53 protein-coding genes are annotated in these 54,502 nt (G+C 53.3%); 20 read left to right on the top strand and 33 right to left on the bottom strand.

Translation table 11 applies throughout. From position 1 onward, the window contains the following. On the bottom strand, window positions 1–1,208 hold a 1,208-nt coding region (locus Q4526_RS01870; protein ID WP_215975023.1), incomplete at its 3' end, for a hydantoinase/oxoprolinase family protein. A gap of 116 nt (window positions 1,209–1,324) precedes the next feature. On the opposite strand from Q4526_RS01870, the gene mutM reads away from it, so the two are divergent. Further along, window positions 1,325–2,149 (top strand): bifunctional DNA-formamidopyrimidine glycosylase/DNA-(apurinic or apyrimidinic site) lyase, encoded by an 825-nt coding sequence (gene mutM, locus Q4526_RS01865; RefSeq protein ID WP_215975022.1) that lies wholly within the window; start codon window positions 1,325–1,327, stop codon window positions 2,147–2,149. A gap of 111 nt (window positions 2,150–2,260) precedes the next feature. On the opposite strand, the gene Q4526_RS01860 is transcribed toward mutM, so the two are convergent. The 5 genes from Q4526_RS01860 to cobA all read right to left on the bottom strand — a co-directional run bounded on the left by Q4526_RS01860 (window position 2,261) and on the right by cobA (window position 7,899). Continuing rightward, a complete protein-coding gene (locus Q4526_RS01860) occupies window positions 2,261–2,914 on the bottom strand; it encodes an HAD family phosphatase (protein WP_215975021.1) in 654 nt (217 codons plus the stop codon). Between the two features lie 102 nt (window positions 2,915–3,016). Beyond that, window positions 3,017–3,892 (bottom strand): CsgG/HfaB family protein, encoded by an 876-nt coding sequence (locus Q4526_RS01855; protein ID WP_215975020.1) that lies wholly within the window; start codon window positions 3,890–3,892, stop codon window positions 3,017–3,019. Between the two features lie 263 nt (window positions 3,893–4,155). Next, window positions 4,156–4,515, bottom strand: a complete 360-nt coding sequence (gene nirD, locus Q4526_RS01850; protein ID WP_215975019.1) for a nitrite reductase small subunit NirD — start codon at window positions 4,513–4,515, stop codon at window positions 4,156–4,158. A gap of 14 nt (window positions 4,516–4,529) precedes the next feature. After that, window positions 4,530–7,076: a nitrite reductase large subunit NirB gene (gene nirB, locus Q4526_RS01845; protein WP_215975018.1), complete on the bottom strand. Its 2,547-nt coding sequence runs from the start codon at window positions 7,074–7,076 to the stop codon at window positions 4,530–4,532. 22 nt (window positions 7,077–7,098) lie between these two features. Next, a complete protein-coding gene (cobA, locus tag Q4526_RS01840) occupies window positions 7,099–7,899 on the bottom strand; it encodes a uroporphyrinogen-III C-methyltransferase (RefSeq protein ID WP_215975028.1) in 801 nt (266 codons plus the stop codon). Window positions 7,900–8,387: 488 nt separating this feature from the next. Between cobA and moaA the strand changes: the two genes are divergently transcribed. Both moaA and moaB read left to right on the top strand, forming a co-directional pair. Continuing rightward, on the top strand, window positions 8,388–9,446 hold the full coding sequence (gene moaA / locus Q4526_RS01835) for a GTP 3',8-cyclase MoaA (RefSeq protein ID WP_368411079.1): 1,059 nt from the start codon (window positions 8,388–8,390) through the stop codon (window positions 9,444–9,446). Between the two features lie 114 nt (window positions 9,447–9,560). Then, on the top strand, window positions 9,561–10,061 hold the full coding sequence (gene moaB, locus Q4526_RS01830; protein ID WP_215975017.1) for a molybdenum cofactor biosynthesis protein B: 501 nt from the start codon (window positions 9,561–9,563) through the stop codon (window positions 10,059–10,061). A gap of 15 nt (window positions 10,062–10,076) precedes the next feature. On the opposite strand, the gene Q4526_RS01825 is transcribed toward moaB, so the two are convergent. From Q4526_RS01825 to Q4526_RS01815, 3 genes are all read right to left on the bottom strand, one after another. Then, window positions 10,077–10,298, bottom strand: coding sequence for a hypothetical protein (locus Q4526_RS01825; protein ID WP_215975016.1), 222 nt, complete (start codon window positions 10,296–10,298; stop codon window positions 10,077–10,079). A gap of 121 nt (window positions 10,299–10,419) precedes the next feature. Beyond that, window positions 10,420–10,968, bottom strand: a complete 549-nt coding sequence (gene nudE / locus Q4526_RS01820) for an ADP compounds hydrolase NudE (protein ID WP_215975015.1) — start codon at window positions 10,966–10,968, stop codon at window positions 10,420–10,422. A gap of 150 nt (window positions 10,969–11,118) precedes the next feature. Further along, on the bottom strand, window positions 11,119–12,114 hold the full coding sequence (locus Q4526_RS01815; RefSeq protein WP_303609503.1) for an alpha/beta fold hydrolase: 996 nt from the start codon (window positions 12,112–12,114) through the stop codon (window positions 11,119–11,121). A 209-nt stretch (window positions 12,115–12,323) separates the two neighbouring features. Between Q4526_RS01815 and yrfG the strand changes: the two genes are divergently transcribed. Genes yrfG through Q4526_RS01790 form a run of 5 tightly spaced genes read left to right on the top strand, consistent with a single transcriptional unit; the run spans window position 12,324 to window position 15,568 of the window. Continuing rightward, a complete protein-coding gene (yrfG, locus tag Q4526_RS01810; protein WP_215975014.1) occupies window positions 12,324–12,980 on the top strand; it encodes a GMP/IMP nucleotidase in 657 nt (218 codons plus the stop codon). 7 nt (window positions 12,981–12,987) lie between these two features. Next, window positions 12,988–13,377 (top strand): RNA-binding S4 domain-containing protein, encoded by a 390-nt coding sequence (locus tag Q4526_RS01805; RefSeq protein WP_215975013.1) that lies wholly within the window; start codon window positions 12,988–12,990, stop codon window positions 13,375–13,377. 35 nt (window positions 13,378–13,412) lie between these two features. After that, entirely contained in the window at window positions 13,413–13,856 is a 444-nt protein-coding gene (locus Q4526_RS01800) for a DUF4124 domain-containing protein (protein WP_215975012.1), read from the top strand. Window positions 13,857–13,871: 15 nt separating this feature from the next. Continuing rightward, window positions 13,872–14,747, top strand: coding sequence for an Hsp33 family molecular chaperone HslO (hslO, locus tag Q4526_RS01795; RefSeq protein ID WP_215975011.1), 876 nt, complete (start codon window positions 13,872–13,874; stop codon window positions 14,745–14,747). Then, window positions 14,744–15,568: a MipA/OmpV family protein gene (locus Q4526_RS01790; RefSeq protein ID WP_303604675.1), complete on the top strand. Its 825-nt coding sequence runs from the start codon at window positions 14,744–14,746 to the stop codon at window positions 15,566–15,568. Before hslO ends, Q4526_RS01790 begins: the two co-directional genes overlap by 4 nt. A gap of 97 nt (window positions 15,569–15,665) precedes the next feature. On the opposite strand, the gene Q4526_RS01785 is transcribed toward Q4526_RS01790, so the two are convergent. The 9 genes from Q4526_RS01785 to Q4526_RS01745 form a co-directional block, all read right to left on the bottom strand. Beyond that, on the bottom strand, window positions 15,666–15,995 hold the full coding sequence (locus Q4526_RS01785) for a hypothetical protein (RefSeq protein WP_215975010.1): 330 nt from the start codon (window positions 15,993–15,995) through the stop codon (window positions 15,666–15,668). 158 nt (window positions 15,996–16,153) lie between these two features. Beyond that, window positions 16,154–17,992, bottom strand: coding sequence for a DUF885 family protein (locus tag Q4526_RS01780; RefSeq protein ID WP_303609502.1), 1,839 nt, complete (start codon window positions 17,990–17,992; stop codon window positions 16,154–16,156). Between the two features lie 84 nt (window positions 17,993–18,076). Then, window positions 18,077–18,487, bottom strand: coding sequence for a hypothetical protein (locus tag Q4526_RS01775; protein ID WP_215975009.1), 411 nt, complete (start codon window positions 18,485–18,487; stop codon window positions 18,077–18,079). A 21-nt stretch (window positions 18,488–18,508) separates the two neighbouring features. Beyond that, on the bottom strand, window positions 18,509–18,787 hold the full coding sequence (locus tag Q4526_RS01770) for a dihydrouridine synthase (RefSeq protein WP_215975008.1): 279 nt from the start codon (window positions 18,785–18,787) through the stop codon (window positions 18,509–18,511). 36 nt (window positions 18,788–18,823) lie between these two features. Continuing rightward, complete coding sequence (locus tag Q4526_RS01765) at window positions 18,824–19,801, bottom strand: cellulase family glycosylhydrolase (RefSeq protein ID WP_215975007.1); 978 nt, start codon at window positions 19,799–19,801, stop codon at window positions 18,824–18,826. Between the two features lie 160 nt (window positions 19,802–19,961). Then, window positions 19,962–21,266, bottom strand: coding sequence for a phosphate regulon sensor histidine kinase PhoR (phoR, locus tag Q4526_RS01760; protein ID WP_215975006.1), 1,305 nt, complete (start codon window positions 21,264–21,266; stop codon window positions 19,962–19,964). Between the two features lie 57 nt (window positions 21,267–21,323). Next, a complete protein-coding gene (gene phoB / locus Q4526_RS01755) occupies window positions 21,324–22,019 on the bottom strand; it encodes a phosphate regulon transcriptional regulator PhoB (protein ID WP_215975005.1) in 696 nt (231 codons plus the stop codon). 164 nt (window positions 22,020–22,183) lie between these two features. Then, the gene (ubiA, locus tag Q4526_RS01750; RefSeq protein ID WP_215975004.1) at window positions 22,184–23,041 is read right to left on the bottom strand and encodes a 4-hydroxybenzoate octaprenyltransferase; all 858 of its coding nucleotides are present in this window, start codon (window positions 23,039–23,041) and stop codon (window positions 22,184–22,186) included. Further along, a complete protein-coding gene (locus Q4526_RS01745) occupies window positions 23,042–23,641 on the bottom strand; it encodes a chorismate lyase (protein WP_215975003.1) in 600 nt (199 codons plus the stop codon). It lies immediately after the preceding gene. Between the two features lie 305 nt (window positions 23,642–23,946). Between Q4526_RS01745 and Q4526_RS16455 the strand changes: the two genes are divergently transcribed. After that, a complete protein-coding gene (locus tag Q4526_RS16455) occupies window positions 23,947–24,093 on the top strand; it encodes an HU family DNA-binding protein (RefSeq protein WP_368411080.1) in 147 nt (48 codons plus the stop codon). Next, entirely contained in the window at window positions 24,090–25,343 is a 1,254-nt protein-coding gene (locus Q4526_RS01740; protein ID WP_215975001.1) for a dicarboxylate/amino acid:cation symporter, read from the top strand. The genes Q4526_RS16455 and Q4526_RS01740 overlap by 4 nt, the downstream gene beginning before the upstream one ends. Before the next feature lie 78 nt (window positions 25,344–25,421). On the opposite strand, the gene Q4526_RS01735 is transcribed toward Q4526_RS01740, so the two are convergent. The 3 genes from Q4526_RS01735 to Q4526_RS01725 form a co-directional block, all read right to left on the bottom strand. Beyond that, window positions 25,422–26,822, bottom strand: coding sequence for an aminoacyl-tRNA deacylase and HDOD domain-containing protein (locus Q4526_RS01735; protein WP_215975000.1), 1,401 nt, complete (start codon window positions 26,820–26,822; stop codon window positions 25,422–25,424). Window positions 26,823–27,039: 217 nt separating this feature from the next. Next, window positions 27,040–29,127, bottom strand: a complete 2,088-nt coding sequence (gene recG / locus Q4526_RS01730) for an ATP-dependent DNA helicase RecG (protein ID WP_215974999.1) — start codon at window positions 29,125–29,127, stop codon at window positions 27,040–27,042. Window positions 29,128–29,132: 5 nt separating this feature from the next. Next, the gene (locus tag Q4526_RS01725) at window positions 29,133–30,080 is read right to left on the bottom strand and encodes a hydrogen peroxide-inducible genes activator (protein WP_215974998.1); all 948 of its coding nucleotides are present in this window, start codon (window positions 30,078–30,080) and stop codon (window positions 29,133–29,135) included. A 48-nt stretch (window positions 30,081–30,128) separates the two neighbouring features. Here Q4526_RS01725 and Q4526_RS01720 point away from each other — a divergent pair, with 48 nt between their 5' ends. Then, window positions 30,129–30,962, top strand: a complete 834-nt coding sequence (locus tag Q4526_RS01720) for an SDR family oxidoreductase (protein WP_215974997.1) — start codon at window positions 30,129–30,131, stop codon at window positions 30,960–30,962. Here the strand turns inward: Q4526_RS01720 and Q4526_RS01715 are convergent. The 4 genes from Q4526_RS01715 to gmk all read right to left on the bottom strand — a co-directional run bounded on the left by Q4526_RS01715 (window position 30,949) and on the right by gmk (window position 34,584). Next, entirely contained in the window at window positions 30,949–31,338 is a 390-nt protein-coding gene (locus Q4526_RS01715) for a RidA family protein (protein WP_215974996.1), read from the bottom strand. The two genes, Q4526_RS01720 and Q4526_RS01715, sit on opposite strands and share 14 nt — an antisense overlap. A gap of 63 nt (window positions 31,339–31,401) precedes the next feature. Next, entirely contained in the window at window positions 31,402–33,516 is a 2,115-nt protein-coding gene (spoT, locus tag Q4526_RS01710) for a bifunctional GTP diphosphokinase/guanosine-3',5'-bis pyrophosphate 3'-pyrophosphohydrolase (RefSeq protein ID WP_215974995.1), read from the bottom strand. Window positions 33,517–33,544: 28 nt separating this feature from the next. Further along, a complete protein-coding gene (rpoZ, locus tag Q4526_RS01705; protein ID WP_215974994.1) occupies window positions 33,545–33,808 on the bottom strand; it encodes a DNA-directed RNA polymerase subunit omega in 264 nt (87 codons plus the stop codon). A gap of 155 nt (window positions 33,809–33,963) precedes the next feature. Continuing rightward, entirely contained in the window at window positions 33,964–34,584 is a 621-nt protein-coding gene (gene gmk / locus Q4526_RS01700; RefSeq protein ID WP_215974993.1) for a guanylate kinase, read from the bottom strand. Window positions 34,585–34,717: 133 nt separating this feature from the next. Here gmk and Q4526_RS01695 point away from each other — a divergent pair, with 133 nt between their 5' ends. After that, on the top strand, window positions 34,718–34,927 hold the full coding sequence (locus Q4526_RS01695; protein WP_215974992.1) for a hypothetical protein: 210 nt from the start codon (window positions 34,718–34,720) through the stop codon (window positions 34,925–34,927). Between the two features lie 96 nt (window positions 34,928–35,023). Here the strand turns inward: Q4526_RS01695 and Q4526_RS01690 are convergent, their stop codons facing one another. The 3 genes from Q4526_RS01690 to Q4526_RS01680 are packed head-to-tail and all read right to left on the bottom strand — an operon-like array spanning window position 35,024 to window position 39,563. After that, complete coding sequence (locus Q4526_RS01690) at window positions 35,024–35,896, bottom strand: SMP-30/gluconolactonase/LRE family protein (protein WP_215974991.1); 873 nt, start codon at window positions 35,894–35,896, stop codon at window positions 35,024–35,026. A 2-nt stretch (window positions 35,897–35,898) separates the two neighbouring features. Continuing rightward, entirely contained in the window at window positions 35,899–38,310 is a 2,412-nt protein-coding gene (locus Q4526_RS01685; RefSeq protein ID WP_215974990.1) for a beta-N-acetylhexosaminidase, read from the bottom strand. Window positions 38,311–38,324: 14 nt separating this feature from the next. Beyond that, window positions 38,325–39,563 (bottom strand): amino acid deaminase, encoded by a 1,239-nt coding sequence (locus tag Q4526_RS01680; protein ID WP_215974989.1) that lies wholly within the window; start codon window positions 39,561–39,563, stop codon window positions 38,325–38,327. 157 nt (window positions 39,564–39,720) lie between these two features. Here Q4526_RS01680 and Q4526_RS01675 point away from each other — a divergent pair, with 157 nt between their 5' ends. From Q4526_RS01675 to Q4526_RS01640, 8 genes are all read left to right on the top strand, one after another. Continuing rightward, the gene (locus Q4526_RS01675; protein WP_215974988.1) at window positions 39,721–40,587 is read left to right on the top strand and encodes a MurR/RpiR family transcriptional regulator; all 867 of its coding nucleotides are present in this window, start codon (window positions 39,721–39,723) and stop codon (window positions 40,585–40,587) included. Between the two features lie 52 nt (window positions 40,588–40,639). Next, window positions 40,640–42,079 (top strand): amidohydrolase family protein, encoded by a 1,440-nt coding sequence (locus Q4526_RS01670; protein ID WP_215974987.1) that lies wholly within the window; start codon window positions 40,640–40,642, stop codon window positions 42,077–42,079. Between the two features lie 89 nt (window positions 42,080–42,168). After that, entirely contained in the window at window positions 42,169–42,558 is a 390-nt protein-coding gene (locus Q4526_RS01665; protein WP_215974986.1) for a RidA family protein, read from the top strand. 62 nt (window positions 42,559–42,620) lie between these two features. Continuing rightward, complete coding sequence (locus Q4526_RS01660; protein ID WP_215974985.1) at window positions 42,621–44,066, top strand: sodium:solute symporter family protein; 1,446 nt, start codon at window positions 42,621–42,623, stop codon at window positions 44,064–44,066. 51 nt (window positions 44,067–44,117) lie between these two features. Next, the gene (locus Q4526_RS01655) at window positions 44,118–44,531 is read left to right on the top strand and encodes a DUF488 domain-containing protein (RefSeq protein WP_215974984.1); all 414 of its coding nucleotides are present in this window, start codon (window positions 44,118–44,120) and stop codon (window positions 44,529–44,531) included. 131 nt (window positions 44,532–44,662) lie between these two features. Beyond that, window positions 44,663–45,199, top strand: coding sequence for a hypothetical protein (locus Q4526_RS01650; RefSeq protein WP_215974983.1), 537 nt, complete (start codon window positions 44,663–44,665; stop codon window positions 45,197–45,199). Continuing rightward, entirely contained in the window at window positions 45,196–45,891 is a 696-nt protein-coding gene (locus Q4526_RS01645) for a hypothetical protein (RefSeq protein WP_215974982.1), read from the top strand. The genes Q4526_RS01650 and Q4526_RS01645 overlap by 4 nt, the downstream gene beginning before the upstream one ends. A gap of 93 nt (window positions 45,892–45,984) precedes the next feature. After that, on the top strand, window positions 45,985–46,410 hold the full coding sequence (locus tag Q4526_RS01640; RefSeq protein ID WP_215974981.1) for an FKBP-type peptidyl-prolyl cis-trans isomerase: 426 nt from the start codon (window positions 45,985–45,987) through the stop codon (window positions 46,408–46,410). An 83-nt stretch (window positions 46,411–46,493) separates the two neighbouring features. Here Q4526_RS01640 and Q4526_RS01635 read toward each other — a convergent pair whose 3' ends face one another. The 5 genes from Q4526_RS01635 to Q4526_RS01615 form a co-directional block, all read right to left on the bottom strand. Continuing rightward, window positions 46,494–47,684, bottom strand: coding sequence for an HlyD family efflux transporter periplasmic adaptor subunit (locus tag Q4526_RS01635; protein WP_215974980.1), 1,191 nt, complete (start codon window positions 47,682–47,684; stop codon window positions 46,494–46,496). Beyond that, complete coding sequence (locus Q4526_RS01630; RefSeq protein WP_215974979.1) at window positions 47,674–49,461, bottom strand: ATP-binding cassette domain-containing protein; 1,788 nt, start codon at window positions 49,459–49,461, stop codon at window positions 47,674–47,676. Before Q4526_RS01630 ends, Q4526_RS01635 begins: the two co-directional genes overlap by 11 nt. Then, on the bottom strand, window positions 49,454–50,761 hold the full coding sequence (locus Q4526_RS01625; RefSeq protein ID WP_215974978.1) for a TolC family protein: 1,308 nt from the start codon (window positions 50,759–50,761) through the stop codon (window positions 49,454–49,456). Before Q4526_RS01625 ends, Q4526_RS01630 begins: the two co-directional genes overlap by 8 nt. After that, entirely contained in the window at window positions 50,762–53,449 is a 2,688-nt protein-coding gene (locus Q4526_RS01620) for a tetratricopeptide repeat-containing sulfotransferase family protein (protein WP_215974977.1), read from the bottom strand. It lies immediately after the preceding gene. Window positions 53,450–53,455: 6 nt separating this feature from the next. Further along, window positions 53,456–54,502: Ig-like domain-containing protein (locus Q4526_RS01615; protein ID WP_215974976.1), on the bottom strand; the 1,047-nt coding region annotated here is incomplete at its 5' end.

Here is a 54,502-nt window from a genome sequence, read left to right as displayed (position 1 = left end):
GTTTGCAGCGCGGGCAATTTTAAGTCTGCCGCCAGCTGCGCAATGGCTTGTTCGGCCGCTGACTGATCTAAGGGCATGGCGCCGCCGAGAAAATACTCGGGCCGCAAGCGCCCCAAATAGGCGTTGGCGTCGGTCACGGTGACTTGTGTGCCGCCCTTACCATAGCAAGCGGGACCGGGATGCGCACCGGCCGACTCGGGGCCAACGTGCAACAAGCCCCCGGCATCCACCTGAGCGATACTGCCACCGCCGGCGCCAATGGTGTGCATATCCACCATGGGTACCGCCACTGGGTATGGGCCCAGGCGGCCTTGGTTGGTGAGCTGTAGCTGGTCGATGATCATGGCGACATCGGTGGAGGTGCCGCCCATGTCGAAAGTAAGCAGGGGCTCCGGCTTGCCATCACCGCCGCGCTGACGGGCGATAAACAGCGCCGCAGCCAAGCCTCCGGCCGGGCCGGATAACAGCAAATTCACCGCGCGGTTGCCGGCTTGTTGCGCGTCAATGGTACCGCCCGAGCTCTGCATCACTCCCAGTGGGCAGGGGCTGACGCCCTGGGCTAAACGCTGTAGGTACCCCTGTACCTTGGGGCCTAAGTAAGCATTGAGCCAGGTGGCAATACCGCGCTCGTACTCACCGTATTCGGGCAGGACAAAAGAGGAGCGGCTGACAAATATCTTCTCGGGGCAGGCCTGTTGCAGCGCTATTTCATCGCCGTCGTCGAGAAAAGAGTAGAGTAAATTTATCGCCACCGCCTGCGGTCGGTGCTTGGCGATTGCCGACTGTAAACGTTCGATGTCATCGCTGGTGAGTGGCTCGAGGCGCTCACCGTTTGCGGCCAGGCGCGCACCGACTTCCACACACAGAGCTGGCTCAACCGGTGGCTCGGGAGCCGCCGGGGTGAGGTTGTAGAGCTCAGCGCGGGTCTGTCGGCCGATACTGAGTAGGTCGGCTAAGCCGCGGTTAGTGACATACAGTGTGGTCACCCCTTTGCGCTCCAGCGCAGCATTGGTCGCTACGGTACTGCCGTGCACAATGGCGATGTCACCCTCACGGATATTGGGTGTGAGTCCCAGCTGTTCGATACCCTGTAAGATGGCCTGCTCTGGGCACTCGGGGGTTGAGAGCACTTTGTGAACCCGCAATTGCCCCTGGTCGATCACGACAAAGTCGGTAAAGGTTCCACCGGTATCAACACCCAGCAACATAGAGCAAGCCTCGCCAATAATAGAGGGGCCATTGTACGAAATGGTCGATTAAAGTGATATTGCTGTTCACTCTTATCGCAAAGTTTGGCTAAATAACGCTTTTTTGATAGGACACCATGCCTGAGTTACCCGAAGTTGAAACCACTCGCCGAGGTATCGAGCCGCATATTCTCGGTCGACGTGTTTGTAAAATTGCGGTCCGCCAGCCCAGTTTGCGCTGGCCGGTGCCGGATATACTCGCCCAGACTTTGGTGGGGCGCCGTATTAAAAGCGTCGGCCGTCGCGGCAAGTATTTACTCTTGCAGGTGACAGAAGGCACGGTGCTGATTCACCTGGGTATGTCGGGCAGCTTGCGCCTGGTGCCCCGAGGAACACCGCCGGGCAGCCATGACCATGTCGATATTGAGTTTGCCGAGCAAACCCTGCGCTATCACGACCCGCGCCGGTTTGGATCGATACTCTGGCAAGCGGGGGGGCAGGCGGGTGATGCGCTGGAACACAAATTGTTGCAGAACTTAGGGCCGGAGCCATTAACGGATGAGTTCAATGCCGAACTATTATTTTCTCGCAGCCGCAAAAAAACAGCAGCCATTAAAACGTTTTTAATGGACAGTAAAATTGTGGTGGGGGTGGGGAACATTTACGCCAATGAAGCGCTTTTTATGGCGGGAATTAAGCCCATTCGCAAGGCGGGCAGCTTATCGCGGCGCGAATGTGAAGCTCTGGTGACCCGGATTAAATTTGTGCTCGACCGGTCAATCGAGCAAGGGGGAACCACCCTGCGTGATTTTGTCGGCGGCGATGGTAAGCCGGGTTACTTTAAACAACAACTAAATGTCTATGGCCGCGGTGGTGAGCCCTGTACCGGTTGCGCGAAAACGCTTAAAGAAATCAAACTTGGGCAGCGCGCCACGGTGTATTGTACCGCCTGCCAGCGCTAGTGCTCTATGCCGTTAATTTTGTCACTCTCTGCCGCCACACAAGCGCCTTGGGCAAGGCGCGCGAGCGCAGGTTTGGTGGTGCCACTTCATGGCTTTAAACGTTGTTGAGAGCTATAGGCGCTGAGCTAAATAGTTTTTTACTTCATCCATATGTTCGAACACGGCGCTGGCACCGGCAAAATTGTGGCCGCGTGAATAGTCGTTGCGCACCACAATACACTCCAGCCCGCAAGCCAGGGCTGACTGCAGCCCCGTGGCACTGTCCTCGATAGCTATGCACTGTGCCGCCTTCAGCTGCATTTGTGTTAAGGCGTGTTGATAAACATCGGGGGCAGGTTTGGGTCGCTCGACTTTATCGCGGCTGGCCACAATCGGGAAATAATCGCCCAGCCCGTGCTGTACTAGGGTTGGCTCCACTTCTCGCTCGGGTGCGCCAGTGGCAATGGCCATGGCCAGGTTGCGGCTGTGTACCCATTGCACCAGTGCCAAGGCGCCAGCAATTAAGGGACAGGCCTGTTCGCTCAAGGCGACTGTATTAGCCCGTTCGCGTTTCTCATACAACGCTTGAGCGGTAATAGGCAATGAGTAGTGTGTGGTTAAGTACTCGGCACTGGCTGTGGTGGGAATGCCGGCAAGATGGTCTCGGTAGATCTGTTCGCTAAAATCAACACCAAACTCGGACAGTAAATCGGCCCATAGCTGATAGTGTTTGCGCTCGGAGTCCACCAGGGTACCGTCGTGGTCGAAAATAACGCCTTGCAACATGGTGCGGTCTCGGTAAAAGCATGCATTGTAGCATTACCGGTGTCACCCGCCAGATACAAAAAAGGGGCCAGTAAGGCCCCCCGTGGTTTGCATTAGCGCGGTTTATGGTTCGGCGATATCGCCGACTTTAAAGTCGCTGCCACTGACCACTGTCGCCTCGGCATAGGAGCTTTCGGCGCTGGTAAGCTTAATTTTACCAATGGTTTTGTAGGTCACTTTAAGCACGGCACCGGTTGCCGGGTCTTTAATTTCACGGCCCTTGCGCTTAACCGTGAGGGTTTGGCCTGATTTAAGGCCGGCGCCACTGCCAGCATTGAGGATAATGTCGGAGCCGGCTACGTCGGCCAATAATACCGGTCCGGCGGGTTGAGCTGCCGCTGTACTACTGGCGAAATCGGCGTTGTCCAGCTTGGTGACCAGCTCATTGATAGCGCCGCGCATGGCTTCGGTGGCGCTTTTTTCATTCCAGCTCTCGCCGCCGCCAAAACCAAAAACACGAACGTTCATGGACGCTTTGTGGCCGTTGCCGGTATCGGCGAACAGAATGCGCGAGGTGTTCACATCAACCACGCGTACATCTACCGAGGCGTGGTAGCCCTTTTTGCCAACATTAATGCCGCCGCCGCCGCCGCCGGAACTGCTTTGGCCGTATTCGGTGACCGAGCCGGTGACAATGTATTGAACGCCGATGATCTTACCGATTTTGGCTGCGGTGGCGGTATCAACCCGACCCGATGAGCCAAAGTTTTGTTCCTGCATGATGCTGTTGAGGCGATCGCGCTCAAAAATATCGAAATTGGTGCCCTTGACCAGCTCGGTGGTGAGCATATCGGCCGCGCCGCGGCCTACTCGCCAGCCGCCGTGCTGACTTTTATTTTCAAAGTCGACTACCGCCACTCGTGGCCCCGCCCAGCTTAAAGGTGCAACGGCGACACAAAAAATGGCTGCTAGCCATATCCCCCAATGTTTTAAACGCATAGCTAAATCTCCATATTCATGGTGTTGTTTTGGTCATAATAGGACACTGTATAAGTCGGAATCTACCCTGCGGGGGTAATTGTTTAAAGATGGCGCTTAAAGCCGCGCATAAAAAAAGGTGGCCAAGTGGCCACCAGAAGTCCGATACCATGAAGTTACCGGGGGAAGAAAGCATTGCTAAGTAAAGTTACGCCCGTTTAGAGTCCGGGCGTCCCCTTTTGCTGTTACACCGCCACCTGCATTGGCTTGTGGCGAAGACGCTGTTAACGGATGCCAACCTGCACGCGGTTGCCTGCCAGATTGACCGGATACGCTCTGATGCGATGTTCCGCCTGCTCCAGGCACTCGCCTGTGGTCAGGTCAAAATGTTGCTTATACAGCGGTGAGGCCACACAAATGCGCTCGCCAATTGAGCCGATAATACCGCGGGATAATACATTGGCTTTGCCAATAGGGTCGTAGTTATCAATGGCGAATAGCTGGTCGAGCTTGCCGGAATAAAAAATCGCGACTTGTTGTTCACCTACGAGCGCGCATACGCCGGTTTCCGGGGTCAGGTCGTTGATGTCGCACACGTCAACCCACTGGCTTGCCTCGGATGTGTTGATGGTTTGATTGGTCATGTTAGAAATCTCCTTTACACCGTGACTTCGACGGCGGGAATCTGGTTCTCGCGCTCGGTTTCATTCGCGGGGCGGCGCTGATCGCGCTCGACCACATAGGCCAAATTCTCGTCTTGCTTTTCGCTATTGATAAAGTGGCGGAAGCGTTTGAGCTTTTCCGGGCTCTCAATGGTGGTTTTCCACTCGCACTGGTATTTGCCAATATTGCTGGTCATGTTATCTTCCAGCTCTTGGGCGATACTGAGCTTGTCGTTAATCACGACATCGCGCAAATAATCCAGGCCGCCCTCTAAGTTTTCCAACCACACTGAGGTTCGCTGCAGACGGTCCGCTGTGCGGATATAAAACATCATCACGCGGTCGATATATTTCACCAGCGTTTCGTCATCCAGGTCGGTGGCAAATAAATCGGCGTGACGAGGGCGCATACCGCCGTTACCGCAAACGTATAAGTTCCAGCCGTTTTCTGTGGCAATAATGCCGAAGTCTTTTGATTGGGCCTCGGCGCATTCGCGGGTACAGCCCGATACACCAAATTTAATTTTGTGGGGCGAGCGCACACCCTTGTAGCGATTTTCCAGCGCGATAGCCATGCCGACACTGTCTTGCACGCCGTAGCGACACCAGGTGCTACCGACGCAGGACTTGACCGTACGCAAGGATTTACCATAGGCATGTCCCGTCTCGAAGCCTGCATCAACCAACTGTTTCCAGATAGTTGGCAGTTCGTGCAACTGGGCGCCGAACAAATCGATCCGTTGGCCGCCGGTAACTTTGGTGTAAAGATTAAATTCTTTCGCGACCTGCCCTAAAACAATTAATTTATCCGGGGTGATTTCACCGCCGGCCACGCGCGGCACAATCGAATAGGTGCCGTCTTTTTGCATATTGCCGAGATAAATATCGTTGGTATCCTGCAGCCCCATATGCTTGTCTTCTAAAACGTAATCGTTCCAGAACGAGGCCAGAATAGAACCCACCGCCGGCTTACAAATTTCGCAGCCCAAACCACCCTGGCCGTGACTGTCGAGCAGGGCATCAAAGGATTCAATTTTTTTAACGCGAACAATATCGGCCAGTTCGGCGCGGGAGTAGGCAAAGTGCTCACAGAGGTGGTTGTTAACTTCCACCCCGAGATTTTCCAGCTCCTTGTCCATCACGCTTTTTACCAACGCGGCACAGCCGCCGCAGCCGGTAGAGGCACCGGTTTTATCTTTGATGTCCCCCATGGAGCAGCAACCGCCCTGCACCGCATCGACAATATCGCCTTTGGTGACATCCAAACAGCTGCACAACTGCGCAGTGTCAGGCAGTGCATCGACACCCATGCTGGCACCAGCGCTGCCGTCAGAGGCCGGCAGAATCAATTGCTCGGGTGAGTCGGGCAGAGCCATGTCGTTGACGCACATTTGTTGCAGTGTGCCGTAGGCTTCGGCGTCGCCCACCAAAACGGCGCCCAGCAATTTTTTGCCATCTTCGCTGACGATAATGCGCTTGTAGACTTCATTAACACCGTCTTCGTAGGTGTAAGTTTGCGCTCCCGGAGTACGGGCATGAGCATCGCCGATACTGGCCACGTCGACGCCAAGCAGTTTGAGCTTGGTGCTCATATCGGCGCCGGTAAACTGGTCACTACTGCCATTGATGTGCGAGTAAGCCACTTTGGCCATATGGTAGCCGGGGGCGACCAAACCAAAGATCTTGCCGTCCCATAAGGCACATTCACCGATAGCGTATACGTCTTCGACGGAGGTGCGACAAAAGTTGTCAACGACAATGCCGCCGCGCTCTCCAATATCAATGCCGTTATTGCGAGCCAATTCGTCTTGTGGACGAATACCGGCAGAAAACACAATCATGTCGGTTTCCAATTCGCTGCCATCGGTGAACTCCATAACATAGCGACGTTTTTTACCGGCGCCGATATTCTTGGTGTTCTTTTCGGTGTGAACATTCACATCCAATGATTCAATCTTGCGACGCAGTAAGTCGCCGCCGCCTTCATCTAGCTGAACCGCCATTAGGCGCGGCGCAAATTCAACTACATGAGTTTCCAGGCCGAGGTTTTTAAGCGCATTTGCCGCTTCCAAACCGAGCAGGCCGCCGCCGACAACAACGCCGACTTTACTTTCTTGGGCCGATGCGGTGATCTCTTCCAGATCTTCAATGGTGCGGTACACCAAACAGTGAGGCTGGTCTTTGCCGGGTATAGGCGGCACAAAAGGGAAGGAGCCAGTGGCGAGAACCAGTTTGTCGTAACCCTCTACCTTGCCCGCAGCGGTCGTAACGGTTTTTGCGTCACCGTCGATTTCTACTACCTTGTCGTTCAGGGTGTAAACGACGCCGGCACTTTGGTAGTGCTCCTCGGAGGTCAACATTAAATCGTCGACGCTTGAGCCAGAGAAATAGGCGGACAGTTTTACTCTGTCATACGCCAGACGAGGTTCTTCCGAGAAGGTAACAATTTCAAATTTTTCGGCGTTGTCGCTGTTGATAACAGTATCGATAAACTTGTGACCAACCATTCCGTTGCCGACGACGATGATGCGTTCTGTAGTCATGATTCTTCCTCTGCTAATTCGGTTATGCGCTCAGGCTTTCTGGTTGGCCTGTTGATTGTTGAGATACAAGGTCTTGCAGTTGCTGGGCCATTAGTACCACCTCACCCACCACGATTAGAGCGGGGGACTGTACGCCGTGCTCTTGACCGGTTTGAAAAAGCTCGCCCACAGTGGTGGTTACCACACGCTGATTTTTGCGGCAGCCATTTTCAATGAAAGCGGCTGGTGTATGGCCACTCATACCGGCTTGTAATAATTGGGTTTGAATGTGTTCGGCTTTACTGACGCCCATGTAAAAAACCAAGGTATGGCTTAAATTTGCCAGTGCTTGCCAGTTTAGGTTCAAATCTTTTTCGCCGTGCCCCGTGACAAACGTGCAGCCTTGTGCGACACCGCGATGGGTCAGGGGAATGTCGGCGGCGGTTGTACAGCCAGAGGCGGCGGTAATGCCGGGAATGACTTCGGCATCGCAACCGGCTTGACGCAATGTCAGAAGCTCTTCACCACCCCGACCAAAAACAAAAGGGTCGCCACCTTTAATTCGGCAGACGTTTAATCCTCGTTTGGCGTGCTCTACCAGCATTTGGTTGAGATCTGTTTGAGCAACACTGTGGTGGTTTTTTACTTTGCCCACATAAATGGCCGGCGTGCTTTTGGGGAAAAGCGCCCGGATCTCCTGACTAACTAGCTGGTCATAGAAAATAACGTCGGCACTTTCTATCGCCTTGAGAGCTTTTAGTGTTAACAGCTCGGCGTCACCCGGCCCGGCCCCTACCAGCAATACCTTACCCGGCTGGCTCGACATTTTGCTGTTGAGCGACATGATAGTGTTGGGGGGCGGTGTATTGTTGTGCATGGTGCATTCTCACTTGGGCCGTACAGGGCAGCCATTGTCTGTGGGTGTTTGATCTGGGTAAGAGCAAAGTCGGTGCCAGTGATAAAGAAAGGTGTATAAATTTTTTTAAATTCTTATAAATCATAAGGTTATGAGGTTGTTTTTAAATTGATTGAAAATTGCCCGTAATTTTCAAAGTGTTGTAATGGTGCGCAGTGCACCATCATGTGCACCGAATGTGAGATTTTAGTGAGGATTTTAAGTGGTCAATCATGGTGCTTGTGTCGTGCGATATTTTTTGCTTGCCATAAAGTAGTGCAGGCTTGTATTAAGTAAAGGATGTAAATCTTAGCCGCTTGCTAAAAAGGCTTGGTCTTGGAGGCGAGTACCGGTATTGGCCTTGGAGGGCGCGTCATGGTCTGGATTTTGCCCTGATAAAAGCAAATAAGATCGTGGCAGCTGGAGGATTGTCTTTCATGCTGCGAGTATTTAATCCTCCTTGGCGGGAATTTGTTACTATCAATGTTATGCAAAAACTATTAACGCCCATTTTAGTCGATCGTTTTGGTCGAGAGATACGCTACCTACGTATGTCGGTCACCGATCGCTGCGATTTGCGTTGTGTCTATTGTATGGCAGAGGACATGACTTTCCTGCCTCGCAAAGAGGTGTTGTCGCTGGAAGAGCTCGAGCGGCTGGCGCAGATGTTTGTGGGGTTGGGCGTGCAAAAAATTCGCCTGACCGGAGGTGAACCACTGGTGCGGCAGGGCATTGTGTCTCTGGTGGAAAAACTGGCCGCCATTGAGGGTTTACAAGAGCTCTGCATGACCACTAATGGCACCCGCTTGGCCGAGATGGCTGAGCCGTTGCGTGCCGCTGGGTTGTCGCGCCTTAATATTAGTCTGGATACCCTATCGGCCGATAAGTTTCATACCATGACTCGCCACGGTCAGTTGGCAAATGTACTGCAAGGTATAAAGGCATCTATCGCCGCTGGTTTCCGTCACACCAAGCTCAACTGTGTTGCGCTTAAACATTACAACGCTGATGAGGCCGGTCAGCTGGTGGAGTTTGCCTTATCGCACAATCTCGATATTAGCTTTATTGAGGAAATGCCTATGGGTGAGGTGACCAGCCATGGTCGGGTAGCCGAGTACATTTCCAGTGATGAGCTGCGTACGGAGTTGTCCCGCCAGTTTAACTTGGTGCCCAGCGCCGAGCAGACAGGTGGCCCCGCGCGCTACTGGACGGTGGCAGGCGCCCAATCAAAGGTTGGGTTTATCTCCCCTCACAGTCATAATTTTTGCGGCAGCTGTAATCGGGTGCGCCTGACCGCCACCGGTAAGTTGTTGTTGTGTTTAGGCCAAGAACATAGCCGCGATCTGCGCCACGTGCTGCGTCGGCCGGGAAGTACCAATGAAGAGCTCGAAGCGGCCATTCGTGAGGCGGTGCAGATTAAACCCGAGGCCCACAGCTTTGATGTGCAATCATCCGATGTTCAGGTGGTGCGCTTTATGAATATGACCGGTGGTTAGAGCGAAGCGCGCGCTTGAAAGGGTATGAAAGAGACTAAAACCCACGCTGTTACTTTTGCTATGCGGTTAGTGCGGCTTTCTCTGCCCACTTGCTATTAATGAGAACGTTGTTTTATGAGTCGTGAAAAAGTATTTGTACCGTTAAATATTGCCGTGCTAACCGTGTCCGATACCCGTAATCGCGACACCGACACCTCGGGGCAGGCGCTGCAAGAACTGGCCGAATCTGCCGGGCATAAGGTGTTAGATCGCGCCATAGTCAAAGACGATATTTACCAAATTCGCGCGCTGGTATCGAACTGGATTGCCGGGGATGATATTCAGGTGGTGTTGATTACCGGCGGCACCGGTTTTGCCGGGCGCGATTCTACGGTTGAGGCGGTAACCCCGCTGTTTGATAAAACGGTGGTAGGTTTCGGCGAGCTGTTTCGGCAGGTGTCTTATCGCGAAATCGGCAGTTCGACCATTCAGTCGCGCGCGACGGCGGGCCTTGCCAATCGCACTTTAATGTTTTGTCTGCCGGGATCAACTGGGGCGTGTAAAACTGCCTGGACGATTATTCAAGAGCAGCTGGATTCGCGGCACGGCCCCTGTAATTTTGTTGGCCAGCTATAAAGCTTTAATGTGTGGCTACCAACACCAAGAGTTGGGAAGCTTTTTCAACAGGTCTTTGCGGCTGTTGATCAACTCTTTATAAGACGCCATTAAGGAAAAATCAACGGCCTTGCCCTGCAACTTTAATTCGTGCACCTGTCTTTCCAGACCGGTTATTTCGGAAATTAACTGCTGCCTTAAGCGGCCGGTGTGATTGATATTAATGGAAACACCAAATTGACGCTGTGCATGTGCCATAACTAGCTCCCTGTTACGTGTTTGCATTGGTAAAGAATGAGCTTAGCACGCTAGGGTTAACAGGTAATCCGTCCGGTTAGACTGATTTGGAGCGAGGATGGGCGTAAATGTCGCACAATTGTTATGATGAATGTTGCGTCATCCAGTGCTGGGCCAAGTACAGTGCAGCAATGGTGCGTCCTTCGATCACATCGTCGCGCATCACCAGTTGAAAAAGGTCGTCCAGTTTACAAGGCACCACCTCGATGGGTTCCGGTTCGTCCCCTGGTAAAACCTCGGGATAGAGGTCTCGCATCAGCAAAATATTGATTTTGTGTTCCATGTAAGAGGGTGAAAGGTGCACTTGTTTTAACAGCTGGATGGATTTTGCGCCGTACCCAACCTCTTCTTTAAGCTCTCGGTTGGCCGCTTGTTCGGGACTTTCACCCGCATCTATAGCGCCTTTGGGGAGCGATAAATGGTAGTCCTCCAGGCCACCGGCATACTCGCGAGCCATTAATACCGTGGAATCGTCCAGCATAGGCACCATTAGCACCGCCCCGGGGCCGCCACTGCAGAGCTTTTCATAGGTGCGTCGCTCGCCATTAGAAAATTCAAGCTGGAGTTCTTCGGCCCGGAAAAGGCGGCTGCGGGCGACGGTTTGACGTTGCAAGATGACAGGTTTGGGCATACGTTTTCCGCTGATTGACGGTTATTCGCTTGATTGTAGTTGGGGTCGATACTGCGGCTCATTAAGCGCAGTATCGACCCTCTGCTTCGAGTCATAATACCAGAGCGAGCCTGCCGAGCTCTATGTTTGCGCAGGACTCTTGTATTACTTTTAGTCAAAAATCTCTTGCAACACCTGCTTATAGCGCTCAAATGCTTCAAATTGCGGCATATGACCGATACCGTCTAACTCGTGCAATTGAGCATCGGGGATGGCACGGGCCGCTTGTTTACCCAATTTATCGTACTGGCCCAGGGTGTATTCAACCCCGGCTTTTTTCCAGCCGCGCCCGGGGCCGGTGGTGTCCCGAGTGCCAATAATTAGGTGTACCGGTACGGCCATTTGCGGGAATTCATTAACCACCGCACCGGTAAAAATCACATCGTAGGTTTGGGCGTTATTCCAGGCTACCTGCGGCCAATCGGGGCCGTTGATCCAACCGGCGTGTATCTCGGTTAGCGCCTGATATTCCGATTGCCATTTGCCGTCGTAGTAGTGCTTTTTTTGGTAGCGTATGACATCAGCGGCGGTTTTTTTCAGTTCGCTTTGATAGAAAAATTCCGGATCTTTGTACTCTACGTACTTAAGATAGTCCTCTAACCCCACCGGGTTGATTAGCACGAGAGTTTCGACTTCGTTGGGGTGGTTAAGTGCATAGCGACTAGCCAGCATACCCCCCATGGAATGGCCGATCACTATCACCTGCTCAAGGTTGAGAGACTGCACTAAGGTGCGGGTGTTGTTGACCAGGCCTTCGGCGCTAAACTGGTAATGGCTAGGCTTAGATGATTTGCCAAAACCGACTTGATCCGGCATTAAGACGCCGTAACCGCGGGCGTGTAAAAATTCTGCGGTTTTGTGCCAGTAGTCGGCGGCAAAGTTTTTGCCGTGCAGCAAGAGCACGGTCGGTTTGTTGTTTTGAGCCGCTAGGTGCATATAGCTCATTTGCAGTGTTTGGCGCTGCGATTGAAAACTAAAGGTTTGTACCGGGTAGGGGTAGCTATATTGGCTTAGTCGCGCGTCATAACTGGGTTGCTCTTGCGCGGCGTAGCCCATTATGGCGGTCAAGAGAAGCGTTAGCAGCCCTATAGGGCGTAAATACTGCATGTGGTTCACCTCGATGTTTAATTAAAAAGCCGACATTAACATTGGTAGCTCGCAGGTTATGCGATTTTAGCGGCGAATTTACAAAACATAATACCGCGGTACTGGTTCTCGGGTTAGTTATGGGTTTTACATCAGTCTGCGAGGGTGGCGGGTCAAACTCCCGCCGTTGAATGCTAAAATGCGCACTGAATTCAGTGCAGGGGTAAACAATGGTCGACTGGCAATCAATAGATACCGTAATGTTGGATATGGATGGCACTTTGCTAGATCTGCATTTTGATAACTATTTCTGGACGCAGCATCTGCCCCAACGCTACGCTGAAATACACGGCCAGCCCTTTGCAGATGTACGCTCCCGGTTGGAGCAGCAAATAGCGGCCGAGCAGGGTCAATTGAAATGGTATTGTCTGGAGTATTGGTCGGAGACACTCAATTTAGACATTCGGGCGTTGAAGGTGGAAATTCAGCATAAGATACAAATTCGCCCCCATGTGGAGGAGTTCCTCAATCGTCTGCGCGTTGCCGGCAAGCAGGCGATCTTGGTTACCAATGCCCACCCACAGAGTATGTCATTAAAGTTTGAGTTGACCGATTTGGATCAGTGGTTGGATTTGGTAATTTCCTCTCACGAATTTAAGTACCCAAAAGAAGCGCAGGAATTTTGGCATTCACTGGCTGAACGAGTGCCTTTTAATGCAGAGCGCACCTTATTTGTCGATGATACCCTGCGGGTGTTGGACTCGGCGCGGGATTATGGCATCGGTCACCTGCTGGCCATTCATCAGCCAGACAGTTATATCGAACGGCGAGTCAAAGGTTATCCTGCGATTCAACATTTCAGTGAAATCATGCCACCCGTGGCATAATAGCGCCATGGATAAAGTACGTATTGATAAATGGCTCTGGGCCGCTCGATTCTTTAAAACCCGCAGTCTGGCGAAACAAGCGATTGAGTCTGGCAAGGTTCAGGTGGATGGCCAGCGGGTAAAACCCAGTCGTGAAATTGAGGCCAGCGCCATGGTTACCGTTCGCCAGGGGTGGGACGATAAAGCTGTCGAAGTGCTGGGGTTAACTGATCAACGTCGCGGCGCCCCAGAGGCGCAAAAGCTTTACCGGGAGTCCCAGGCCAGTATCGAGCTGCGTGAGCGGCGTGCCACCGAGCGCAAGGCAGGTCTAGGGGCGTTTATTGTGAGTGAACACAAGCCCAACAAAAAGCAGCGCCGACAAATACACCGATTTCGGCGAATTATGGATGAAGACTAACCGGCAACAATGGTAAAAACAAAGGAGAAGGATCAATGCGTGTAGGATGGAAGTTAGCATTAATGGTGATGATAAGCGTGCCAGCGGTATGTGGCGCTGAGTTATATCGTTGGACCGACAGTGATGGAAAAGTTCATTACAGTGATCGCAATCCAGGAGATGTACAGGCCGAGTCAATCGAAAAAACACTTAAACCTGTTAATGTCGATGAAAGTCACCAGGAAACGAAGAAATTAAACCGTGTTTTCCCTGAAGGTGAAAACGAAGAGCTGACGAGCGAGACTGCCCAAAAAAGACGCCAGGAACAACAAGCCCAACAGGAGCAAGATCAACGCTGCGCTCAGGCGAAAGAGTATTTACGCAAGCTGAAAGGTCCTGTTTATTTTGTCGATGAAGAGGGTAATGAGTATGATATTTCTGAACGTGAGCGCCAAGAACGCGAAAAAGAATTAGAGCAGTCCATTGCCGAGCATTGCTAACCAATTTGAGGTGTTATGAGTAATAAAGATTTATTGCATCGTTTTATTTTTGATGACTGTGATATACGCGGTGAAATCGTTTCGCTAGAGCAAAGTTATCAAGATGTGCTGGCCAACAACGCGTATCCAGATTTTGTTCAACAATTGTTGGGCGAATTGCTAACCGCCGCGGCTCTTTTGTCCAGTACCCTAAAGTTCGATGGCATTATGACGCTGCAAGCGAAGGGTGATGGCCCAATTGGTTTGATGATGGCCGAGTGCACTCACCACAATGCATTGCGCGGTATTGTCCGATTAGCCGAAAACGCAGAATTTAAAGATGGAGCTCATAGCTTAGCCGACTTAATGGGGCAAGGGGTGTTGACCATCACGCTTGATCCTACTCAGGGCGAGCGCTATCAAGGCGTTGTCCCCTTAGAGGCCGATACCTTGGCTGAGTGTCTGGAACATTATTTCTATCAATCCGAGCAGTTGAAAACTCGTTTGTGGTTGGCGGCTGATTCAGGGCGAACCGGAGGGCTCTTACTGCAAGCGCTGCCTCGGCAATTGGCCGAAACGGACGAGGTGAACGAAGATCAGTGGTATACCGCGGTTGCTTTGAGCGAAACGGTTAAGAGAGAAGAGCTGCTGCGGGTAGAGCACAGCGAATTATTATTTCGTTTGTTTCACGAGCTTTCGGTACGATTGTTTGACCCAGCATATTTAGAATTTTCATGTCGCTGCTCGCGCCAGCGCAGTGAAGATGCACTGAAATCCTTAGGCCGGGATGAGGTGGAAAGTTTATTGGTGGAGCAGGGAGCAATTACCATTGATTGCCAGTTTTGTAATCAAGTGTATTCATTTTCTACGGCTGATGTACGCGCCATGTTCGGGCAGGATACCTTACATTGATTAAGCCTTATTTAATCTTCATGCCTTTATTTTGCTTGATGAGTACATTGGCCGTTGCGCAAAAGACAAAAGAAGAGAGCGCGTCACAACAGCCGGACGTTAAGCGTTGGGAAGTAGGTGTTGGGTTGGGAGGGCTTACCGCTCCTGACTATAAAGGCTCGAAAACTTACCACGAGTATATTGCTCCACTGCCCTATGTGGTGTATCGCGGGCCAGTGATTAGAACCGATCGCGATGGCGTGCGCGGTGATTTTTTGCGTACCGATAGTATTGAGCTTAATGCCAGCATGGCGTTATCAATTACGCCCGATAGTGACAAAAACGCATTGCGTTTGGGGATGCCGGAGTTATTGTCGACATTAGAGGTGGGGCCTGCGGTCAACATTAATCTAACCGGCGAGCACTTTTCGGACGGATTGTCGCTGAGTATACCATTGCGTGCGGTATTTACTGTGGGCGATGGCTCGCCAGATTATATAGGTATTACCAGTACCCCCTCTCTAATCTATCGGCTTGATCACGGTGATGGCTGGCGGTGGACCCTGCGCGCCGGACCGGTACTTGCCAGCGGCAAATACCACGATTACTACTATTCGGTAAAACCCGAGTATGTCACCCCAGAGCGGCCAGAGTTTAACGCGCGCAGTGGTTACAATGGCTTCAATGGTCAAGTGTCTTTAAGTCGTCGATTCAGTGATTATTGGTATGCGTTTTATTTTCGATATTCAAATATACAGGGTGCCGATTTTGTCGACAGTCCGCTGGTGGAAACCGAGCACAATGCCGTCGCGGGTTTTGCGGTTAGTTGGGTGTTTTTGTGACAGAGTCAGCTGTGGGTGTAAATAGTTTTGGTGGGAGCTTTCTGTTTCTTTAATAGGAGCGGGCGCCACACATTAAGAGCCCACCCACTGATACTAATTAGTTGTCGCGACGCATTGGTATAGGAACAGGTTCACTTCGTGCGGTTGGCTCTTCAGCTTTAAATTTTTCATAAGAGCGATTATGTACTTGCTCTAACCGAAGTATCGACCTGTTCAGTGCTGGATCATTACAGCCGTCGACCTGCTCAAAGAGTTTATCAATAGTCTTGAGGGCATTCGTTCTGAGGTCTGACTGTGCAATCATACTGTAAAGTTTAGGGAAGTATTCCGGCCCCACTTTATCATGCATCTCATCATTGACGGTCTTTTTAGAGACTAAATCCGGCAACTCAATTTCAGGGCACCGCCTAGTAATTTCTTCTAACATAATGTAATTCGATCGCATGACTCGGTACTCAATTCCCAATTCACGCGGGCCGGCAAAAGCTTGTAAACAGCATACTGATAGCGTGAATAAGACGAACGTGCGTAAACTCCGCATATAAAATCTCTGTGTTGGTGTCTCAAAGGATGATTGTATCATTGCTATTGGGCGCTTTTCGAGCGAATCCAAGCGTCAACTTGTTCTTTCAGAATGTTCAACGGTAAGGCGCCAGAGCCCAGTATGACATCGTGAAAATCACTGAGTTCGAAGTCATCGCCGAGCCGCTGTTGGCTCTCGCTTTTAAGCCTTTCGATTTCTAGCAAACCGATCATATAAGCGGTGGCTTGCCCGGGCATAACAATATAACGTTCTACTTCGCGGGTGGCATCGGGTCGCGTCATGGGCGAGTTGCTGGCAAAGTAATCAATCGCTTGTTCTTTGCTCCAGCGATAGTGGTGCAAGCCGGTATCGACCACAAGTCGAATAGCCCGCCAGAGCTCAAAGCTGAGCCGGCCAAAATCGGCATAAGGGTCTTGGTAAAGCCCAAGCTCTTGAGGCACTTTTTCCGCGTACAAACCCCAACCTTCAATATATGCGGTGTAATGGCTATGGCGGCGAAATGCGGGTGTGTTGGTTAGTTCCTGGGCGATGGCAATTTGCATGTGATGCCCTGGTAGCGCCTCGTGGTAGGCCAGTGCCTGCATTTGATAGCGTGGCATAGCCGATAGATCGTGCAGGTTGACGTAGTAAATGCCGGGCCGGGATCCATCTTGGGCGGGCGACTGATAAAAAGCTTTGCCTGCTGATTTTTCCCGAAAGGGTTCCACCGCTTTTACCACTAATTCGGCTTGGGGGAGTCGGCCAAATAAATCGGGCAGCAACTGTCTTATGTCAGCAATAATACTCCGGGTGTCGGCCAAGTAATCTTGTCGCCCCTGCGGTGTATTGGCGTAATACAAAGTGGGGTCTTGTTTGAGGTGATTAAAAAAAGCAGATAAGTCACCTTTATAGCCAATGGTTTTTTGCAATTGCTTCATTTCTTGGTGGATTCTGGCTACGGCGTCGAGTCCCATTTGATGAATATGCTCGGCGCTGAACTCTGTGGTTGTTATCGCTTTGAGCTTGGCTCGGTAGTAGTCATCGCCCTGTGGTAATTTCCAGACTCCAGCGCGTGTATCAGAGGCTTGCTCCTGAGTGGTCAGTGTTTGAATAAGGTTTTGATAGGCCGGCTCAACAGAGTTTAGTAGCGCGTCGCGAGCGGCATTTAGGTAGCGCTTTTCTCTGGCCTGGGGTAACGCCAAACCATCGAGCTGTTGGGTAAAGTGCTGCCACAACGGGCTGGGCTTTGAAGCACCGTCGGTAGCGCTGATTGCCGTCGCTGTAAAAGGGGCGCCGCTGATGATATTTCGGCTGTCCTGAATTACCAGGGGGTAAACAAAGCTCGGCGCTAAAATGCCCTGCTCGGCCTGATGTTGTAAGTGTTTAATCAATTGTTCAATCAGTGGTGCAACACCATGCAGGCGAGCAATAAAAGCGGCGATGTCCGCCTCGTTTTGGATAGTGTGGGAGTTGATTAAAAACGCGGGAATATGAGAGTGCCAACCAAACATTTGATTGACCGGATAGGAGTGGTTGCGCCAGCGATAGTGGCGGATATTGGTTTGTAGTTGGTTGATTAACAAACGCCGATTTAATTGATTAGCGGGCGATAGACTATCGGCGTCTAAAGCTTGTAGCTGTTCAAGTTGCTGTTGGTATAAGCGGTGCGCCCGAGTGTTTGCGGCGGGAGAAATATCATCCCACTGACCTTTGTTTGTGTCGCGGCCAAGCTGGGTTTGCCACATAGGGCTGAGTGCTACCCACTGCTCAAACACCTGTTCAAATAGTCGCTCGGCTTGATGATCGCTGTGGGTGGCCTCAGGCGGCGCGGCAGCTGTGGCAATACTGGCGAGCGTGAGCATCGCCAGCAGAGTTAAGCGCAGTGAATTCCAAATTTTCATAGTTATCATTACTTTGATCACAGTGAACAGGGTGATCACGCGCCTGAACAAATGAGCTGCTTGACCCTCAACCAACGAAAACAGTTAGTTTTTGGGGCGAAATGCTTTGTCCAGTGCCCGATCGGCGTGACTTTTTAATGTTTTCTTATCGCGTATTCCGGCAAACGGATCGGAGGCACTTGGAGGCTCGCGGGTATTTTTAGTTCCGTTAGTGGGCGGAGGTGTTTGCTGTATGGCGGGCTCGGGAGTTCGCAAGATCCGCTTTAGGTAAAAATAATAGATCAGCGTGAATGTGATCAGTAGCACCCATTTGAGAAGGTAAGACAACCATAGCCCAGTGGTATCTTGAGCGCTGTGAGCGTAATCCACATAATCGCCGTGGACCATCCCCACTAAAAAATAGCCCAATAAAAGAGTGAGTGTGGCGAGAATCGGGCGGTGGTAGCGCTTCCAGATAAAAGTGGCCAGAGCGGATTTGGCAAGAAATCGAAACATGGCGATGCCTTTAGGAAAAGATTATGGAAACAGGCTCAGGCCGAGAGCGGCCACCAGAGCGACCATGCCGCGCGATTTGTAATCGCTGATGATCTTATCTTCCTCTTCTTTCACAATAGCTTCCAGTACATCTGGCTCGTACTCATCGGGTTTGCGGCCGTGCAAATAAATACGATTTTTGGCTCGTTCAATGGCTTTTTCACGTATTTTACCGGCGTACTTTTGCTTAACCTTGTTATAGGTACGACGCAAAACGTTGCTGCGCTGTTTAGGGTCCAGTTCGTTTTCGGGTAGGCTCATAATCAGTTTGTATGCTCGAGGTCGGGCCGCAAAGCTTTATGGTGCAGGTTCTTGGCTTGTCATGCAATGCCAGTTCGGTGTGACTGCATTGTGTGCTATGGCGTAGGGCTCATCCAACATGATTTCCCGTCCCCACCCGGTTAAGCCCTGTAGGGTGCCGTCGTCGGTCATATCCAAGTGTTGTTGTGGTTTATTGCCGGGGCCCCAAGACCAAGGCATAAAGCCAATGTCAAATTCCAAAGCTGTCTTAATAATGGCTCGATAGGGAATTTCCCCACCGTCGGTGTCGTCCCAGCGGTTGCCAAATTCGCCAATAATAAGGGGTAACCCGGCTTCTACCGATTGTATGATTTCTTGGCGTACGCGCTCGGCGTCGTAACCCCACATCTTTGGCCACCACATATGCACCGATAGCAGAATATTATTCTGTGGGTCAGCGGCCAGTAGGTCTGGGGCGGCAGATTGCAGAGCGTCAATATCTTTGCCCCACCCCGGCGCATCTATCATGAGTGGAGTATTATACCCAGCGCTGCGCAACTGTTGTATGGCTTGAGTGTAGCCGTCTATGTATTGCTTCAGGGCAGCCATATCGCCTGCGTTGTTGCCAATATTGACAATGGTATAGGCTTGGTGGCGGGCGACGGTGGCCACAATGTCGGGGCGCAGCCAGTAGTCCACCAGTCCCGTAAGGGTTGACCAGTCGCCATTGGCGTCGTGCACCTCGACAATGGGGAATAATCGTTGCTCGCGGGCATTGCGCAAAACCGTATCCAATTCTTCGGCGGTGCCCTCAACCGTCCAGATAAGTCGCACACTGTTGGCTCCTGTTTTGGCGATCTCGGCAAAGCTCGACAAGCCCGTGCGGTCCATTCGATACACCATGCGGTTGGGGCCCATTAAGACGACGCGCTCGCCACAGGGGGTATAGACAAACCGCTCCTGCACGTTTAGGTGGGTAGCATAGGCCGGCCAAATGGCCAGACAGAGGGCTGTGGTGATCAGAAATCTTCGCATAAAGACTCAATGGTCGGTTAAGTGCCCGCTCGGTCAGTGATTGTCCGGTCGCTATGACCGAATTTATTATTATCTGCCTGACAAAGCAAATGCCTTGGGTTTGTTTGGCCCCGTTCAGGGAAACGCCAATGGGGTTGCAGCTAGTGTAGCGCGAAGTGGGTTATTTGTCCCTAGGCCGCAGGCCGGTGCGGCCATCGTTAGCAGGAAGAATACAGGTGAATACACTGCCTTTACCCACTTCGCTGTGAATCTGCAGCTCGGCATCGTGCCGGAGCAAAACATGTTTCACAATGGCAAGGCCAAGGCCGGTGCCGCCGGTTTTACTGTTGCGACTGGCATCCACACGATAAAAACGCTCTGTTAAGTGCGGGATATGTTTAGATTCAAACCCCGCTCCGTTGTCGGTGACCGAAAAATAGATATGCGGGCCGCTGCGCCATAAGCGCATGGCGATTGCGCCTTGTTCAGGGGTGTATTTGACCGCGTTAATGACCAAATTGGAAAAAGCACTGTGCAGTTCTTTTTCGGTGCCGACGACACTGAGCTCTGGCGTCATATCCAGAGTAATGGTTTGCTGTTTGTCGGAGGCCAACACCATGGCTTCGGCTTTGATCGTCTGCAATAGAGGTCCAAGTTCCAGCCGCTTCTGGTTAAAGCCGGTGTCTGTGGTTTCGAGCTTGGAGAGCATAATCAGATCGTTAATCAGCAGTGACATGCGTTTCGATTGCTGCTGCATTTGTTCAAATGGCCGGCTCCAGGCGGGGGTGGTATTGTTGTCGGCCATGGTTTCGAGGTAGCCGCTAATCACCGTTAACGGGGTTCGTAATTCGTGCGACACATTGGCGACAAAATCCTTGCGCATCTGCTCCAAATGGAAAATCTGAGTAATGTCGCGCACAACGATAAGGCGTTCATTCTTACCAAAACGGGTGATTTGAAACTGCAGTCGCTTATCGGGAAAGCGTGGCGAGGGAATATCCAGCGGCTCGCTATAATCACCTTGCTCAAAGTGATCGACAAAACGTGGATCGCGTATAAAATTCACCACTGACTGGCCCTGATCGGAGTTGTAAAACCCAAGCAGTCGCTGCGCGGCTGGGTTCCACCAGTCTAGCTGGCCGCGCCAGTCTAGCAAAATAACCCCGTCCTTTAGAGCGGAGGTGGTTTCCTGAACACGGTTGATCACCGCTTGCAGATTGTTTTTTTCGCGCTTCTGGCGGCGCTGTAGGTGATAGATAGCGTCAAAAACCTCCCCCCAAAGTCCGGTGGACTCGGGAGGCTGACTTTTGCGCTTGCCTTGCAGCCAAATACTCAGACGCAGCATTTGCCAGAGGTTCCAACCTGTGTACCATGCGACAGCGAGCAACAGTGTGATGGCCAGTTGATCGATCAGTAAACCGATAATGGACGCCATCGCGAGCAATAGTAGTAGGCGTTTAACTTCGGCGTGAAATCCTTGCAACAAATGATAACCTTACTGACTGGACAGCTCTATGTGGCGCGGGTTTACGAGCCGCGATTATTAGCCGACCTTAGTGGAAAATCGATAGCCTGTACCGCGTACGGTCTGTACCAGGTTTTCGTGCTGATCTACGGTTAACGCTTTGCGCAGACGACGAATATGGACATCGACCGTACGCTCTTCCACGTAAACATTACCACCCCACACGTGATCCAACAATTGGCCGCGGGTATAAGCTCGCTCTTGATGGGTCAGAAAAAACTGCAACAGCCGAAACTCGGTAGGCCCCATATCCACTTCGCGCTCATTGATGGTGACGCGATGGCTGGCGGGATCCAGGCACAACCCCTGAACCTTAATGGGTTTGCCGCTGGATTGGGGGTCGGTGCGGCGCAAAACTGCTTTGAGGCGTGCTACCAGTTCGCGTGGAGAGAAAGGCTTGGTGATGTAATCATCGGCACCCACTTCCAACCCCTGAATTTTATTATCTTCCTCGCCTTTAGCGGTCAGCATAATAATGGGAATGTTAGCGGTGACCTCATCGCGCTTTAACCGGCGCGCCAACTCAATACCACTGGTGCCGGGCATCATCCAGTCCAATAATATGAGATCGGGTTTTTCATCCACAATCAGGCCGTGAGCATCCTGTGCGTTACTGGCCTCTAGGCAGCGGTATTCCGCCATTTCCAGAGCGATACGCAGCATATCGCGAATGGCGGATTCGTCATCAACGATGAGAATGGTACGACTTGTCATAGTGCCTGCCTGTGATCCATTAAAATACGGAAAGATAAAATCTCAATGTCGGAACGGTCATTAATGACCAAGGTGCGTTAACCGACGGCGCAAGCGTATTTAATGTATTAATTGTTGCATATTTATGACAGTAACGGGATCGATTTGCCACAATGTGGTGTTTTCTATAAAGGTAGCTGACCGGCAATGATGCCTAGCAGTATGGCCAGCTGTGCCCAGTGGTTGTTTAAGAACGCTTTAAAGCACTGGCTGCGCTGACGATACCGAATCAGTCGCTGCTGGTAAATAAACAGGGCGCTCGCCGTGGCAACGCCAAGATAATAAAGTGCATTGAGCTCAAATCGAGGGGCCATCATTAGCAGGCCACCCACGACTAGAATTTGCAAGGTGGCGGTAATCAGTCGATCTTGCTCGCCAAATAAGACGGCTGTGGATTTGATGCCTATTTGAATATCATCATCCCGATCCACCATAGCGTAAAAAGTATCGTAGACCATGGTCCAGATAACCACAGTGAAGTACACCAGCCAGGCCTCTACCGGCACCGTTTCTTGCACGCTGGCAAAGGCCATGGGAATACTCCAGGCAAACGCTGCTCCCAATATCAGTTGTGGCAAATGGGTATAGCGCTTCATAAAGGGGTAAACACTGGCGAGAACGAGTGCGCCGACGGCTAGCAACATCGTTAATGTATTGGTCAGTAATACTAAAATGATGGCAATAAACACCAGCGCAGCGAAGCCTGCCCAGGCTTCACTTAGTTGCAGCTGGCCGAGAGCTAGAGGTCGGTCTTGAGTGCGCTTTACATGACCATCCAATTTGCGGTCGGCAATATCGTTAATGATACAGCCAGCCGAGCGCATTACGATTGCCCCCAAGCTAAAAATGATCAGCAGGTCAATTCTCGGCGTCCCATCACTGGCCAACCAGAGCGCCCATAGAGTGGGCCATAACACCAACAACCAGCCAATCGGACGATTGAGCCTTGTTAATTGCACGAACAGCATCAGTCGGTTACGCATTTAGTCTGTCCTGGTCAGAGTGTGTTCAAAGGCGGGCAGAAAAATCTCGCTCACCAGTAGTTTCTTGTTGTGCAAAGTAAACACCGAGCGGCGGCCCCAAAGTGCGCTTGAGCCCTGTAACGCCTCGGGCACCAACCCAGTTGGGGGCAGCAGTGCCAATTGTAACGCTGAGCGGCCCAGCTGAGCATGGCTAAATAAATAGCCACCTAGGGGGCGGCGGCCCAAATGGCGAAGATGTTTGAGTGGTCCCTTAAGGCTGGTGGCGGGAAATAAGCTGCGGGCAAACACCCAGGGCTGCTGTTGTGGCCCGCGCAGTATCACCTCGCGCACCAAGCATGCACTATGCGGGGCAATACCCAAAGTGTTGGCCTCGCTCAAGCTTGGCCTGCCCCACCCCTGTTGCACTATGTGCACACTGATTGGCTTGCCGCCCAGTTGGTTTAAGCGGGCGGTCAGGGAGCTCGGGTCGGTCAGCCAAGAGCGAAGATGACTGGGTAGTTGAAAACAGCGACCTGTGTTTTGCCACAGCCCAAATCCGCCCCGTCGCAAAGGGTATAAGCGCGATATTAAGTGGCGACAATCGGTGGCATACAGAGACAACACAAACCCCAGCAAAGCTCAGTGACAACGGCGGCTATTCTAACAGCCCCTGTTGCTGGCGTGATAGCGTTGTATGCTTTACCGCGGGCTTAGGCCTTGGTTTAATGGCGCATCGTTTACATCAACGGGGTTTAGGTGTGAATAATAATGGCGAATTATAAAAAATGCCGGCTGGCTATAGAAAAAGAGTCCAATACTTATGAAAAGAGCAGAGTGGGTCGTGGTCAATGGTGCAGTTATCGGGTTAACGCCTATCGCGGCGAACGAGCTAGTTGGCAAAGCTGGGCCTCTATTGGGTTCCCGCTGTGCCGGGCATTGTGACTTTTAAGGTCAGTCACCGAATCGGTCGCCATCCGCGTACCGGTGATATTATTCAGGTGCCAGATTGGCACACTATTACATATCGGCCTGTGCATGCTTTGCGCAGTGCAGTTCAGGAGTTATTTCTGTGAGTTTAACAAAACGAATACTTATCGCCATGGTGCTCGGCATCTTGTCCGGGCTCGGTTTAAATGCACTGTCGGGCGGGGCGGACAACAGCTGGGTTCAAGTCTTTTTAGTGGATGGTGTGTTTGACGCGGTGGGTAGTATTTTTATTGCCTCGCTGAAATTATTGGTTGTGCCATTGGTATTTGTGTCGCTGGTGTGTGGCACCTCGGCGCTGGGAAATCATGCCCGCATGGGCTCATTGGCGATCAAAACCATTGGTCTGTATTTGATCACTACCGCTATTGCGATCAGTCTAGCCATTACGGTAGCCACTTTAATAGCCCCGGGGGAGGGCATTGAACCGGACGTTACGTCGGTAGCGATTACCCCTCAAGCACCGTCAATCAAAGAGACGTTGGTCAATATCTTTCCCGACAACCCGGTGCAGGCCATGGCCGAGGGCAATATGCTGCAAGTGATTGTGTTCTCGGTTCTACTCGGAATTGCCATTTCTCGCAGTGGTGACAGTGCCAGGCCCATGGTTGAGTTTTTTAACAACCTCAATCAGGTGGTCATGAAGATGGTGCTGATACTGGTGCACTTTGCCCCCTATGGCGTGTTTTGCTTGCTGGCTAAATTATTTGCCGGTGAGGGTGTGGGGGTGATTCGCAATTTAGCTTGGTATTTCGGTACCGTCGTGGTGGTGCTGATGGTGCAGTGTTTTATTGTTTACCCCGGCTTGTTAAAACTCTTGGCTGGGCTAAACCCCCTGCACTTCTTTCGCAAGCTGTTTCCGGTGCTGTTGTTTGGTTTTAGCTCCGCGTCCAGTAACGCTACCCTGCCATTTACCTTGACCACTGTGCGTGACAAGTTGGGGGTGGATAATAAAGTCGCGTCTTTCACTCTGCCTTTGGGGGCCACCGTTAATATGGATGGCACCTCTATTATGCAGGGGGTGGCAACCGTGTTTATTGCCCAGGCCTACGGTATTGATGTGGGCATTGGCGGTTATTTGATGGTGGTGCTTACCGCGACCCTAGCCTCTATCGGTACCGCTGGGGTGCCGGGTGTGGGCATGATTACGCTGACCATGGTATTGCAACAAGCCGGATTACCTGTTGAGGGGATTGCCATGATTATCGGCGTTGATCGCCTGCTGGATATGCTGCGTACCTCGGTCAATATCACCGGTGATGCTACCGTCAGTAGTGTGGTCGCCAACAGTGAATCGCTGCTGGATCGGGAAAAATTCGCTGCCCCACCCTCACCCTAGAGCGCAGGGCGGAAAGATAAAAAAACCGGCGATAAGCCGGTTTTTTTATTGGGGTCGTTCTGGGGTTGTCGGTGCCGGTTAACTGGGGGATAGAGCGCTGGCGATATGCTCTAACTCGTCTGTGGACTCGATGATATTGGCCACTGTGGCCTCGGCCTTATCTTTATTTAAGTGCAGCTCATCCAGTAAGGATTGGGGGATGTCTACCTTGGGACCATTGCCAATACCATGCTGGCGCAGCAGGCACTTGGCGATATAGATCAGTTTGGCATAAATTGCGTGCTCGCCCGTGATCTCCGGGTTTTGTTGATGACGGATACCAACCACCACCTCTTCGGGCATCGACCAGAGCTCCATTAAGCAGCCGGCAACTTGATCGCGAGTCATGCCCAGTATATGCCGTTCGATGGCTTGCGGTGTGGTGTGCGGGTTGGCTTCGCTCAGGCGGCAAAATTTAGTGTAATGGGGTGGAAATACCTCAGCCATCACCAACATGCCAAAATTGTGCAGTAAGCCGGTTAGGTAGGCCATGCCAAAGCTGGGCCGTTGGTCGCGAGGAATGGCGGTGACCAGGCCTTCGATGGTGGCGGCCATATAGACCGACTGATGCCAGTAGGCAAGTTCGCCATTGGGGCTGTCTTTGGGCATAGATATGGTTTTGCCCAGCGCTAATCCCAAGGCGAGATTGAGTACCATATCAAAGCCGAGCACCCGAACTATGGCATCGTGAATGGATTTAATTTTGCCCGGCGCCGAGTAGTAAGGCGAGGCGGCCCAGCTAACTACCTGTGCAGCCAGGCTGGGGTCGGTTTCGACAATTTGCGCTAAATCCGAGATATCGGCATTGGGGTCGACCCGCAATTTGATAATACGCTGGGCGGTATCGGATAAAGGCGGTAATTCTAAGGTTTCTTCCAGCCGCTGCTTAATGCGCATCTGGGTAAAGTTTTGAATGGCGCTGTTGATATTGGCCAGATCATCCGCCTGGCTGTTATCCGCCTCCAGTGGAGCGAGAGGGACAGAGATGTCACATACGATAGCGTCATTAAGAGTCTGTTGAAAATCGGCGCTTTGCACATGGATCAGTTGTTCGTTATCACCAGAATCTAGTAGCAACTCATCGCGATCGAGTAGCGCTTGATCCACCAAAGTTAACAGTCCGGCCACTTGCGGCAAAGCGGGAACGGACTGGAAATGATTGGCGTCGCAAAATTGTTTGAGTTCCTGTGCACTGGCCGCTTGTAGTTCACGGTTGAGTTGGCGGCTCACTGCGTTTAAATCGAGCAGTGTGTTGGCGGCAATCACCACTTGCACCCGGCCGACTTCATCTTGCAATAAAATCGATTTTGCCGCGCCAACATTGCGCAGGTGTTGATCGTGCCAGAGTGATCGATTGTCGTTATCATTGGGCGTAGCAGCTAAGTCATAACGAATGTTTTGACTGCTGAGTAGCGATTCTACGCTGGTAGGTACTGGCACGGTGTCTCTCCTGTGAACAAGTAGTTCGATTTAGCCACAGCTTATGCAGTGCTCTGAATCAATGCGTAATGTATCTAGTCTATCTACTAGATTAGCAGTAAATAGTGACGTTTATCGTGTGTCTTTTCATGCCATTTGTGACCGAGTGCATATTTTTCCGATAAACGCCGATTATGCCCTACTGAGTGATTATAGTTCGCACAAGACACTTTTTAGCTTAGGCGCCGAGATATTTTTCCCGACCGCTGAGCCAGCGTTGCAACAGCGCCTGAGCGTGGCCGAGGTGGTGCCGGAGCATCGACTCGGCCGCCGCCTTCACCTGAGGTAGCAAATAGGCGTCGCGACCCAAATCGGCAATGCGAAATTGCATGGCCCCGGTTTGTCGGGTGCCGAGTACCTCCCCCGGCCCTCGCAGCTCCAGATCTTGCTCGGCGATATAGAACCCATCGCTGCTTTCGCGCATCACCCGCAGGCGCTCTTTACTGTGGTTAGACAGGGGCGAGCCGTAGAGTAAGACGCAGTGGCTGGCAGTGGCTCCGCGCCCGACCCGGCCGCGCAATTGGTGCAGCTGCGACAGGCCCAGGCGCTCGGGGTTTTCGATGATCATCAAGCTGGCATTGGGAACGTCGACTCCGACCTCAATCACGGTGGTGGCCACTAGCAGGTCGATCTCGCCGGCCTTAAAGGCGGTCATCACCGCCTCTTTTTCGCGGCTTTTCATACGCCCGTGTACCAGCGCCACCCGGGCGTTGGGCAGGCACGATTGCAGCAGCTCGCAGGTGGCCTCGGCGGCCTGTGCCTCCAGCGCCTCAGACTCTTCAATAAGGGTGCACACCCAGTAGGCCTGTCGCCCATCCTGGCAGGCGGTATTAACGCGCTCTATCACCTCGGCGCGGCGCTGGTCGGAAATGACCACGGTGCTGACGGGCGTGCGCCCCGGTGGCAGCTCGTCGATGACTGAGCAATCCAGGTCGGCGTAGGCGCTCATGGCCAGGGTGCGTGGAATAGGCGTGGCGGTCATGATTAACTGGTGCGGCGTAGTGCCTGGCGGCGCTTTGTCACTGAGGGCCAAGCGTTGGTGTACACCAAACCGATGCTGTTCGTCGATAATAGCCAGCGCGAGCCGGGCAAATTGTACGTCTTCTTGAAACACCGCGTGTGTGCCCACCACAATATGCGCCTCGCCTTGAGCGACCGCACTGAGCGATTCGCGTCGTGCCGCCGCTTTTTGACGCCCGCTCAGATAATTGACCTGCAGGCCCAGTGGGCTCAACCACTGGCTAAAATTGGCGTAGTGCTGCTCGGCCAGAATTTCGGTGGGGGCCATAATCACCGCCTGCTGCCCACTGGCAACTGCGGCCAGTGCTGCCAGCGCGGCCACTACGGTTTTGCCCGAGCCCACATCCCCTTGCACCAGCCGGAGCATGGGCTCGGGTTGGGCTAAATCAGTCATAATCTCAGCGGTTACTCGCTGTTGGGCGGCGGTCAGGGCAAACGGCAGTTGCTCTTTAAACTGCTCGGTCAACCCCGTTGCGTCTTGCAGGGGGGTAGCAGTGGCGCGTTTTGCGCTGTGGCGAAACATGAGCATGCTCAGTTGATGGGCCAGCAACTCCTCAAATACCAAACGCTGTTGATAGGGGTGCGTACCTTCGCTAATAGCTTGTAAGTCAGTATTCAAAGGCGGCTTGTGCAAGAGCTTGAGCGCTTGGCTCAGCGGCACCTGCCCCAGTGAACGGGTAAGGGCCTCGGGTAAAAGCTCAGCGATAGGCTGCTGTTCGAGCCGGACCAGCGCCTGCTCCATCAGGGCGCGAATTCTCGGTTGCGTCAGCCCCTCGGTGGTGGGGTAATGGGGCGTAAAGCTCTGTTCTAAGGGTTTGGGTTGGCCCCGATCCAACACCTCGTATTCCGGGTGTACTATTTCGAGCCCCGATCCGCCGCGGCGCAGCTCGCCAAAGCAGCGTAGGCGGGCCCCCGCAATCAGGCGCTGTTTTTGCGCGGCGGTAAAATGAAAAAAGCGCAGCGTTAGGGTGCCGGTGTTGTCTTGCACTTTACACACCAATGAACGGCGCCGGCCATAGAGTACATCGCAGGCTCTTATCTCGGCTTCAATAACGGCGCTGATGCCCGGCTGTAGGCCACCGATGGGTTGCACCCGGGTGCGATCCAAATAGCGGCTGGGCAAATGAAATAAGAGCTGGCCGAGGGTCTGGATACCGAGCTTGGCAAGTTTCTCGCTCAGCGCCGGCCCCACCCCTTTTAAGGTCGAAACCGGCACTTCGGCCAGAGTGTGAGCCCCGCCATTCATAGCGTTTAGTTAATGATTTTAATCAGTGGGTTATTGTGTTGGCAGCTGCGGATGGCGCTGCGCAACGCGTCCACCGCCTTAAAGCGAGGAAAGCTGGCCCGCCAGGCCAAAGCCACCGTGCGCTTGGGGGGCTCACCCGAGAAGGGGCGAGTGACCAGTACATCTTCACTGTAGCCTGTGGTTTGGGCGGCAGAGATTGGGAGGATGGTAATACCCAGCCCCGAGGCGACCATATGGCGCAGAGTCTCCAGTGAGCTGCCTTCGGCGGCGGTGCGTACCTTGCCGCCGCCCGATGGCCTGCTCTGCTCCATGGACACTTTCAGATTAGGGCAGGTTTCTAAGACCTGATCGCGAAAGCAATGGCCTTCGCCGAGTAGCAGAACCTCTTCTTGGTCGAGCCCCTGCGGGGCAACCGACGCCTGACTGGCCAGTGGGTGGTCTTTACGCATCAGCACCACAAAGGGTTCTTCGTACAGTGGCTGGGTCACTACATCTGCCTCGGTAAAGGGTAGAGCAACGATTATTACATCCAGCTCGCCCTTGCGTAATTTAGTGCGTAGAGTGGCGGTGTAGCCCTCTTCTACGTAAAGTGGCATCGCACTGGCGTTGCGCTGCAGCTCGGGTATGAAATAGGGCAGCAGATAGGGGCCGATAGTAAAAATTGCGCCGATACTGAGCGGGCTGGACAGCTGATCTTTACCCTCGCTGGCAATGTCTTTAATGGCGGAGGTTTGCTCTAGTACCAGGTTGGCCTGGGCCACTATTTTTTCACCCAAAGGGGTGGCGGACACTCGCGATTTAGAGCGCTCAAACAAAGCCACACCCAGCTCTTCTTCGAGTTTTTTTACCGCAATGCTAAGTGTCGGTTGGCTGACAAAGCAGCGCTCGGCGGCACGGCCAAAATGTTGTTCTTGAGCTAGAGTTACGATATAGCGCAGTTCGGTCAGAGTCATGGTGGCCCACTGGGTTTAAAATTCATCAACTATTACTAATCTAGCAAAATGGATAGCGAAAAACTATTAATTATTGGATGTGGCGATTTAGGACGTCGACTGGCGCAATTTTCGGCTGAGCGCAGCGTTGCTATTACAGGCATGAGGCGCCGGATTCAAAACGCACCAGCCTGCGCCACTATCCGCTACGTAAGAGGCGATTACACCCGGTTGACCGATCTCAAAGCGGTAATAAGTGAGGGGTATGAGCGAGTGTTGCTGTGCCCGACTCCCAGTGAGCGAAGTGATCATGGCTATCGGCAAGGCTATGTGCAATTGTGCCAAAACTTAGTTCGGGCCTACGATGATCTGCCCGCGCCCAAGCGGGTGATATTGGTGAGCAGTACCTCGGTCTATGGCCAGACGGACGGAAGCTGGGTGAATGAAACTTCTTTAACGCAACCGCAGCGGTTCTCCGGTCAGCGTCTGCTGGAGGCTGAAGAGGTGCTGCGCCACTCGGGGTTGCCGGTGGTTGTGGCGCGGCCGGCCGGGCTCTATGGCCCGGGGCGGGAGCGGCTGATCACTAGAGTGTTAGACGGCGCTGTGCGGGCCAGTGGTGCCTTTACCAACCGAATGCATATCGATGATGCGGCCCGTGCGCTGGATCATTTACTGTACGAAGTGCCAGAGCCGGCCGCCATCTATTTGCTCAGCGACGGGCAGGCGCCCACTCAAGGCGAGGTGGTGCATTGGTTGGCCGGGCAGCTGGGTGCGCCAGAGCCAACCACAGAAGAGCCAGATAGCCTCAATAAACGCGTCGATAACCGGCGGCTGTTGGCCACCGGGTTTGAGTTTATTTACCGCAGTTTTCAAGCGGGTTTTACCACTGTTATCCAGCGGTAACCATAATGCCGTCGGCTTCGACTTGAGCGCCCTTGGGTAGCTGGCTGATACCAATGGCGGCGCGCGCGGGGTAAGGCTGTTCGAAGTAGCGGGCCATAACCTCATTGACGATGGGGAAGTTGCCGAGATCGGTCAAATAGAGATTGAGCTTCACAATATCCTGCAGGCTGCCGCCAGCCTCGGCGCATACAGCCGCAATGTTTTTAAACACTTGCTCGGCCTGCTCGGCAAAATCGTCGCTGATCAACTCCATGGTATTGGGGTCGAGGGGGATTTGCCCCGATAAGTAAACGGTGGCGTTAACCTTTACCGCCTGCGAGTAGGTGCCGATAGCCTCGGGGGCATTTTCAGTGTGTATAACAGCTTTATTGGGCATGATTCATCCGTTGCAGTAAAAGCGACCAAGTATAAACCTAAGCCTGGCGGTGGGCCAAGAGGGTTAATTTTTCGCTCTGTGAATGCGAATAACGAAGCTCAGATTGCGTACCCGGCGCATGATATTGGCCAGGTGGATACGATTTTTCACGCCGATGCACAGGTTGATGACGCTGTTGTGGGCGTCGCGCTCATTGACGTGAATATGCTCGATGCTGGCGCCTTGCTCGGTAATGCGAGTCGCCAGTGTGGCAATAATGCCCCGTTCCGATTCCACCTCGGCGCGAATATCCACCAAGAATTCACCGGTGACGGTTGGCGCCCAGTTAACGTGACTGATTTTCTCGGGATTGTCGCGGAATTCAGCCAGGTTATGGCAGGTATCCTGGTGAATCACCAGGCCTTTACCCGAGCTGATATGGCCGAGAATTGGGTCGCCGGGAATGGGCCGGCAGCATTTGGCAAAAGTGATTAATACACCGTCCGAACTATCGATAGACAGTGGCGAATAAATGCTGCCACCGCGTGGGTCGATATCGGCATCTGGTTGTAACAGTTTAGCCACCGCAAAGGCGATACGGTTGCCGAGGCCAATATCTTCGCACAGCGCTTCGAGTGATTGGGCGCCTGTGGGTTGCAGCAATTTTTGGGTTTGCTCTTCGGTCAGCTGGTCGATGTCGAGGTCGAGGTCCCCCAGGGCGCGGCTGAGCATTTTTCTGCCCAAGGCAACCGACTGGTGGTGGCGTTGGTTTTTTAAGAAGTGGCGAATGGAGCTACGCGCTTTACCGGAGATAGAAAAGTCCAGCCAGCTGGGGTTGGGCTGCGCGCCGGGCGCGGTAATGATAGTGACTTTTTGGCCACTGCGCAGTGGTTGCGACAGCGGAGCCAAGCGGCCATTAATACGGCAGGCCACACAGGTATTGCCGATGTCTGTGTGTACCGCATAGGCAAAGTCCACCGCCGTGGCACCGTGGGGCAGCTCGACAATGCGACCTTTGGGGGTGAAGACATAGACTTCATCCGGAAACAGGTCGATTTTTACGTTTTCAATAAACTCTAGCGAATCGCCGGCGCGGCGCTGCATTTCCAACAGGCCCTGGACCCATTGGCGGGCGCGATTGTGGCTGCTGCTGAGCGAGTCATCACTGTCGGACTTGTACAAGAAGTGAGCCGCAATACCCGTGTTGGCCATTTCGTCCATTTCTTTGGTGCGAATTTGCACCTCGATGGGTACGCCGTGCATGCCCACCAATACTGTGTGCAGAGATTGATAGCCGTTGGCCTTGGGGATGGCAATATAATCTTTAAATTCGCCCGCCACGGGCTTGTACAGGTTGTGAATCATGCCCAGCGCGCGGTAGCAGGCATCGATACTGTCGACGATAATGCGAAAGGCGTAAACATCCATTATCTCTTTGAAAAACTTCTTCTTTTGCCGCATTTTTTGATAAATGCTAAAAAGATGTTTTTCTCGCCCAATGACCACCGCGGTAATTTTTTCTCGGTTTAGACGCTTTTCAATGGCGGTTTGAATCTGCTCCACCAGCTCTTTGCGGTTGCCGCGGGCCGTTTTGAGGGCCGCCTGCATGCGGGTGGCGCGCAGCGGGTACATGGCGTAAAAGCCGCGGTCTTCAAACTCCAGACGCAAATCGTTCATACCCAGGCGATGAGCGATGGGTGCGTAGATTTCCAGTGTCTCTTTGGCGATGCGGCGTTTTTTGTGTGGCGGCATGGCGCCCAGAGTACGCATATTGTGCAGACGGTCGGCCAGCTTGACCAAAATAACCCGCAGATCATCGGCCATGGCCAGTGCCATTTTTTGAAAGTTCTCGGCTTGTTTTTCAGCGTGTGATTCAAACTCAATCTGGGTGAGCTTGCTGACCCCATCCACCAATTCGGCAACGGTATCGCCAAATTGTTTGGCGATGGCTTTTTTGGGGATGCCGGTGTCTTCAATCACATCGTGCAGCATGGCGGCCATCAGGCTCTGGTGATCCATGTGCATGCCGGAGAGGATATCCGCAACCGCCAGCGGGTGAGTAATATAATCTTCACCCGAGCGGCGCTTCTGCCCATCGTGCGCTTGTTCAGCGTAAAAATAGGCGCGTTTGACCTGTTCGATCTGAGGGGGCTCTAAGTAGGACGAAAGTCTGTGGCTCAGTGCCTCAATGGTTAACAATGGGGTCCTCCGATCGAATTAAGGTTCATTACATAGGGGGTTGAGGCTCGAAGTTGCTCTCTTCCATTTGCGGTGCGGGTGCTGGTTCATCGCGCTCAAGCAAAATGCTGGCATCGACAAAACCCTCTTCGATTTCGCGCAGCGCGATAACCGTTGGCTTGTCGTTTTCTTCTGCCACGTGAGGCTCTTTGCCGCCCACCGCAATTTGGCGAGCGCGTTTGCTGCTTACCATAACCAGTTCAAAGCGGTTGTCGACATGATCGAGACAATCTTCAACAGTAATACGTGCCATGAGTGTTTCCGTTTCGTAATGCTTGATTGGGAGCTCGCGATATTCGCGGCCTTTGAGACTATTATGCGTCAAAGTGACGCTAAGAGCCAGCGAGGGCGGTCGCGAGCGGGGGCGATATTGTACACAAAACGCGCGATAGTAAAAGCTATTTTACGTTATTGGCTGTTTAACAGTTCGGCCAGCAGATTTTTATGGCGATCGGCCTGCACCACTTGGCGCAGGTGCTGGCTGGTAATCAGTGCCTGCAGTTGTGCCAAGGCGGTGGTGAAATCGTCATTAACGATTAAATAATCCGCCTCTACATAGTGGGAGATTTCGTTAATCGCCTCATTCATTCGTCCTTCGATCACCGCCGGGTCGTCCTGGCCGCGGCCGGTTAGGCGTTGTCTTAAGGCCGGTAGGGAGGGGGGCAGAATAAACAGGCTGACAGTATCGGGCATTAATTTGCGCACCTGCTCCGCGCCCTGCCAGTCAATTTCCAAAATGACGTCCATGCCGCTGGCCAGCGTTTGTTCTACCCACTGTTGTGAGGTGCCGTACCAGTTGCCAAACACCTCGGCGTGCTCCAAAAAGGCAGACTCGGCCAGCATGGATTCAAATTCATCGTGGCTGACAAAATGATAGTTAACGCCATTTTGCTCGCCGGGGCGAATGGGGCGGGTGGTATGAGAAACTGACACGCACACTTCTGGGTTGGACTGCACCAGAGCATTGACCAAACTGGTTTTCCCTGCGCCGGAAGGGGCAGAAACGGTGTACAGAATTCCTTTACTCATGGCTGATTGGCCTACCTTTTATGCACAGGGATAAATCAAAGCAGGTATTATGGCACAGGGTGTCGGTATCGAACACTGTGCCATCTGTCTTTGATCTACTGCCCCAAAAATTGTTAACCGAAGGTATTGCGGTATGAAAGAACGACTGTCTATTCAAGAAAGTGCTGAATTTTTAGGCACTAGTACAACGTTTGTGGAATCGATGATCAGCAAGGGGCGCCTGCAGCCAGACAGCGAGCAACTTATCGAGCGCGCGCAACTGGCTGATTTAGCCGAATTAGTGGCCAAACTGAAAGGCGGTGGTATCGCGGCTATGGTCTCCACGGTTGATCAACATTTGTAATGGGCCGGACTTAAGCGCGCCCATAGTGACGCTCAACAATTTAAATAATACACAAGCAAAAAATATTTAAACACACCGCTCCGAATGCAAAACCGTTCAATCAATCAAAAAGCTCTCAATCGCACCGCGCTTTTGCATGGTGACAAACGCCCGCTTGTTGCCTTCACCGCCGAAGGTAATATTGGTGGGATATTGGCCGGTTAACGCCACGGTTTTAATCAGTTCACCTTGCGGCGACAGTACGACAATGGTGCCGGCGCCGTAACGGGCAATATACACATTGCCGTTTTCATCGCAGGCCATGCCGTCTAAGCCGTAGTCGGCAAAGGTATAAAACTCTCGTTTATTGTCGAGCTCGCCTTCATTATTCACATCGTAAGCCCAAACTTTGCGTGCTACGCTTTCGTTAACGTAGAGCGTGTCGCCAGCGGGGGATAACTCTATACCATTAGTCGTGCTCATGTTGGTCTCGAGTAACGTAGTATCGCCGTTGCGATTAATCCTCCATAGCTGGCCGGTGCTCTCGGCCCAGTTGGGGTCGCTGGCGTAAATATACCCGCTGGCTGCTACCGCAATATCATTGGGTTGGTTCATTTTGGTGTTGTGGGCCAACACAGTTACCACTTGGGTTTTAGGTTCAATGCGCAGAATGTTATGGCCGGTGTAATCGGCGACCAGCATGCTGCCATCGGGGGCAAAACGCAGCGCGTTGCCGGTGCTGCCCTCGGGTAATGCTAACCACAAGCTGGCTTGGTTTTTAGCCAACACTTGGCCGATGGTGCCTTCGCGTTGATAATTGACCGCGTAGAGTGTGCCATCCGGTCCCACCACCGGCCCCTCCACCCCTTGGGTAAACGTATTCTCCTCTACCCAGTCGATGCTGTCGGCGGCAAAACTGTGTGCGCAGGCGCCAAGGCTTACTGCGACGAGTGTATTGATAAAAATATTATTAAGTTTTTTTTGTCGCATGGTTATTGTCCTTGAGGTGGCATGGTCTGCGAGTGGAGAAAGAGCCGTTCTACTCCAAACGCCGCCGCTACGATGATTTCGTGTTGAAGCCTGAGTGCTGTGTTGAGATGGTTACGAATGTCTGTTAGCTGGTCGGGCTCAAGTGTTTGTCTGGCCTGAATATGTTTGATGAGTGTAAGCCCCGCGCAACTGATGTCGTACACACTGGCATTCAATGCCTGTAGTTCATTATTGTCAGTGGTGTTATTCAATGCCTCACTGGCTTTTTTCCAAGCGCGCAGCTGCGTTTGCAGGGCAGCCGTTTGCGCTTTGTCATTGGTGGCAGTGAGCCAGGCGTTTACCTGTTGTGCAAACTCTATGGCGGTATCACTTTGTGCGGGCAAGGCGTCGGCCAGGCGGTCGAGCCGGTCGCGCCGCGAATAGGTTTCGTGCACGGATTTTTCGTGGTGGCGATGATAATAGTGTGCCGGTTCTAAGGCAGAGCTGACCGTCAGTAAGGTGGATAACTCGGCCTTGGGAGCCAGAGTTGCCAGTTTATTTTTTTGCTGCTCATCATGCTGCAAGCCCACAGAGTGCACTGACCAATTCGCCACAGCGCGCAAACGTTGTAGCAAGGATTTTTCTTCTCTGACCGAGGCGTCGGACCACAAACGCTCGGCAACCACAAAACCGCGCGGCCACAAGCGTAAATCCAAATTGGTACGATCAACCATTTCACTCCACAGTGCAGCCTCGCCACCGAGCAGTAAGTGTTGTTTGTCGCTGTCGATATAATCTTTGGGCTGTGGCACAGGGATGCGGCTGTGAGCGATATCGCTGCCTGCCTCACGCTCGCCGGTTAACGTGTAGGGGGCATTGCCTACCTGCAGTGTTCCGTACAGCTGGTTTTGCGTGGTGGTGAGAGTGGCTGCCACCGGCCCCATCCAGGTATCGACATTAAACTGTATGTCGCCGTCTTGTCGGCGAAGGTTCTGCACTACCTGACGCGACTTGCCTTGAAAATCAATAAAGCCGCGAGCATTTTCCTCTTCGCCAATCACTGTCAATTGCCCTTGTACATCACTGCCGCGTTTGCGCGGTACCATAAAGCGCCAACTGCTCCAGCTTTCGTTGTCGGCCGGGGTGGTGTCGATATCAATCGGCTGCGGTAAAAAGCGGACGCGGTGGTGATAGTTGGCGTACTGCGGTTGGTCGAGATAAAAGCCGGTCGATAACAGTGCGGGAAAACCCATATTGATCGCCCGGCCCAGAGCATCCGGTCCCTGCCAGGACTGCACAATGGTACCGGGGGCAAGCTCGGGGTGCAGTACTTCGTCCCAGCCGATCATCGCCCGGTTCAGTTGCGAGAGAATATCGGACAGTTGTCGATTAAAGTAGGCGTGTAGTGCGTGGGTATCCGGCAGATTATTAGCTCGGGCAAAGGCTTGAATGTTCGGATTATTTTGCCAGTGTTCCGGGTCAACTTCATCGCCGCCGATGTGCACATAGGGAAATGGAAACAGCTCGGCAACTTCTTGTAAAATCGCTTGGGCGAATTGGTAGACCTCGGGGTTGGCGGGGTTGAGTAGCGGCTTGTGTACGCCCCAGCGATCTTCCGCCCGGTAGGGGCCGGGGGCGGACATAAGCTCCGGGTAGGCCAGTGCAATGGCGCTGGCGTGCCCCGGCATATCAATTTCGGGCAACACGTAAATACCGCGTGCGTGCGCGTAGTTTACGACGTCGGTTATTTGTTGGCGGCTATAAAATTGGCCGTTATTACTGGCAACGGTGTGCAGGCGCGGATAAGCGCTAGATTCAAAACGCCAGCCTTGGTCATCGGTTAAATGCCAGTGCAATACATTGAGCTTAGCTGCGGCCATGCCATCAAGTTGTCGCTTAATATCTGTCACCGGTAAAAAGTGCCGCACCGAATCCAGTAGCAAACCGCGCCAGGCAAAGCGCGGTTGGTCACGAATTACGGCCGAGGGTAAGGCCAAGTTCGGCCCTTGGTTTATGCCGACCCATTGCAGCAATGTTTGCAAGCCGCGCAAGGCACCAAGCTCAGTGGCAGCGTTTAGGGTGATGCCTTGGGGGGTTATTGCAAGCGTATAAGACTCGCTTTTTTTGTTCAGCAGAGGCAGTGCAGAGTTACGTATACGCAAGGTTAATAGCGTGTTTGGCATTGAACGGGTAAGGCCGGTTTGGCGACTAAAGCGCTCAGTAAAACGCTGGCCAGCTGCGATTAGTCTGTCGCTGTTTGACCCTATTATTTTAATGCTTGGTATACCGGTTAAATGCAGCAGACCTTCTTCGGTGGTAACCAATTGCGGTTGTGGCATAAGCGCGGCGGCGACTGGGGTGGTGTGAGTGTGCCCCGTAGCCTTTAGGCTCACTACCGCGAAGGCCAAAAGCAAAAAAGTGGTAATCCGTTTCATCGTTATGCCGCTCATTAAAAAAAAGTGTCGATGGTATTCAGTACTCGGAATTGGTCATCAATGACATGCAGCTGTCGCCACTTGTCGAAGGTAAGGCAGGGGTGCGAGGTAGAAAAGGCAATCATATCGCCCACGCGCAGATTGCTGTCGCTGGGTATGGTCATGGTGGCGTGCTGATCCATGATCTTTACCACCTGCCAAGATGATGGTGCCGGTTTTGGGGTGTCATCCATAGGGCGAAAATGTAAGGTGGGTTGGGGGAGGCCGGCATCAAAGGCGCAGTCGCGTTTGCCCAGCCCAATAATGGCCACTCCCGCTTCGGGCAGCGATTGCACATAGGCCCAAATCTCAAGGGCAGATTGTAAGTCGCCCGGTATCGTACAAGTGTCCCCCAATCGTTGTCGTACGTTTTGTTGTGCTTCAAGGTAAATACCCTGGTCGTGAATCAGGTAGCAGCCGGGGCGAATAACGGTTGTAAATGTATCGGGGTCGGCCTGGCTGAATACCTCCACGACCAAGTCGTACCACGCGGATCCGGCGCCGGTAAGGATGGCCTTGGCGCCGGTAAATAATCCCTGCCCGTATACCTCCTGCGCCGTTTTAAGCACCCATGTCAGGTGTTGGCGAATACGCGCCGGGGCATTGGGGCCACTAATGACGCCCTCGTAAGTTTCAATGCCGGTTAGGTTTAGGGCGGGTTGCTGGGCAATGGCGTGGCCCAGTGCCAGTGCCTGCTCGCTGGTGCGACAACCGCAGCGTCCCCCGTCGGCGCCCATCTCAATCATGACATTGAGCGTTTGGCCGCGGCTGGTAAAGAATCGATTCAGTGCTTCCACATTAGCGCGGCTATCTACCAGGCAGTGAAAATCCAGTTGAGGGTTTTCCAGCAGCTGGCTGATGAGCTGCATATTGGCGTGGCCAACCAACTGATTAGCCATAAGAACACGCCGGGTGCCCGCTTCGGCCGCCGCTGCAACTTGCGGAGGAGTGGCAAGGGTAAGGCCCCAGGCTCCTTGCTCGCATTGTTGTTGAAACAGTGCTGGGGTCATTGTGGTCTTGCCGTGTGGGGCCAGTTTGACGCCTTGTGCGTCGGCAAAGCGCTGCATCCAGCTAAGATTGTTGGTCAGCCGCGACTGGTATAATACCGCTGCAGGTAAGCTGATGGCTTCGTCTAACAAGTAAGGCGCCGCTTGCGCGGTAATCACAATCCCTTTGTCGCTGAGTGAATGAGTTGTGTCTTGCGTGGTCGTCATAGGGTGGCCCAGGCCGGTAAAGTGAAGTGTTGCAATTGCTTATGATATTAAATAACAGTAAAGATGGTCAAATGTTGATACATAATTTCATTGGGTGCATAATAACGCCAGCCAGGCTGGGTAATCGACCATTATTGTGCGGGCGAGGAGACGGGTAATGACTCATGATCTAGACATCGTATCGCGCATTAACACTCTGTACGGACAACTGCGTGATGCCGAGCAGAAAATCGCCAAAATGATTTTGGCCGACCTACAGTTTGCCTCACAAGCCAGTATCAGTGATATGGCGGCTAAGGCTGGGGTCAGTGAGGCCAGTATTACCCGTTTTGCCCGCGCGGTGGATTGTAAAAACGTACGCGATTTGAAATTGCGATTGGCCCAATCGGTGGCGATCGGCCAGCGGTTTTACAGCGAGCCGCCCACGGAGCTGGATGGGAAGCACGCGGTATTTGAAGCGGTGCAAGTTGCTTTAGAGCACAGTGCGGCACTAATCACCGATGCAGTGGTTGAGCCCGCCGTGGAGGCCATGGTCGCGGCTCGGCAAATCGTTGTATTTGGGGTGGGCGGCGGCTCCACCGTATTGGCGCAGGAATGTCAGTATCGATTGTTCCGACTGGGGGTGAGTGCCACCGCCTACTCGGACCCCATGCTGATGCGAATGGCAGCCGCAACCCTTGAAGCTAACGATGTCGTGATCTGCTTGTCGGCTGGGGGTTACAGCCCAGATGTGCAAGCGGCGGCAGAAATCGCCCGCGAGTACGGCGCCAAGTTGGTGGGGATTACCGTACAGAATTCGCCTCTGGGCAATATGGTGGATTGTTTGTTGCCAATCGAATCGATGGAAACCGATTTTATTTTTAAACCCAGTGCGTCGCGTTATGTGATGCTCGCCGCTCTCGATGTATTAGTAACAGAGTTGGCGGTGCGCCAAAAACGTAAAAGCCGAGAGACACTGCGCCGCATAAAGCACACGCTGGATACACACAAGCAGGGCAAAGATCGTTTGCCCCTTGGAGACTGACGGCAAACTCGCAACCATTTTGAGTTAGGGTTTGTTAGTAAATAAGAGACTTATGCAGTACGACACCCTGATTCAAAACGCGCTGGTGCTGGATGGCACCGGCGGCGGAGTTTTTCGTGCCAATGTCGCCATCGCCTCGGGCAAAATCGCCGCCGTGGCACCGCACCTAGAGGCGAGCGCGAATCACACGGTAGACGCAGAGGGCCTGTGCTTGGCCCCCGGTTTTATCGATGTGCATACCCACGACGACCTCAATGTGATTCACAACCCCCATATGCTGGAGAAAATCAGCCAGGGGGTAACGACCGTCATCGTGGGCAATTGCGGTATTAGTGCCAGCCCGGTCACTTTGGCTGGCGACCCGCCCGACCCGCTCAGCTTACTGGGGGATAACGCCCAGTTCCAATATCCGCATTTTGCTAACTATGTGAGTGCCGTGCAAGCCGCTCAGCCTAGCGTTAATGTGGGCGCGCTGGTGGGGCACACCGCAATTCGCAACAACCATATGGCTCGGCTCGACCGCGCCGCCACCGATGCTGAGCTGGCGGCCATGACTGGCCAGTTGCAAGAGGCGCTGCAAGACGGCGCGCTCGGTATGAGCTCAGGCCTTGCCTACGCCAGTGCCAAGCAGTCCACCACTGACGAAGTGCTCGCGATGGTCAAGATTCTGGGTGAGGCCGGGGCGGTGTATACCACTCACTTGCGCACCGAGTTCGATGGCGTGCTGGAGGCGATGAACGAAGCGTTTTACACCTCGCATACGGGTAAGGCACCGCTGATTATTTCTCACTTAAAGTGTGCAGGCAAAGGCAACTGGGGCCGCAGTACAGAATTACTGCAGCATTTAGAAGGCGCCGCGCGCACACAAAAAGTGGCGTGCGACTGTTATCCCTATGCCGCCAGCTCCAGCACTCTGGACTTGGCGCAGGTCACCGAAGACACCGATATTTTTATTACCTGGTCGGAGCCCCATCCCGAACACGCGGGAAAAATGCTGGGCACAATTGCCGCCGAATGGCAGGTGAGTTTGCTTCAGGCCGCCGAGCGTCTACAGCCGGCCGGTGCGGTTTACTACTGCATGAGTGAACAGGATGTGGAAAATATTTTGCGATACCCGCGCACTATGGTCGGCTCCGATGGCTTGCCTAACGATCCGCACCCACACCCACGATTGTGGGGCGCCTTTCCCCGAGTGTTAGCGCACTATTGTCGCGAGCGAAAAATTTTTGATTTAGCCACCGCCATTCACAAAATGACGGGTTTGTCTGCCGCTGAATTCCGCCTGCCCCATCGGGGCGAAATTCGCGCAGGTTACTGGGCCGATTTGGTGTTGTTTGATGCAGAAAAAATTCAGGACACCGCCACCTTTGCCAATCCCAAACAGGTAGCAACGGGCATTCAGTCCGTGTGGGTAAACGGCGAGCTGAGCTATGTGCCCGGTCAGTATAAAACCGGCCGCAACGGGCAGTTTTTGTCGCGATGCCAGTCATAACCGCTGGGGACAGCCCAGCGCAAAATCATTGATATATGAACTCGGCAATTATGATTGCCGAGTTCATATTAAACAGGAGTGATTGCAACATGAGTATTACACGTTACGGCGCCGAGGGCAGTATGGGTACCGGTGGCCAACACCTACCCTTTGCCATGGCAGCCGAGGCTGCAGGCTGGTTGTATGTATCGGGCCAAACGCCGATGATTGACGGCGAAGTGGTGGAGGGCTCAGTGGTAGAGCAATCCCAGCTGGCCATTGATCATTGCCTGAAAATAATGGCCAACGCCGGTTACAGTAAAGAGCACGTCGTCCACCTCACGGTTATCCTGACCGATGCGCGCTATTTTCAATCGTTCAACAAAGTTTTTAAGCAAGTGTTTGGCAATGCGCCACCGGCGCGGATTTGCTCAGTGTGTGATTTAGTGGTCGACTGTAAAGTGGAAGTGGGCGTGGTCTGTTATAAGTCGCCGGAATAGGATCATTAGCTGAACGCTGAACGTTAGACATTATTCCAATAACGTCATTGTTGAAGAAACTTATGAGCACCAATCTATTTTTAACCGCGCTCGCCACTTATGTTGCTTGTTTAATCGCGCTCAGTATTTTTGTGTCGCGCGGCAATAAAAATGGCGAGGACTTTCTGCTGGCCGGTCGCGGCCTGCCCATTTTTCTTACCATCGGCACCACTGTTGCCACTATGGTGGGTACGGGCTCCTCTATGGGTGCAGTGGGTTTTGGCTACGCCAATGGTTGGGCGGGTATGCTCTACGGTATTGGCGGTGCTATTGGTATTTTATTGTTAGGCCTTTGCTTTGCCCCGGTGCGTAAATTTGAATTTATGACCATGAGCGAGGAGCTTTCCTGCTACGTGGGCGCCAGCCGCTGGGTTAAAAACATTGTCGCGATATTGATTTTTGTCGCCAGTATTGGCTGGTTGGGTGCGCATATTCTCGGCGGTGGTTTGTACCTCGCCTGGATTGCCGGCATCGATTTGCAGTTGGCCAAAATTATTATTGCCGTTAGCTTTGCCATCTACGTCATTATCGGCGGTTACAGCGCGGTGGTTTGGACCGATACCCTACAGGCGATTATCTTATTTGTCGGCTTTATATTAATGGCAGTGTTAGCGGTGGACGCTGCCGGTGGCTGGCAAGCGCTGATGGCCGCGCAGCCGGCGAGCAATGTTGGCTTTTTGGCCATAGACGCCATCGGCGGTTTACACGCCGTATCACTGATGTTGGTTGTGGCCGTGGGCGTATTGGCCACCCCGTCATTTCGCCAGCGTATTTACTCCGCGCAAAGCATTCGCTCGGTGCGCCAATCGTTTTATATTTCCGGCACACTTTATGTTTTCTTTTCTTGCGTGCCTGCGATTATTGGCATGGGCGCTTATGCGCTCAACCCAGAGTTGGATAACCGCAATTTTGCCTTCCCGTTTTTAGCGGCAGAAGTGTTGCCGCTGGCGGTGGGGGTATTGATTGCCGGCTTGTCCGCGACTATGTCTAGCGCGAGCTCAGATGCCATCGCCGGGGTGAGTATTTTAATGCGCGATATCTACAGTATGGTTACCGGCAAAATGCCGCCCCGACATCGCGTTATTCAGCAGTCCCGTTTGGCGCTGTTAAGCATTATTGCCGTCGCGCTTGGCTTTGCGCTTTTATCCAATGACATTATTGGCTATATCACCACCATGATTTCCACCGTTATGGCCGGGCTGTTTGTCTGTGGTTTACTGGGTCGTTTCTGGCCGCGCTTTAACCCCGCCGGGGCCATTGCCTCGCTGGTGGCGGCGTCCGTTGCCTCGCTGGTGGTGGTGAATATCTATCAGGATTACTGGGGCAACCCGGTCATACCCGCCGTGCTCAGCTCACTGCTGGCAGGGGTTGTCGTGACGCTGATAACGCCGGCTTCGAAACTGACCGCCGAGCAAGCTTTGCAATTGTTGAGCGAAGAGCGCCACCGCATGGAAGGCGGCCGCGAATAAACAGCGGCATCGGGCATCGGCAGGGCGAAGCAGATTTGCTAGACTTTGTTTATGGCTTACGACATCCGCTTTAAACGAATTTACCAAGACGCCTCGCCCGCCGATGGTGCGCGCGTGCTGGTGGACCGCCTTTGGCCCCGGGGCAAACAAAAAGACGAATTGGCGCTGGGCGACTGGTATAAAGAGGCCTCCCCGTCCACCGGATTGCGTCAGTGTTGGCACCGCGGTGAACTCACCGAAGCCGCCTTCGGCCACGCCTACCGCCACCAGTTAGATCAGGCGCCCGACTGCCTATTGCCGCTAATGCGCGCCGCCCGTCAGGGCCGGCTGACCTTGCTAACGGCCAGTAAAAAGCCCGACCAATCCCACCTGCCAATTTTGCGCCGCGCCCTGCTCGATGCCTTGCGCACCGAAGACGCCGCCGACCGCGACGAATCGACGTCACCTACTTGTTATGGTTCTTGAGGTTTAAGCCCTGTTTCTGCCTTGGTGAATTCTCTTGACGACAACATTGGCTAGGTGCACACTTCCCATAAGTGCTGTCCTTTGTCCTAGGACGAAGGACGTTGCAGGTCTCCAACTTGGCGGTTACGGTGATGAAAAGTAAAGATATTCTCTTGTTGTTGAAGATGGTCAGTTTGGAGCAATCCAGCCATGCGAACGAACCCCATCAGTACAGCGTTCGGGCTTTGGCGCAGGCCACGGGTATCAGTAAAAGTGAGCTTAATCAGGCTCTTAACCGTTGTATTCACGTGGGGTTGGTAGCGCGTGATCGGCATACGAATTTGCCCAGAGTTAACCGGCGCGCTCTTTTGGGTTTCTTACGCGAGGGTATTAAATATGTGTTTCCTGCAAGTCTAGGGCCGGTGGTACGGGGTATTCCTACTGCATTTGCCGCGCCGACACTCGTTGGAAAAGTTATGTCTGCAGGCGACTTATTACCGGTGTGGCCTGATGCTAAGGCTACTGACATGGGGCAGGGTGTCGAGCCCTTGTGCAAAGCTGTCCCCGCTGCAGCAGCGCAAGACGAAAAATTGTATAAATTGCTGGCGTTGGTAGATGCCATTCGCCTCGGGCGGCCTCGCGAGGCTAAAGTGGCGAGTGACATGCTCAAGCAAGAGTTTTCGGTATGAGCCAATTTAACCGCCATCGGGACATGATAGAGCTGGTTGCCCGGGCCTTAGGGCCCGAAATGATGGACTCTATGGCGTTTGTTGGGGGATGTACTACCGGCTTACTTATGACCGATCCATACACTCGTGAAACCGTCCGCTATACGGATGATGTGGATGTAATAGTCAGTGTCTTGGGCTATTCTCAGTGGCATCTCTTAAGTGAACAGCTACAGGCGCGCGGTTTTCGTATTGCCATGAACGAGGCCGTAAACTGCCGCTTTCGTTTAGGTGCAGTGCAGGTAGATTTTATGCCCGATAATGCGGAGGTGCTTGGATTTAGTAACCGTTGGTATAGTGAGGCGTTAAACGCTGCGCAAGCTCAAATGTTGTCATCATCCATCCGCATTCGGTTGGTGACACCGCCTTATTTCTTGGCGACTAAGCTCGAAGCGTTTAAGGGGCGGGGTAATAATGATTTGCTAGAAAGTCACGATGCGGAAGATATTTTTAACCTTGTAGATGGTCGCGCTGAACTTGCAACAGAGTTGCCAATGGCTCCTGAAGAACTCCGCCAATATTTAGCCGAAGAGTTCGGTAAGCTTCTCAAGCACCCGGATACTCCGTATGTTGTCCAGTCGACGGCTAGAGGGGACTCAGACCGAGAAAATCTAATATTTGAGCGTCTCGAAGCCATATCAGGCCTTAGGTAATCATTACTTTGTTCCAATTGTAAGGGTGGCCAGGTTTTTTTCGCCCAGCCTGGCTTAGTGTGTTAATCGACAGAATTTATTCCAGAAAAAGTTATGGCAAAGAAGAAACTCAACAAAGGCTCCTCCGGCCAAAATCGCGCCGCCAGCGAGAGCTACATAGATAAGTACCGCCAAAAAGAGGGCGTGCAAGAAACCGCCACCGGCTTGCTTTACCGCGTACTGGAAGACGGCGACGGCATGACCCCCACGGAAACCGACACCGTCGAAGTCAATCAGCGCATTCAGCTGGTGGGAGGCAAAATCATCGGCGACACCTACAAAGAAGGCCTGCCCGACGAATTCACCATGAAAGAAGCCATCCCCGGTATTCGCGAAGGCCTGCAGCTAATGCAAGAGGGCGCCCGCTACGAGTTCGTCGTACCGCCCGAACTGGCGTGGGGCAAGAAGGGCGTAGGTAATAAAATTGGGCCCAATGCGGTGTTAATATTTGATTTGCGGTTGTTGAAGGTGGTTTTCTGAAGAGTGGACGACGGGGTGTGGTTTACGGGGAACGGAAATGCCCTCCCTTCGCCGTCGAAGGCACTCCCTAAATGTTCGATTTCTTATTCTTCCCCTAGCGATGATGACAGTGTTTTTCGTATCGGTTTTAGCAGAAAATTAATAAGGCTGCGTTCGCCAGTGCGAATATCCACCTGCGAAGTCATGCCCGGCGATAACGTCAGTTTTTTGCCCGTTGTGGTCGTCACGGGGAAAGCAATAGGCTCGATATGTACCCGGTAGTAAATATCAACGCCGTCGGCGGTTTCTTCTTTTAGTGTGTCGGCACTGACGTAGGTGACCTTGCCCTGTACGGTGCCGTGTATGGTGTAGTCGAATGGGTCGAGGCGGATGTTGGCACTTAGGCCTGTTTCCACGCGGCCAATGTCGGCCGGGCTAACGCGAGCCTGTAAAATCAAATTATCTTCGGCCGGTACAATCTGCATCAGTTCATCGCCCGCGCGCAGTACGCCGCCAACGGTGGTTACCCGAATATTTTTAACAATGCCCGGTACGGTAGCGCGAAATACACTACTCGCTTGCTCTTCTTGGCGTTGAATAAGCAGCTGTTCGGCCTGCGCACTTTCATCTTCAGCGCGGGTAAGCTCCTGACGAGCGTCTTCGTAAAATTGATTGCGCCGATTCACCAGACGCGACTCGGCCTCGTTTAACGTCCGTTCTGCGCGCAACAGTTCTGCGCCACTGGCATCACCTTGTTGGCGCAATGACTGTACCAGTGATAACTCCTTGCGGCTCAGCGCAACGCCCTCACGCAGTATTCTCAGCTCGTCAGCCAGGCCTTGGCGGCGCTGCTCAAACAGCGCTAATTCTACACTGGCGACTTCTGGCACCTGGGTCCGAATGTCATCGGACAGGGTCAGGCTCTCGGCGCCAATCACTTCGGCACGCAAGCGCGCGGCTTTGGCTTTTAGTGCGTAAAGCCGCGCTTCTATTTCGCCCACTGACGCGGCAAAACGGGTTGGGTCCAGTCGTGCCAATTCCTGGCCGGGGCTTACCCGGTCACCCTCTCGTACGTGCAGCTCGTGCAGCACGCCGCCGTCCACCGCCTGAATAACTTGTATCCGGCTGGGCGTAATAACCTCGGCCTGAGCACGAGCGACCTCATCCAAAGTAAACACATTCGCCCACACAATAAACGCCAGCACCGCAACCAGTATTACGTAGACAAAAGCGCCGTGGCGGGCGGTATGGTATTGGGACAGGCGAGTGTCGGTATCCACTGGGTTAGATAACATCAAAGCCTCCTTTTTTAGGTGTCGCAGGAGACTCATTCGTCGCGCGTGTTTTAAGCATGGGCAGTATCGCTTCGGGCGCCCCGTCACGCTGAATGACGCCGTCCGCCATTATCATTGCGCGGGTGGCAAGCCGGCCTGCAATCATGGGCCGGTGGGTGCTCACAACCAAAATATCATCCGTGCTTAGCGCGCTTTCCAGACATTGCCAAAAACGTTCTTCGGTGTCGCGGTCGAGACCTGCACCGGGTTCGTCCAATAACCAAATTTTCGGCCTTGCTAAAATTAATCGTCCCAGGGCCACCAGTTGGCGTTGTCCGCCGGATAAACCATCGCCGCCTTCGCTAATGACCAGGTCTAACCCGAGCGGGTTATTATCGACGATTTTATCGATGCCTAAATCTCGGCACAGAGTCACAAGCTCGTCATCACTGCACTCGTTACCCAGCAATAAATTACTGCGCAACGTACCGCGAAAAAGTTGAGTGTGTTGAGGTAAATATCCAATCTGTTGGCTGACCAATGTCGGGTCAATTTCCCACAGGTCGGCATCGCCCAGTCGCACTCTGCCCTCAGTGGGGGGAAGCAAGCCTGCCATGACTTTTAACAAAGTCGATTTGCCACTGCCCACAGGCCCAAGCAACAAAGTGCGCTCGCCACTGTGCACAGTAAGCTCGTCCAGCGTTACTTGCATCACGGGTGAGCCGGGGTAACCAAAGCGAATTTTTTCCAGTTGCAGGTGCTGCGGCGCCGCGTTGGGCTTGAGCAGCGTTTGATTGTGACGGCGCTCGCCCGGCAGGCTCAAAACATCGTGCACCAAGCGCAGTGATTGACTGACTTGTTGCCACTGCATTAGGTACTGTGCGCTTTGTGCAACCGGTGCAATGATGCGCCCCCCTAAAATACTGCAGGCAATCATGCCGCCCATCGTGAGTAGGCCCGCCTCAATTTGCCACACACCAACCACAATGGCGCCGACATAGGCCGACATGGACAAGCTCGTGGCGGTAACGGTAACCAAACTATTGATGGCACGCTGGCGCAAAGTGTAGCGGTTAATGGTGCCGGTCATGTCCCGCCACTGCTCACCGAACGAATTGCTGGCGCCGCTGGCGCGAATGGTTTCAGCACCGCGAATAGTGTCTACCAATAAGCCCTGGCGCTCGTTGCTGCGTTGAATCTGTTCGCGCATTAGGCGCCGTAGACGCCACTGATTAACCAAGCCTAGGGTTAACGCAATGGGCAGCAGTGCAGCGTAAACCCAAGCAACCTTGCCGCCGATAATCGCAATAAAAACCAAGAACATCAGAGCAAAGGGTAAATCCACTAACGCAAAAATGACGGCCGAAGAAAAAAATTGACGCACAGCGTCCAGGCTGTTGACCTGTGCGGCCAATGTGCCCAGGCTTTTCGGCTGAGTGTCTAAACGCAGCTTTAGCAAGTGTTCATAAACGCGCTGCGACAGTTGTATATCGACGGCGCTGGCTAGACTGTCGAGTATGCGCGCTCTGAGGGTTTTTAAACTCCAGTCAAAGCCAATGACAATAATCATACCCACGGTTAAGGTTGTGAGCGTGGCGTAGGCCAAAGTGGGTACCACGCGGTCGTACACCTGCATGGCAAACAGCGACATAGACACCGCCAGCAAGTTAATCAAGCAGGTTGCGACAATAACTCGCCGCAACCAGCGCTTTTCACGAAACAGGGCTCGCCACACCTTTTTTGCAGCAAGGTTTTCCGTCAGCTTGGGACCTTCCTCTGATAGGGGTGTTTCAGTCATTGTTCACCTCCAGCCCGGCGAGCAGGTCGAGCTCGCCGCTCAAACCCAACAATTCAAGGCTGTAACGCAGTTGCTCATTTTGGCTGTCGGTTAACAGTACGCGTTCCGTGTTGAGTTCGCGCTGAATATTCATGACCTCAAGCCAGCTTTTACTGCCAGACTCGTACTGGCGCTGGTAAGAGTCCAGCAATGCCTGCAAGTCTTCAACGGCGCCACGTTGTGATTCGACGATATCCCCCATCAAGGTGCGCTGTCGTTGCAGGCGGCGGATGTCGCGCTGCAATTGTATATGAGCTAAGCGCAGTTCTTGCTCGGCTGCCATTTGTCGGGCGCTGGCGGCACCGGTGCGGTTGCGAGTGCTGAACCCCAAACCATCCAGTTGCGCTTCAAGCACCACACTAATCTGGCTGTCATCGCGCAGCGCCGGTTGGTCGTAAAACTGCTCTGCCTGTAAGTACACGGTGGGCATGGCAGAGGTGCGGGTTTGATTGACTTGAGCGCGAGCTTGCGCAACATTCTGCTTGCGCAATTGTATTTGGGCACTTTGTTTTAGTACACGCTCCTCGAGCAGTGCGTCGGCTTCAAGCTGCAACAGGCCACTGGCAATGGGGGTGCTTCCGACAATGGGTAACTGCGTTAGGCTTTGCAGGGTATTGCGGGCGATATCGACTTCTCCGCGATAACGCGAGAGTAAAATCTTGGCTTGAGTGAGCCGGGTATCGGCGAGACGCGTGTCCGCATCGGAGGCTAATTGCCCCGCCGCACGCCTTTGTATTTGTTGGCGCAATACTTCCAGTTGCATTAAGTTTTGTTCTGCCACCGCCACTCTGGCGCGGGCGCTTAGCACACCGGCGTAAGCCAGTGCTGTGTCTGTTAAAAGTTCGCGGCGTACGCGTACCAAATCGGCAGATTCTCTGTCCAGGCCCGCCTCGGCGGCTTCAATGTTGTTGCTGATGCGACCAAAGGTCCACACCGGCTGGCGGACTCGCAAAGTCGTGGGGTAGGCGTATTCGTCTTGATTAAAGTTAGCTCGGTTCTCCTCGCCATAGGCGGTGTTTAAACTAACACTGGGCAATCTTTGACTGCGAGCTTCACCCAGGGAGTAATCACTGGCTTGGATTTCGGCTCGCTTACCGGCAATGGCTGGGTGGTTGGCAAGCGTGGCGCGCAGAGCGGCGGTTAAACCGTCTTCAGGTAGCGATGAGCTGACTTGGGCTTGAACTGCCAATGTGCAGATTACTAACAACGTACTCAACAATTTGGGCAGTAAATTCAAACGGGGGAAATGTTGCCGAGTCATTCAATAAACTCCTGAGCTTGTCGGCGTTGTATAGCGTGTATCGCTCATTATATCTTCCGGCGTATTTATTTCGTTTTCGAGCTCGCGTTTTTTAAAAAGAGCGTCAGCTTTGTTTTCATCACCGTTTAAACGGTAGGCGCGGGCCAGGTCATTGCGCCAGTCGCGGTTCCAGGGGCAGCGCTCCAGCCCTTGCTCCATATGACCAATAGCGTCGGCTAAGAGCCCGTTGTTGGCGTATACCAAGCCCAGCATAAAGTTCGCCGCGCCGTGCTCGGGCACAAAGTGTAACAGTTGTTTAAAGCAGCGTTCGGCCTTATTGAATTGCTGCGCGTTATAGTGGTCTACGCCGGTGTCCAGCCAGCCGGGTTTGGGCAAGCTGGTCATACGTATTGGCTCCCATGTAATTTTTCGATTGGTAGCGCTAATCAATGGTTCTAAGTGATTCTGATAGCGTCGCCACTTAGCTTTACTGGTTTGGTAAATCGGTTGGCGCACCTGCCACACGCTGGCGGTTTTGACCGGGCGGTTCAGATCGGCAAAATTGAGCACGTCGGCTTCCCAGCTTACGCCAATGTACTCCAGCATCTTTTTCGCCGAGGCTTCGGGGTTGGCGATGACCTCTTCATACTGGACTTCTAAAATCTCGCCCGGCAGTACTTGCTGCCAGTGGTGCATCAATAAATTGTGGTCGGCCAGTTGCTCGCCAATCCAGTCCAGATCGTAGGCGAAGCCCATGCCGCCATGTTTAGCCGCGTAGTCGGTAAAGTAATTGGACAGAGCAATATCACGCGGATCGCGTCTTACGGAAATAATTTTAGCGTTGGGGAATAAAAATTTTATCAGCCCAACATTTTCAAAATTGTGCGGCAGTTTGTCCACTACGTGCTTGGCCTCGGGGGCGTAGCTTTGCAATTCATCCAGTAAGTTTTGCGCAATGCCCTGGGCGACCTTGGGGCTTAAGTCATCGGCGCAATCCGGGTAGCGCCGGCCCGAGCCCGTGCGTCTTTCCCATCTCTCCATGCCGGCTATAGCGCCCGGTATTAAACCCAGCTCACCGGCACCGTGTATTTCGCTGTGGCCGGCCAGTATTTGCTCAACCAAAGTGGTGCCCGAGCGCGGCATACCCACCACAAACACCGGCACGTTGGTAATCAGCCCGTATTGTGCCGGTGGGCGGTATTTAAAAAATTCAGCGTTAAAGGCATGGCGAATACGGGCGCAGCGCTGGCGGTGCGCTTTGGGGGCGTAGTTTAACAGCCGTTGGGCGGCGCTATTGGCCTGGTTGGCAAGTTCCATGGCACGGGGGTAATCTTTGCGTTTTTCGTAGGTTTTAGCCAGTTGCAGTAACAAGCTGGCGCGCACGCTGCCTTCTTGCCCCGGTGTGTGGGCTACGTCTTCCAGTTGTTGCAGCGTTGCGTCGTCTTCGGGGTAACGGCTGGCGTTAATCAGCGCGGCGTGGCCGCGGGCCGGGTCTTGGGTTTTTAGGGTTTCAAAGTATTCAATGGCCTCGTCGATGCGCCCCAGTTGCATCAGCAATTGGCCCAGGCCCTGTAGCACACCCAAATTGTCGGGCTGTTCACTGAGCAATTGGCGGTACTCGGCTTCAGCTTTGTCCAGCGATTGCTGTTGCCCGTAGAGCCCGGCCAGCCCCAGCCGATACTGAAACTCCAGCGCAGCCTGTTGGCTGTCGGCCCTAGAATCGGTCATGGAGTCGGCCGGCAGTGCGTCCAACTCTTGGCGCGCTTTTGCCAGGGCGTGTTCCGCTAATGGGGCATTGTTTTGCACATTGTTGTGAACGAGTCGCAGCCAAAGGCTAGTCGTGGGCTCACCCGCTTGCCCAGCGGCGTTTATGGCCTTGCGTACGAGCGCATTGGCTTGCGCTTTGCGTCCCTGCAACTGGGCCAGCTCGGCCAGTTGCAACAGCAGTGGCCGGTGTTGGGGGTAATGGTTAAGGCCAGCGCGCAGTCGCTCTTCGGCCTCGGTGTGGCGGTCGCGCTGCTGCAAGCGCTGGGCGTAGCCCATTAACAAGTGGCACCAATCGCTCTCGGGTAAGGTGTGGCGCTGCTCCTCCAGCCAGGTTTCGGCGGCGTCAAAGGCGTCACCGACCAGCCACAGGTCTAAGCGCAGGCCGCGCAGCTGCTGGTCGTAAAAGGCGGCGCCGTCTTCGGGCCAGTTTGCGCGCTCGGTAAGCCAGTGTTGCTTGGCGGCGGCCAGCAACTGCTCGCCTTGCTCAGTATTTTGGGGGTTAGCACACAGGCGCAGCGCATGGGCAAAAACGGTAATTCGTGGGTGCTGCACTATGCTTTGCAGTAATTGTTCGAGTGCTTCACGCGGGTGATTTTGTTGCAGTTGACACAACCCGAGCCGGGCCAGTCGCAGGCTCTCGGTGGGGGCATCGGCAATGGGTGGGCGGCGCAATAATGGCTCGGCCCTGTCGGTGTGGCCAAGCGCCAAATAGGCGCCGGCCATATCCACGGCCATTACCTCAGTTATTGGGGCCGCGTTAAGCAATTGCAGCAGTTGCTCGGCCTCTTGCGCTTCGCCCAGTTGCGCCAGCGCCAAAGCGCGCAGCGAGTCTACCTCGGTTGAGCCGGCCTCGTGCGCGCAGGCCTCCAGCAGTGCCGGGTAGGCCTGGCACTCGGCCAGTTGCCGCAACAACCGGTAATGGGGCTGCTCTATCGCCTGCACTGGTTTTTATACCAACCCTTGGCTGGTGCGCACCCCGCCCGGTAAATCGGTTAAATAGAGCGTGCTGAAATTATCGTTGATGGTGTTGGGGTTGGAGGCCCAGCTACCACCACTCCAGAGATAAACGGTGTTTGTCAGGTTTGATATATACCGATAGACCGCACCGAAGTCCTGGATGGAAAGTGCAGCAGTCGTTAGTCCGTAGTAAGTGGAGCTGGAATAGTCATTGGTGACAGGTATGCCCATGGGTCCACCAAGAATATCGCTACCATTGCCGACTAATACAATTTTGTCATCGGCGCCCAAATTAATGGCTCCCGTCCACTGTGTGAAGCTGCTGTCGAGGACATGACTATCCGAATCCACCTGAATATAAATGGTGTAACTTTCGGATGCCGAGAAGGTACGGCCGCTGTGGTCGGAGCTTTGGCCATTCACCAGGTCAAACACTACCACGCTGGTATCTATCTCGGATTCGGTTGTAAAGTTTAAGTCGCTGGTGTTGTTAATACCGGCATATCCGTTGCCCGCGACATCCGTTAGCACGCCGTTGCCCATCTGTACGTTATAAGTTGCGTCCTCATTTAAATCCGTAGTTGGGTTAATGGTGACGGTATTCCCACTAATGCTAACTTGTGCATCGTTTACGTCAATGATGCGGGTATCGAAGCCATCACTGATCGTAATAATGCCGCTGCCCGCCTGCACGGTTTCAGAGAATGTCAGTACGATATTGCCGTCCACCGCAACAGCTGTGGCATTGTCGGCCGGGGTGCTCGAGCTTAGAGTCGGCGCTGTCGTATCAACTGCGTAGTTAGTGTTGTGGTCTACTCCGCTATGGCTGGTTACTGCGCTATTACCGGCAGCGCCTTCCAGTGTACCGCCATTGGCGTCCAGCGCGTTGGCAGCAATACTGATGCCGTTGGCGTCGGTATCGCCCGCTTGCACGGTATAGGTAAAGGTTAATTCGGTGGTGCCGCTGCCGCCTGCGTAGATGGCGTAAACGGTGTTGCCGCCAATATTCAGTGCTAAGCGCGGTATGCCACCAGTGGT

The organism is Gilvimarinus sp. 2_MG-2023, from assembly GCF_030547685.1.
Taxonomy (GTDB): domain Bacteria; phylum Pseudomonadota; class Gammaproteobacteria; order Pseudomonadales; family Cellvibrionaceae; genus Gilvimarinus.
Note: the sequence above shows the minus strand (reverse complement) of the source record. Positions and strands in the feature narration are given on the sequence as shown.

Coding starts and splice junctions, on each gene's coding strand:
- mutM (WP_215975022.1), top strand. CDS start 1,325: ATGCCTGAGTTACCCGAAGTTGAAACCACTCGCCGAGGTATCGAGCCG.
- Q4526_RS01860 (WP_215975021.1), bottom strand. CDS start 2,914: ATGTTGCAAGGCGTTATTTTCGACCACGACGGTACCCTGGTGGACTCC.
- Q4526_RS01855 (WP_215975020.1), bottom strand. CDS start 3,892: ATGCGTTTAAAACATTGGGGGATATGGCTAGCAGCCATTTTTTGTGTC.
- nirD (WP_215975019.1), bottom strand. CDS start 4,515: ATGACCAATCAAACCATCAACACATCCGAGGCAAGCCAGTGGGTTGAC.
- nirB (WP_215975018.1), bottom strand. CDS start 7,076: ATGACTACAGAACGCATCATCGTCGTCGGCAACGGAATGGTTGGTCAC.
- cobA (WP_215975028.1), bottom strand. CDS start 7,899: ATGTCGCTCAACAGCAAAATGTCGAGCCAGCCGGGTAAGGTATTGCTG.
- moaA (WP_368411079.1), top strand. CDS start 8,388: ATGCTGCGAGTATTTAATCCTCCTTGGCGGGAATTTGTTACTATCAAT.
- moaB (WP_215975017.1), top strand. CDS start 9,561: ATGAGTCGTGAAAAAGTATTTGTACCGTTAAATATTGCCGTGCTAACC.
- Q4526_RS01825 (WP_215975016.1), bottom strand. CDS start 10,298: ATGGCACATGCACAGCGTCAATTTGGTGTTTCCATTAATATCAATCAC.
- nudE (WP_215975015.1), bottom strand. CDS start 10,968: ATGCCCAAACCTGTCATCTTGCAACGTCAAACCGTCGCCCGCAGCCGC.
- Q4526_RS01815 (WP_303609503.1), bottom strand. CDS start 12,114: ATGCAGTATTTACGCCCTATAGGGCTGCTAACGCTTCTCTTGACCGCC.
- yrfG (WP_215975014.1), top strand. CDS start 12,324: ATGGTCGACTGGCAATCAATAGATACCGTAATGTTGGATATGGATGGC.
- Q4526_RS01805 (WP_215975013.1), top strand. CDS start 12,988: ATGGATAAAGTACGTATTGATAAATGGCTCTGGGCCGCTCGATTCTTT.
- Q4526_RS01800 (WP_215975012.1), top strand. CDS start 13,413: ATGCGTGTAGGATGGAAGTTAGCATTAATGGTGATGATAAGCGTGCCA.
- hslO (WP_215975011.1), top strand. CDS start 13,872: ATGAGTAATAAAGATTTATTGCATCGTTTTATTTTTGATGACTGTGAT.
- Q4526_RS01785 (WP_215975010.1), bottom strand. CDS start 15,995: ATGTTAGAAGAAATTACTAGGCGGTGCCCTGAAATTGAGTTGCCGGAT.
- Q4526_RS01780 (WP_303609502.1), bottom strand. CDS start 17,992: ATGAAAATTTGGAATTCACTGCGCTTAACTCTGCTGGCGATGCTCACG.
- Q4526_RS01775 (WP_215975009.1), bottom strand. CDS start 18,487: ATGTTTCGATTTCTTGCCAAATCCGCTCTGGCCACTTTTATCTGGAAG.
- Q4526_RS01770 (WP_215975008.1), bottom strand. CDS start 18,787: ATGAGCCTACCCGAAAACGAACTGGACCCTAAACAGCGCAGCAACGTT.
- Q4526_RS01765 (WP_215975007.1), bottom strand. CDS start 19,801: ATGCGAAGATTTCTGATCACCACAGCCCTCTGTCTGGCCATTTGGCCG.
- phoB (WP_215975005.1), bottom strand. CDS start 22,019: ATGACAAGTCGTACCATTCTCATCGTTGATGACGAATCCGCCATTCGC.
- ubiA (WP_215975004.1), bottom strand. CDS start 23,041: ATGCGTAACCGACTGATGCTGTTCGTGCAATTAACAAGGCTCAATCGT.
- recG (WP_215974999.1), bottom strand. CDS start 29,127: ATGAATGGCGGGGCTCACACTCTGGCCGAAGTGCCGGTTTCGACCTTA.
- Q4526_RS01725 (WP_215974998.1), bottom strand. CDS start 30,080: ATGACTCTGACCGAACTGCGCTATATCGTAACTCTAGCTCAAGAACAA.
- Q4526_RS01720 (WP_215974997.1), top strand. CDS start 30,129: ATGGATAGCGAAAAACTATTAATTATTGGATGTGGCGATTTAGGACGT.
- Q4526_RS01715 (WP_215974996.1), bottom strand. CDS start 31,338: ATGCCCAATAAAGCTGTTATACACACTGAAAATGCCCCCGAGGCTATC.
- rpoZ (WP_215974994.1), bottom strand. CDS start 33,808: ATGGCACGTATTACTGTTGAAGATTGTCTCGATCATGTCGACAACCGC.
- gmk (WP_215974993.1), bottom strand. CDS start 34,584: ATGAGTAAAGGAATTCTGTACACCGTTTCTGCCCCTTCCGGCGCAGGG.
- Q4526_RS01695 (WP_215974992.1), top strand. CDS start 34,718: ATGAAAGAACGACTGTCTATTCAAGAAAGTGCTGAATTTTTAGGCACT.
- Q4526_RS01690 (WP_215974991.1), bottom strand. CDS start 35,896: ATGCGACAAAAAAAACTTAATAATATTTTTATCAATACACTCGTCGCA.
- Q4526_RS01685 (WP_215974990.1), bottom strand. CDS start 38,310: ATGAAACGGATTACCACTTTTTTGCTTTTGGCCTTCGCGGTAGTGAGC.
- Q4526_RS01680 (WP_215974989.1), bottom strand. CDS start 39,563: ATGACGACCACGCAAGACACAACTCATTCACTCAGCGACAAAGGGATT.
- Q4526_RS01675 (WP_215974988.1), top strand. CDS start 39,721: ATGACTCATGATCTAGACATCGTATCGCGCATTAACACTCTGTACGGA.
- Q4526_RS01670 (WP_215974987.1), top strand. CDS start 40,640: ATGCAGTACGACACCCTGATTCAAAACGCGCTGGTGCTGGATGGCACC.
- Q4526_RS01665 (WP_215974986.1), top strand. CDS start 42,169: ATGAGTATTACACGTTACGGCGCCGAGGGCAGTATGGGTACCGGTGGC.
- Q4526_RS01660 (WP_215974985.1), top strand. CDS start 42,621: ATGAGCACCAATCTATTTTTAACCGCGCTCGCCACTTATGTTGCTTGT.
- Q4526_RS01655 (WP_215974984.1), top strand. CDS start 44,118: ATGGCTTACGACATCCGCTTTAAACGAATTTACCAAGACGCCTCGCCC.
- Q4526_RS01650 (WP_215974983.1), top strand. CDS start 44,663: ATGAAAAGTAAAGATATTCTCTTGTTGTTGAAGATGGTCAGTTTGGAG.
- Q4526_RS01645 (WP_215974982.1), top strand. CDS start 45,196: ATGAGCCAATTTAACCGCCATCGGGACATGATAGAGCTGGTTGCCCGG.
- Q4526_RS01640 (WP_215974981.1), top strand. CDS start 45,985: ATGGCAAAGAAGAAACTCAACAAAGGCTCCTCCGGCCAAAATCGCGCC.
- Q4526_RS01635 (WP_215974980.1), bottom strand. CDS start 47,684: ATGTTATCTAACCCAGTGGATACCGACACTCGCCTGTCCCAATACCAT.
- Q4526_RS01630 (WP_215974979.1), bottom strand. CDS start 49,461: ATGACTGAAACACCCCTATCAGAGGAAGGTCCCAAGCTGACGGAAAAC.
- Q4526_RS01625 (WP_215974978.1), bottom strand. CDS start 50,761: ATGACTCGGCAACATTTCCCCCGTTTGAATTTACTGCCCAAATTGTTG.